Genomic DNA, 55,747 nt, shown 5'->3' with positions numbered 1-55,747 from the left:
CGATGGCATCATCAACATGCTCTGTTGCCTGCTCACATAGGGTTTGCACTCTATTGTCTTCAAGTCCTAGTACAGCAGCCATAGCAGTCTCAATACCGACGACAGCGTCTTGCATCAACTGTCCCCGCTGATGGACTAGACGTACCGCATCGGGAAGGCTGATGACACCAGCAGCACAGAGAGCACTGTATTCGCCCAATGAGTGCCCAGCCAGATAATGAGGGGCTTTGTCCAATTTGCGTTGTAAAATACGCCATATCGCCATGCTGGCTGTTAATAGCGCTGGCTGAGTATATTGTGTTTGGTTCAGTAGCGCCTCATCTTGGCAGATTGCCCATAAATCCTCACCTAAAGCTTCACTTGCCTCAGCAAACGTGTCACGAATTTCTGGATAAAGTTCAGCAAGTTCAGCAGTCATACCGACCACTTGTGAACCTTGTCCAGGAAATACTACTGCAATACGAGGTTTTTGTGCAGTGGTTGTATCGGGTGCAGATGCCATAACCAATATTCCTTAATAATTGGAAATATCCCTGAAGTAAATTGGGTATTGTTGTATGAAATGATAATAATCTGTCATCAATCATAGCTGATTACTATCAAACTATACACTCTTGGACAGCACTTTTATAGCCAATAGCGTATAGATAGTCGTGTAAACTGAATAATACAACTCATGTAGAGCATTATTATATTTATATTATGACTGTTAAACCAGCTATTCATAAGCAGATGATAAAAGGCATATCGTAAATAACAAAAAACCAAGCTATCTGGCTACATGAAAGCAGCAAAATAACTTGGCTCTTGTCAGTCTAAGACTTAATATCTACAGGCAGTATTGGGATGGCATTAATAGACAATTAAACCAAATAAGTAACTGTTATCGCGTTAACTTGTTTTGGTCATCGACTATCAACGTATCACCTTACCTACTCAATAGCGTTTAAGCGTCTTGACTTACCTTAAACATTTGACGACCACGATAAAAACCGTCTTTAGTCATATGATGACGACGATGTTTTTCACCAGTGGTAGCGTCTACGCTTAGCTCAGCCACGCTCATATGATGGTGTGAACGGCGCATGTCACGACGCGAACGGCTTTTACGACTTTTTTGAACAGCCATGATATAGCTCCTATACTTAAAGGGATAAGCTTAAAATTCAGCTTTAATCGATACTGACAGAGGCTATTTAATCACCACAACCTAAGTCTGACGCATCATTAAATGGTTTGCTAAATGCAGCTATAAATAATTAACCAAAAACAGACAGTTCAGTTAACTTTTACCTGCAAGCAGCTTGTTGCCAGAATGCAATAAACCGGACATTATACGCATGTTTAATGAATTAATAAAGCCCTGCTCATCATTGTTATGCATAAAGCCCGTAAAAAACTGCATTGATATGCTTAGAGTCTGTGTAACAGAGCCTACTCTAATCTATTCAGCGTTACAATTTGCCCTTTAATGCAGCCAATGCTGCAAAGGGGTTTTCTTTTTCCTCTTCTTCCGGTATTTCACCAACCTGTGTCACTGCCATTTCACAATCATCATGTTTCGGTGCCATGGGTATCTTAAGCAGCATCTCATCTTCCACCAGTTTTTGTAATGGTAGCATAGGTTCGAGGGCCTGCGTAGGAATGACTTCATCTAACAACAAATGATCCTGCTCCTCATCAATGAGACGAATTTGGCTATCATCATTGAGTAAGGCAATATCATAATCATCGGTAAGATCTATGGCAACCGGTTGCAAGCAACGTTGACATGTCAACCACACCTCTCCTTGTAGCTTAAAAGACAGATGCAATATATTATTATGACGATAAAGATTTATACTCAGCTGTAGGCTTTGCTGCTCACGCTCTGTACTTAGCAATGTCGCTAAACGTTCAAGGTCAGCTGGCATGACCTTGCCTTGCCAGTCAAACCCACTGTCGGCCCATTTATCTAATGAAATGCTCTCAGGCATATTCGTAAAGCTTGTAGCAGAGGTGGTATCAGCTGCATGATCTGATGATATTGTGTTTTTTTGATTGTTTGACATGCGGTACCTCATATATCCAAACGATGTATAATGTTGCCTGCAATACTAACGGAAAGCATGATATGACGCTAGCGCTAGTATGTTAAGATTATTGGCACTGATGATTTAACGACGTCATACTAATGACAGCATACTTTATAGAAAACGACCCTTTTTATGATATCTACAATGGACAACCATGACTTTACTGCTTTATTAACCTCAGATCAGTCAGTCGCTTTACTTAATAGTCTCAGTGAATTACAAGGCTTTACCTCTAGTATCCCAAAGACAGAGCACGCTAGCATAATCACTGATGATGTCACCGATATTGCTTATGATAAAAGGATCAAACCCTATCTGACATCAGCTCAGCAGCAATGGAAAATCATCAATGCTGAGTATCACAGTCAAGCAAGCATCTTTGACACCACACTCAATGCTCAAGTACAACATGACTACGAATCAGCCATCAGCGACTGGCTGATTTCTTTGTTTAATCAATTGTTCTCTGAGCAAAACGTTGAGCTGGTGCGAGGAGATAAAGAACCAGAGTATTTTCCTGCAAAAAACAACAGCCCTGCCCGTATTGAATTTGCCCATGGGTTTTTTGCAAGCGCCTTGCATGAATTAAGCCATTGGTGCATCGCTGGCAAGAAACGTAGACAACTGCCTGACTATGGTTATTGGTATGCACCAGATGGCCGCAATGCAGCACAACAACAAGCTTTTGAGCAGCTCGAAATTAAACCGCAAGCATTAGAATGTCTCTTTACGCTTGCTTGCAAACGACACTTTCAGGTCTCTCAGGATAACTTGTTTGCTGACTTTGATACCACAACCAGTACTTTTGCTGCTGATGTTTATCAGCAAGCATTGCAATATATCCAAGTGCCACAAACACTACCTCGTGACGCAAAAGTTTTATTGTGGGCCCTTCTTTGGATCAACATCTGCCCTTATAGTCAATCCTAAATAAAACTGGCCCATACTATACATATACTGCTGGTATGCCCTTCTCTTGCATTTTGTGCTTACTTCGATAGTGGCTGTGTGACGTTCGTACCAGTAGCACTCACCCATCTTAAAGGATATTAACCATATCTCTCATTGGTTCTACTTACTTTACTTATTGTGTTGTTTAACAGCAAAGCTATACAGTGTGCGCTTATGTTCGAGGTATACTAGGGCATGTCCTCAATTCAATCGAAGGATACCTAAATGGGCTAAAAATGGCTAAATTTTGTCAAACAGCGTTAAATAGCTAGGTAATATCCCGATATTATCTGCGCTATTTTCCTCGTTTGACGGCAATTTATCTCATTTTTATCTCCATTTTTAAAATGAGGACAAACCCTAATATAGGAGCAGGTTACTTCTAAATATATTCAATAAATAAACATAACAATAAGCACATCAACAAGGAGGCGATATGCAAACATTTTATATCCACCCAGACAACCCACAACCTCGACTTATTGAACAGGCAGCAGATTTATTACGCAATGATAAGTTACTTATCTACCCAACCGATACTAGCTACGCTTTTGGCTGTCGCCTAGGCGCAAAGGACGCTCTCGAGAAGCTCAAGCTCATACGTGAGTTGGATGACAAACATCAATTTACCTTGCTCTGTCGTGATCTAAGCGAGATTGCAACTTATGCAACCGTTGATAATCAGCAATTTAAACAACTAAAGTCACACACCCCTGCGCCTATTACGTTTATATTAAATGCTACCAAAGACGTACCAAAAAAACTGGCGCATCCTAAGAAAAAAACGATTGGTATTCGTGTACCTAGCAACCCTATCGCTCAAGCTCTATTAGAAGCTATGGACGAGCCCATCTTAACCAGCTCATTAATTTTGCCTAACTCTGATAACATCTTAGACGATCCTTTCGAAATTGAAGACTTATTGAGCAATCAAGTTGATGGTCTCATCAATGCAGGTATTAAAACCACTAAGCTGACGACCATCGTTGATATGACTAGTGGGCATCCTGAAGTGATTCGTGAAGGCGCAGGTGAGGTAGAATCCCTACTGCTATAAGACAGCGATACGTAAACATAAAAAAGCGCCAACTAAATTGGCGCTTTTTTATACTAAATTCAAATTGCTTATAAATTAGTCACGATCTACTAATTCTACATAAGCCATAGGCGCATTATCACCATCACGGTGACCGCACTTAACAATACGTAGGTAGCCACCTGGACGCGTTTGGTAACGAGGACCTAGCGTACCAAATAATTTACCTACCATATCTTTACTACGCATACGGCTAAATGCTAAACGGCGATTAGCAACGCTGTCTTCTTTTGCTAAAGTAATCAACGGCTCAGCAACGCGGCGTAATTCTTTAGCTTTTGGCAATGTTGTTTTGATCAGTTCATGCTCAAACAGTGAGTTGGTCATGTTCTGGAACATTGCCTTACGATGACTGCTGGTACGACCCAGCTTGACTCCACTCTTACGATGGCGCATGGTCAAATATCCTTAAAGTTTAACGGCTACGATAAGAGAAACGATCATCAACACGTAGATCAGCTGGTGGCCAATTGTCTAGGCGCATACCAAGCTCTAAATCTTTAGACGCTAGTACGTCTTTGATTTCGGTTAATGACTTCTTACCAAGATTTGGGGTTTTAAGTAGTTCAGTCTCTGAACGTTGTACCAAATCACCGATATAGTAAATGTTTTCAGCTTTCAAACAGTTGGCTGAGCGAACCGTTAGTTCAAGATCATCCACAGGGCGTAATAGCACTGGGTCAACCTCTTCTTTTTCTTTCACAGGCTCAGGCGCTTCTTCAGCTTCTAAATCAACGAAGATAGAAATCTGTTGTTGTAAAATAGTCGCTGCTTTACGAATTGCTTCCTCTGGATCAATAGTGCCATTAGTTTCAAGCTCAATGATAAGACGATCAAGATCGGTACGCTGTTCAACACGTGCGTTCTCAACATCATAAGCAACACGAAGCACTGGACTAAAACTTGCATCAAGCTTTAAGCGGCCAATTGCTTTAGTGTCACCATCTTCACGGCGCTGATTTGCTGGCTCATATCCACGACCCATTACTACACGTAGACGCATCTTTAGATGCCCACGCTCACTCAATGTACCTAATACCAAATCTGGATTGGTAATATCTACATTATGCGGCAAAGTAATATCTGCTGCAGTAATAGTGCCTGGACCTTGTTTATCCAAGGTCAAAAATACTTCATTTTGGTCATGAAGGGTAATGGCCAAGCCTTTTAAGTTCAAAAGCAGGTCAAGTACGTCTTCTTGCATGCCTTCAAGCGTTGAGTATTCATGGTCAACACCATCAATCTCAGCTTCAATGACTGCAGCGCCAGGTAATGAAGATAACAAGATGCGACGCAAAGCATTCCCTAAGGTATGCCCAAAGCCGCGTTCTAACGGTTCGAGCGTGACTTTCGCAATCGTTTCATTAACCGTATCCACGTTAATGGCATTTGGCGTTAGAAACTCAGTTGCATTTAGCATCATGTTGTCACCTCGAATTATTTAACTGATTTAATTAACGTTAATTGCTCAATACCATCACTATGATATTGAGCGGTACGTCATTTATTTAGAGTATAGCTCAACGATCAAGCTTTCGTTGATTTCCGCAGGCAGATCAATACGATCAGGTGCTTGTTTAAACGTACCTTGCAATTTGCTGTGATCAACATCTAGCCACTCTGGAATACCACGTTGAGACGCCAGTTCAATAGCGTTTTTGATACGTAGTTGTTCACGAGCCTTCTCTTGGATAGCGATGACATCGCCATCTTGCAACTGAATTGAAGGAATGTTCACACGAACAAACTCATCACGGCCGGCTTTTTTTACCATAACAGCACGGTGGCTGACTAGCTGACGTGCTTCAGCGCGTGTTGAGCCAAAGCCCATGCGATATACCACGTTGTCTAGACGGCTTTCTAGCATGGCTAGTAGGTTTTCACCAGTAGCACCACGCTTACGAGCAGCTTCTTTATAGTAGTTGGCAAACTGACGCTCTAGTACACCATAAATGCGCTTAACTTTCTGCTTCTCACGCAACTGTAGAGAGTACTCTGAACTCTTGTTACGACTAACGCCATGCTGACCTGGTGGACGAGCGGCTTTCTTTGTTTTTACATCGTATGGCTTAACACCAGACTTAAGGCCTAAGTCTGTACCTTCACGACGTGATAATTTGAGTTTTGGTCCAATATAGCGGGCCATTGTTATGTCTCCTATAAGCTTCTGGGATAAAAAGCTTCGTCTTTAATATTAGACGCGGCGCTTTTTCGGCGCACGGCAACCATTATGTGGGATTGGGGTTACATCAGAAATACTGTTTACTTTATAACCCAATGCACCTAGTGCTCTTACCGCAGACTCACGACCCGGTCCTGGTCCTTTGACCAAAACGTCGATATTCTTAACACCATACTCTTGAGCCGCTTTACCAGCAACCTCTGCTGCAACCTGAGCTGCAAATGGTGTAGATTTACGTGAACCACGGAAGCCTTGTCCACCTGAAGTGGCCCAAGCCAATGCATTACCTTGACGATCGGTAATTGTCACAATGGTGTTATTAAAAGACGCATGGATATGGGCGACGCCCTCCGATACTGAACGACGAGTCACTTTTTTGCGACTACGAGTGTCTTTAGCCATCTTTTAGCTTCCTAAGTTAATTATCTTTTAAGTGCTTTACGTGGACCCTTACGAGTACGCGCATTGTTTTTCGTGTGTTGGCCACGAACAGGTAGGTTACGACGATGGCGGATGCCACGGTAACAACCCAAATCGACCAAACGCTTAATATTCATTGAAACTTCACGACGAAGGTCACCTTCAGTCATAAAATTAGCAACTTCTGCACGGATAGCATCTAACTGTGTATCATCTAACTGACTGATCTTAGTAGTAGGCGTAATGTTCACTGTCTCAAGAATTTTCTGAGCAGTGGTACGGCCGATACCAAAGATGTAAGTTAGTGAAATAACAGCATGCTTATTATCCGGAATGTTGACACCGGCAATACGAGCCATTGATTTCTCTCCATTAAAAAAAATAAGCGCTATTTACTATAAATAATGCATTATCTTTTAGATTCATTGCTGTCAATACCAGTATATCTATCGCTATTATTATTACATCGACTTGACAAACAAGTGGGGCAATAAGTCTAAACCATAAAATATAACAGTATAAACTACGGCAAGTGGCGGATGATATCGCATCCGCCATTATTTTTCAAGTATTATTTAAATAAATAGAACAAGCGTTATGCTGTCTTCTATTATTTATTAGCCTTGACGTTGCTTGTGGCGAGGTTCTGCTGTGCAAATAACATGTACACGGCCTTTACGGCGTACAATTTTGCAGCTACCACAAATCTTCTTAACTGATGCTTGAACTTTCATAGCATGCTCCTTGAGATATCACACCGCTCATTTAAGGTTGAGTGGGCGACTGAATTAATGTCTGATCATGATATTGGTGGGTCATCAGATGCGCTTGAATCTGCGAGATGAAGTCCATTACCACAACCACCATAATCAGTAACGACGTACCACCGAGATTAAACGGCACACCAAATGCTGATTGTATGACCATGGGCATTAAACAAATAACCGTCATGTATATCGCGCCAATAAAGGTTAATCGATTTAGTACATGATCAAGGTAACGCTGAGTTTGTTGTCCGGGGCGAATACCTGGAATATACGCACCACTACGTTTAAGGTTTTCAGCAACTTCACGAGGACTAAAGACTAATGCCGTATAAAAATAGCAAAAGAAGATAATCATTGCACCAAATAAAACCAGATACAAAGGCTGTCCAGGAGACAACACTAAGGCCATGTTTTGTAATATCTTTTGGGTAAAAGTAGGATCTGCCGAATGACCAACCCACTGACCTAAACTTGCTGGAAACAAAAGCAATGAACTGGCGAAGATAGCTGGGATTACCCCGGCCATATTTATTTTCAGCGGCAAATGCGACTGCTGCTGTGCATAAATCTTGCGACCTTGTTGCTGTTTCTGTGCATAGTTCACCGGGACGCGGCGCTGAGCACGTTCAATATAAACGATACCCGCTGTAACTGCGATGCCCAATACCACAAAGATAAACAATACAATCAAGTTCATCTGACCTTGATTGACCTGCTCGATAGACTGCGAAATCATACCTGGCATACCGGCCACAATACTGGCAAAAATCAGCATTGAGATCCCATTACCAACCCCACGTTCTGTAATCTGCTCACCAAGCCACATTAAGAACATAGCGCCTGCTACCAGTGAAGTAACAGCGGGAATATAAAAGGTTAGACCGGTAGATAGTGTCAGGTTTTGACTGATAAGACCTGCACTCATTCCTAATGACTGTACTAACGCTAATGCAAGTGTTCCTTGACGGGTATACTTGTTTAGCGTGCGTCGCCCTGCTTCACCCTCTTTCTTGAGTGCTTCAAGCGACGGTACGACTGCTGACATCATTTGTACAATAATTGACGCCGATATATATGGCATAATGCCAAGCGCCATAATTGACATTCGTTCAAGCGCACCACCAGAAAACATATTAAACATGCTTAAGATAGTATTTTCATTACGCGAAAACAAATCTGCCAAATTTACCGGATTAATACCGGGAACAGGAATGTGCGACCCTAAACGATAAACAATCAATGCGCCGATTAAGAACAGTAAACGCGACCATAATTCATCATACTTACGTATAAATGCAAAAGGGTTGAGCGGAATACCAGCCGATGACATTGATTGCTTTGACACGTTACTACTCCTCGATGCTACCACCAGCAGCTTCGATTGCTTGCTTAGCGCCTTTAGTCACTTTAACACCTTTAAAGGTATAAGCTTTGGTGACATCGCCTGATAAGATGATACGAGCACGCTTCATATCGTGACGGATAACATTAGCCGCTTTAAGCGTGTCTACGCTGACTACATCACCTTCAACTTTATTCAGTTCAGACAAACGAACTTCTGCAGTCGTCAATGCCATTTTACTGGTAAAGCCAAATTTTGGTAGACGACGATATAATGGCATTTGTCCACCTTCAAATCCAGAGCGTATGCTAGAACCTGAACGTGACTTCTGACCTTTCATACCACGGCCGCCAGTTTTACCAAGACCTGAACCGATACCACGACCACGGCGATGAGCAGTTTTCTTTGCACCAACGCCTGGTGATAATTCATTTAATCTAAGTCCCATTACGCTTCCTCCACTTTTACCATGTAGTTGACGCGATTTACCATACCACGGGTTGAAGGAGTATCCTCGACTTCAACAGTATGGTTAATACGGCGTAAACCCAATCCTTTTAAGCTCGCTTTGTGGCTCTTAAGGCGATGGGCACCGGATTTTATTTGAGTGACTTTCATTTTTTTCATCGTAACTCACCTACTCTAAGTTAGCCCAAAATTTCGTCTACAGATTTACCACGTTTCGCTGCCATCTTTTCTGGAGTTGACATATCACGTAAACCATTGAATGTTGCACGGACAACGTTCGCTGTGTTGGTAGAACCATGAGATTTAGTTAAAACATCTTTTACACCCGCAACTTCTAATACAGCACGCATAGCACCACCAGCGATTACGCCAGTACCTTCAGAGGCAGGCTGCATGTAGACTTTACTCGCACCATGACGTGCTTTGATTGGGTGAAATAAAGTTGCACCATCGAGTTCAACAGTAATCATGTTGCGCTTAGCGGCTTCTAGTGCTTTTTGAATAGCAGCAGGCACTTCTCGTGCTTTACCACGACCAAAACCAACACGACCATTACCATCACCGACTACGGTTAGTGCAGTGAAAGAGAAGATACGACCACCCTTAACCACTTTTGCAACACGGTCAACTGTGACCAAGCGCTCTACTAGACCATCGGTCTGTTCATTTTTATCATTTCTCGCCATGATTAAAACTCCAATCCATTTTCGCGAGCAGCTTCAGCTAAAGCTTTTACTCGACCATGATATTTAAAACCACTACGGTCAAAGGCAACCTTAGTGATGCCAGCGGCTTTTGCGCGTTCTGCGATCATTTGACCTACAGACGTTGCTGCATCAGCATTACCAGTTGCACCTGAGCGCAAGCTACCGTCTAAGGTAGATGCCTGAGCGATCACTTCACTACCATTCGGAGAGATAATCTGGGCATAGATGTGCTTCGGCGTGCGGTTAACCGTCAGACGATGAACGCCTAGATGACGGATATGCGCGCGGGTTTTCTTAGCTCGACGCAGACGAGCTGCTTTTTTATCAAACATTTCAACTCACCTTATTTTTTCTTAGCTTCTTTACGAATCACATGTTCGTCGCTATAGCGAATACCTTTACCTTTATAAGGCTCTGGTGGGCGGAATCCACGGATTTTAGCCGCTGCTTGACCAAGCTGCTGCTTATCGTTCGATTTTAAAACGATTTCAGTTTGCGTTGGGGTTTCAGCAGTCACACCTTCAGGTAGCGTATAGTCTACTGGATGCGAGTAACCCACATTTAGGGTTACTTTATTACCAGAGACTTGCGCACGATAACCAACACCGATCAGTTGAAGACGTTTTTCAAAGCCTTCGTTGACGCCTGTAACATAGTTGTTAAGCAGAGCGCGCATGGTGCCAGTGTGCATCATCGCTTCTTTTGAATCGGCTACAGGTGAGAGAAGAATTGCATCATCTTCCTGTTTTAGCTCGACCAATTCATGCAGGCGTAAAGACATATTGCCGTTCTTGCCTTTCACTTCGACCTGCCGATCGTTCAAAGTAACACTTACACCGTTAGGCAGTGCTACTGGGGCTTTAGCCACACGAGACATAGGAATATTCCTTAAAAAAATTAACTTGCTTTTATTGGCGAAAAAACTAACAGGCCAAAAAGCCTGCTAGTTTAGCATAATTGACCCCACATAACACTAGTAATCTAATTGATCTTACTAAACAATATGCTAGTTATCTTAGTATAACTTAATATTAAATAAGTTAAGCCATACTAATTTAAAGGGTACAAATAGACTGTAATCGTCACACTGCTAATTAAGCAACAAATGCAACGATTTCACCACCGATACCAGCAGCACGTGCAGCACGATCACTCATGATGCCTTGGCTAGTAGATACGATAGCAACACCCATACCTTGCTTAACAGTAGGGATAGCGTCTTTACCGCGATGCTGGCGTAAACCAGGACGGCTGTAACGTTGAAGCGTTTCGATGACGGGTTTGCCTTCGAAGTATTTCAATTCAATAGATAGTGTCGCTTTATTGTTATCTTCTTCAGTAACAACAGCGCTAGCTACATAACCTTCACTAACCAATAGATCAGCGATTGACTTACGAAGCTTTGAACTTGGCATAGCTACGGACACTTTATTAGCCATTTGCGCATTACGAATGCGGGTTAGCATGTCCGCAACGGTATCTTGCATACTCATGTAGTTACTCCTTACCAGCTTGCTTTACGAACACCAGGTACATCACCTTGCATGACTCGCTCACGCAAAATATTGCGCGATAAGCCAAACTTACGGTAGTAACCATGAGGACGACCAGTGACAGCACAGCGGTTACGTAGACGTACAGGTGACGCATTACGTGGTAGAGCTTGTAGCTCTAACATTGCATCCATACGTTCTTCATCGCTTGCATTCATATCGCTGATGATTTCTTTTAACTTCATACGCTTTTCAGCATACTTAGCTACCATTTTCTCGCGTTTTAGTTCGCGATTAATCATGCTCTTCTTTGCCATAACGTCTTTACCTTATTTAAATGGGAAGCCGAAAGCTTTAAGCAACGCACGACCTTCATCATCAGTTTTAGCTGACGTAGTGATAGTCACATCCATACCACGAATACGATCAATCTTATCAAAGTCTACTTCTGGGAATACGATTTGTTCTTTAATACCCAATGAGTAGTTACCACGTCCGTCAAAGGCTTTAGGTGAAAAACCACGGAAGTCACGAATACGAGGAATCGCAATGGCAATGAGACGATCTAAAAATTCGTACATTTGCTCACCGCGTAGCGTTACTTTACAGCCAATTGGCCATTCTTCACGAATTTTAAAACCAGCAACTGATTTGCGTGCTTTGGTGACAACAGGTTTTTGACCAGCGATGGCCGTCATGTCCGCTACGGCACCTTCAAGGATTTTCTTGTCTTGAGACGCACCACCAACACCCATGTTTAGTGTGATTTTAGTGACTTTAGGCACTTGCATCACGTTGTCTAAACCAAGCTCTTCTTTGATTTGCTGCTTTAGTTTATCGTTATATAAAGATTTTAATCTTGCCATTACCATTACACCCTTAGTGTCTTACGCAGTCGCCACTACTTCACCGTTTGAACGATAGACACGTTGTTTCTTGCCTTCTTCATTCAACTGGTAAGCAATACGGTCTGCTTTTTGGGTTTGCGCATTATAAATTGCGACATTTGAAATATGCAAAAAAGCCTCTTGCTTAACAATACCACCTTCTACGCCAGTTGCCTGGTTTGGCTTCTGATGTTTAGTGACAATATTGATACCTTCAACTTTAATACGATCGTTTTTTACAGCCAACACAGTGCCTTGCTTGCCTTTATCTTTACCAGCAATCACGATAACTGTATCGCCTTTACGTAATTTTGACATAGGTTACCTCACAATACTTCTGGTGCTAGTGATACAATTTTCATAAACTGATCACCACGTAGTTCACGAGTTACCGGTCCAAAAATACGAGTTGCAATCGGTGCTTTGTTTTGGTTCAACAATACCGCAGCATTGTCATCAAAACGTAACACTGAACCATCCGGACGACGAACGCCTTTTTTGGTGCGTACAACTACCGCATTCATCACGTCGCCTTTTTTGACACGACCGCGAGGAATGGCTTCTTTAACCGTTATCTTGATAATATCGCCGACAGATGCATAACGACGATGAGAGCCACCCAGTACTTTAATGCACTGGACTCGTCTTGCACCGCTATTGTCTGCAACTTCCAGCATAGATTCAACCTGAATCATAGCGTTACTCCACACGTATGAGCAATAAAAACCAGTTGCTGCCGCTAGCACAGTATGAGTAGTCGGCATTTTAATACAAATAACCGCAGCTTACTCTTAATGTAGTTGATCCACGCTCGGCGCAATCAGCATCCTTAAAAAGGCGGCTATTTTAACAGCTTCTGGCTTTTAATGCAATTTACTTAGATTTTTTCTACTTTTTCAACCACGTCAACTAAAGTCCAAGACTTAGTTTTAGAGATTGGACGCGTTTCTTTGATGCGGACAAGGTCACCTTGTTGGCAGACATTGTTTTCATCATGGGCTTTGATTTTGGTAGAACGACGAAGTTGTTTGCCATACAAAGGATGACGAACCAGACGTTCAATCAAAACCGTGATGGACTTGTCCATCTTGTCGCTGACAACTCGTCCTGTCAATACGCTAACCTGTTGGTCTGTTTGATTGTTATCGCTCATGCGTCGCCTCGTTGTTTCTCGTTAATCAAAGTCTGAATCTGGGCAATCGTACGACGATTGCTTCTGACTTCATGAGTATTACCCAACTGACCTGTTGCTTTAGCCATACGAATACGGAAAGCATCTAGTTGCTTTTCATCAAGTAACTGAGTCAGTTCTTCTAATGATTTATCACGTAATTCACTGATCTTCATTACATTATCGTCCGCTTAACAATGGTAGTTTTAAAGGGCAGTTTTGCTGCAGCAAGCGTTAAGGCTTCGCGAGCAAGCTCTTCTGAGACCCCTTCGATTTCATATAGCACTTTACCAGGTTTGATTTCGCATACCCAGTACTCTACAGGACCTTTACCTTTACCCATACGTACTTCTAATGGTTTGTTGGTAATGGGCTTGTCTGGGAAGACACGAATCCAAATCTTACCACCACGCTTAATGCGACGAGTAATGGTACGACGTGCTGCTTCAATTTGACGGGCAGTCATACGACCACGAGTCAAAGATTTTAGACCAATTTGTCCGAATGCAATGGTGCTTCCACGATGAGCTAGCCCAGTGTTACGACCCTTGTGCATTTTACGAAACTTGGTACGTTTTGGCTGTAACATAGTTTAACCTCTGTCTGAGTTTCGACGGTTTCCACGACCACGGCGTTTTGGCGCACGAGGCTTCTCTTCGTTGACGGGGTTGTACACACTGTTCATACCGTCAAGGATTTCTCCACGGAAAATCCAAACTTTAACACCGATGGTGCCGTAAGTTGTTTCTGCACGAATTGACGCATAGTCAATATCAGCGCGGAATGTATGCAATGGCACACGACCTTCACGGTACCATTCAGTACGAGCAATCTCAGCGCCGCCTAAACGACCAGACAACTCAACTTTAATACCTTTAGCACCAGAACGCATGCTATTTTGTACCGCACGCTTCATGGCACGACGGAACATAACACGACGCTCAAGCTGACTGGCGATGCCATCTGCTACCAAGCGGGCATCAAGATCAGGCGAGGTGATTTCTTCGATATTGACCTGAGCAGGTACGCCCATCATTTTGGTCAATTCTTTTTGAAGTCTTTCGATGTCTTCGCCTTTTTTACCGATAACAATACCAGGGCGCGCAGTGGCGATGGTAATCTTAGCAGCGCCAGTAGGACGCTCGATGGTGATGTTGCTAACCATAGCGTTATCTAGCTTTTTGCGTAGATATTCACGAACTTGGATATCGTTAATAAGGTATTCTGAATACTGTTTAGGATCAGCATACCAGTTTGCATTATGCTTTTTGATAACACCAAGACGAATTCCGATTGGATGTACTTTTTGACCCATAACTTATTCTCCTACCTTTATAGTGATGTGACAGGTACGCTTGCTAATACGATCAGCGCGACCTTTTGCACGTGGTAGGATACGCTTTAGCGTAATGCCTTCATCAACATAGATAGTGGCAACTTTTAGGTCATCAATATCTAAGCCGTGGTTATGTTCGGCATTGGCGATGGCTGAGTTAAGGCATTTCTTAACAAATACCGCGCCTTTTTTATTGCTATACGTTAGGATATCCAAAGCACGCTCAATCGATTTGCCACGAACTTCATCAGCAACGAGTCTAACTTTCTGTGCCGAGATGGCGGCACCGCGTAATTTTGCAGTTACTTCCATGGTAAGCACCTTATCTCTTAGCTTTCTTGTCAATGCCATGACCGCGATATGTGCGAGTCGGGGCAAATTCACCTAGTTTATGACCAACCATCTGCTCACTAACGATAACCGGTACATGAGTACGGCCGTTATGGACAGATAAAGTTAGGCCAACCATTTGTGGCAGGATCATCGAGCGGCGCGACCAAGTTTTAATGGGCTTGCGTGAGTTGGTGTCAATAGCATTCTCAACTTTGGCAAACAGATGCGCATCTATGAATGGACCTTTTTTCAATGAACGAGGCATGAAACTCTTCCTTTATTTCTTCTTGGCGCGACGGCGGCGGATGATCATACTGTCAGTACGCTTATTATGACGCGTTTTAAGTCCTTTAGACTTCTGACCCCAAGGGCTGGTTGGATGACGACCCTTAACACGACCTTCACCACCACCATGTGGGTGATCAACAGGGTTCATCGCCACACCACGAACGGATGGGCGGACACCGCGCCAACGAGAAGCACCGGCTTTACCAAGTGATTTCAAGTTATTTTCGTTGTTTGATACTTCACCAATGACTGCACGGCAGTTGACGTGTACACGGCGTGTCTCGCCTGAACGCAGACGAAGAATCGCATAAATACCGTCACGGCCTAGTAGCTGTACACCAGCACCCGCTGAACGAGCCATCTGTGCGCCTTTACCGATTTTAAGCTCGATATTATGGATCACAGTACCCAATGGGATGTTTTTTAGCGGCAAACAGTTACCTGGGCGGATTGGAGAGCCTTCACCTGACTGTACAGTATCGCCTGCAGCTAGCTTCTTTGGAGCGATGATATAGCGACGCTCACCATCAGCATACTTAAGAAGAGCAATGTGTGCCGTACGGTTAGGATCGTATTCGATACGCTCTACAGTCGCCGGAATATTGTCTTTGGTACGTTTGAAGTCAATGACACGATAATGGTGCTTATGACCACCGCCAATATGACGAGTAGTGATGCGACCATTGTTGTTACGACCACCTGACTTGCCTTTTGATTCAACAAGCGGTGCATAAGGACGACCTTTGTAAAGGTGTGGATGCACCACTTTTTCAACAAAACGACGGCCTGGTGATGTTGGCTTTGCTTTTACGATAGGCATGATTTTAATCCTTATTCGTTGTTCGCTGTTTCACTAGTAGAATCAGTAGTGTTCACTACTTCTTCACCAGCATCAGCCATTTGTACATCTTGACCAGCTTTTAAGGTGACATAGGCTTTTTTATAGTCATTGCGACGACCTACAGTACGACCAAAACGCTTTGTCTTACCTTTAACATTTAAGGTGTTCACTTTAGTGACTTCAACACCTTCAAACATTAACTCAACTGCCTTTTTGATTTCACGCTTAGTGGCTTCAGTATCAACTTTGAATACTTGCACACCAAGTGAGTCACCTAGCATTTGAGATTTTTCTGAGAATACAGGCCCTCTTAAGACCTGATAAAGTCTTGCGTTATTCATGCTAGTGCTTCCTCAAATTGTTTCGCAGCTTCAACTGTCATGACCACTTTATCAAAGGCGATCAAGCTCACTGGATCCACTTCAGATGTACCTAGTACATTGACGTGTGGAATGTTGCGGGCTGCTAAGTATAAGTTTTCGTCGACTTCTTTGGTGACGATTAATGCACGTGGTGCATTCAAATCACTTAACTTTGCGATCAGCTCTTTGGTCTTAGGTGCAGAAACACTCAATTCTTCTACCAATACCAGACGCTCTTGACGCACTAGTTCGGCTAGGATGCACTGCATAGCACCGCGATACATTTTGCGGTTAACTTTTTGTGACCAGTCTTGTGGTTTTGCAGCAAATGCACGACCACCTGAACGCCAGATTGGGCTACGAATAGAGCCTGCACGAGCGCGACCAGTACCTTTTTGGCGCCATGGCTTGATGCCACCGCCAGAAACTTCGGCACGGGTTTTTTGAGCACGTGTGCCTTGGCGAGCACCAGCAAGATATGCGGTGACGACTTGATGCACTAATGCTTCGTTGAATTCACGGCCAAAAGCCGTATCAGATAGCTCAACCGCCGCACCTGTAACTGTTTTTAAATCCACGTTAATCCCCTTGCTTAGGCTTTGATTGACGGACGTACGATAACATCGCCACCGGTGGCACCTGGGATAGCGCCTTTGATGACAAGTAACCCCTTTTCGGCATCAACCGAGACCACTTCTAGGCCTTGAACGGTTACACGCTTATTACCCATCTGACCTGGCATCTTCTTACCTTTAAATACCTTTCCTGGCGACTGGTTTTGACCAGTTGAACCAAGAACACGGTGAGATACTGAGTTACCATGAGTAGCATCTTGCATGCTAAAGTTGTGACGTTTTACACCGCCTTGAAAGCCTTTACCTTTACTCTGTCCTGTGACATCAACCATCTGACCTTTTTCAAACAGGTCAGCTAGGATCTCACCACCAATCTCATAACCTTCAAGGTCAGAATCATTGGCACGAAATTCCCAAACACCACGGCCTGCTTTTACGCCAGCTTTGGCGAAATGACCTTTTTGTGCAGCAGTAACACGGTTGTCACGACGTGTACCTGTAGTGACTTGGATAGCTTGATAGCCATCTGTATCAGTGTTTTTTACTTGAGTAATGCGGTTTGCATCGACCTCAACCACTGTAACAGGGATAGATGCGCCTGTTTCAGTGAAGATACGGGTCATGCCGCATTTTTTACCGACTAAACCGATCGCCATTTTTAACCTCTTTATATCTTCTATTAATGGGTTGGGTGTTTAAAGTGCATTAACCCAAAGCAATTTGAACGTCAACACCCGCCGCTAGATCTAACTTCATCAGCGCATCCACAGTTTTGTCAGTAGGTTGTACGATATCAACCATGCGCTTGTGAGTACGGATTTCGTACTGATCACGAGCGTCTTTATTGACGTGTGGCGAGGTTAGAACGTTGAAGCGCTCAATGCGAGTCGGCAACGGTACAGGACCACAAATTTGCGCACCAGTGCGCTTTGCAGTATCGACAATCTCTTGGGCCGACTGATCGATCAGACGATGATCAAAAGATTTGAGTCGGATACGGATTCTCTGGTTAGCCATGCCAGCAAGCTCCTAATATGTGCTTTCGTCATTCTTGCTGTGCAAGTTGATGACCAAAAGCCGTTTGGTTTAAGATTTACTTCAAGCGGCTTAATATTCTTGTGATAGAACGAGCAGCGTGCTAAAAGCAAAATAATTTAAAGCCCCGCCAACCCTCCCATGTTATGGATGTCAGCAAAGGCATAATGAAATAGTGCTAGAAACGATGCTCTAGCTGTAACAGCGGCTGCATATTTTGGCAGACGCTCATAATTCAGTGGTGTATATTATACAGACAATACATTTGATTGCAACAGCAATATTTAGAACATTTATCGATAATAATTCTCTACAAACCACCTTTATAGGCCCCTGACTCAACAGAAAAATCAAGCTTTATAGACATCATCATGAGGACATATTAACCTTTCAATGCACCCTAGGGCTTGTCCTCATTTTAAAAATGGAGATAAAAATGAGATAAACTGCCGTCAAACAAGGAAAATAGCGCAGATAATATCGGGATATTACCTAGCTATTTAACGCTGTTTGGCAAGATTTAGCCATTTTTAGCCCATTTAGGTATCCTTCGATTGAATTAAGGACACGCCCTAGTCTAAGACAATATCATATTGCTCTTGGGTATATAAGTTTTCTACTTCGAAGGTAATCACCCGTCCCAATAGATATTCTAAATCTGCTACTGTATCTGCCTCTGATGTCAAAAGCAGGTCGATAACAGAGGCGTGGGCGACGACGGTAAATTTTTTAGGTGAGTTGTAAGTGCGAGCGCAGCGCATGATTTCTCGAAAAATCTCAAAGCATACTGTTTCGGCAGTTTTGACAAAACCTCTGCCTTGACAGGTCGAGCAAGGCTCACATAGCTGCTGTCCTAGCGATTCACGGGTACGCTTACGGGTCATCTCCACCAGTCCAAGCTCACTAACTTGGGTGATTTTGGTCTTAGCATAGTCTTGTGACAGCTGCTCATGTAAGCTGCTCAACACATCATCTTTGTGTTCTTGCTCCAACATATCAATGAAGTCTAATATGATAATACCGCCTAAGTTACGCAGGCGCAGCTGACGGGCGATTGCATGAGTGGCTTCTAGGTTGGTTTTATAGACCGTATCTTCTAAGGACCTGCCACCGACAAAAGAGCCGGTATTGACATCAATAGTCGTCATCGCTTCAGTTTGGTCGATAATCAGATAGCCACCAGACTTGAGATCGACACGGCGCTTGAGGGCGTCACGCAGATCATCTTCTACTCGATGCACATCAAACAGGGGTGGCTCTGCTCTATAATGCACAATACGATCATACACAAAAGGTACAAACTCTTTGGCAAAGTAACGCACTTGCTCATAAACCTGATGGTTATCAATAATAATTTTTTCGGTGTCAGGATGTACTAAGTCGCGTATGGAGCGCAGTGGTAGAGACAGCTCTTGATAGATAAGTTCTGAGCTTTGATGATGGGTGATTTCCTGACGACGAGCGCAGATGGTACGCCACAGCTGCACCAAGTAATAAATATCTTCTTCTAACTTGGCTACTGGTACTTTTTCAGCGGCGGTACGAGCAATCAATCCACCCTGTAGATTAACGGCCTGCATAATACTTGATAGCTCTGTTTTTAGACGGGTGCGCTCTTCTTCATTATCGATACGTTGGGAGATACCTATATGCTCGCTGGAGGGCAAGTAAACCAAATAACGTGACGGCAGTGAGATATTGGTCGTTAAGCGTGCGCCTTTACTCCCTAATTGATCTTTAGTGACTTGCACTAAGATGCGTTGGCCTTCGTGCAGTCGATGTTGAATCAAAGTCTTGCTTGCCACAACAACCTCTACCGCTTGAGTACTGGCCACAGGAAGGGTTTCAGCTAAATGCGCCACCGGTGGCTTTGTATTGCCCTTATTAGAGGCTGTCACTGTGACCAGACTGTCATCAGCTTTGGTTTTGTGCTGTGTGATTGCCTTCGGCAGACGCTGCATGTCATTGACGTGTAAAAAAGCGGTTCTAGATTGTCCGATATCCACAAACGCCGCTTGCATACCAGGCAACACACGGACTACTGTGCCCATATATATATTGCCTACTAGGCCTAGCTTGTGATGACGCTCAATGTAAATCTCGCTAAGCACACCATTATCCAAGAGTGCCACACGGGACTCCATCGGACTGACATTCATCAGCAGCTCTTCAGACATAGTGCTCTTCTCTTATCTTTTTTTATAAATGAATAATAATAAACCAATCAACACAGTTGATGAGTGTGTATAGTTGACCAATAGTGTAACAAATACTCTTCTACCCTGCCCAACGTCCTGCCGTATTATTATATGTCTTAATACTGACCACTAACTGCCCTCAACATTTGCTCTAGACTGTGCCGCATCAATCAACGCTAAGGTCTGGGCTAAAGGAAGGCCAACCACATTGGTATAGCTGCCGTTGATATGCGTCACCCAGGCGGCTGCTAAGCCTTGAATGCCATAACCGCCTGCTTTGTCTTTAGGCTCACCACTGTGCCAATAGCGCTCCATCATGGCCTGTGATAAAGGTATAAAAGTCACTTCTGTACGCTCAGTAATTTGTCTTTGCCATAACACTTGCAGCGGCTCACTATTGGCATCTATACCAGTGTCTGTCGTGCCATCATCTGACAGAGACACTGATACCAAAGTGGCTTGTACTGCTGTCCACACCTGATGGGTATCGTCAGACATTTGCTGCCACATAGTAGAAGCGTGTTGAAAGTCCTTGGGCTTGACGAGCACGGTTTTACCATCTGGTAACACACCTATGGTATCTGCTGTGAGGATAATGGTGGGTTTGGCAATAGCGACTTGGGGAGTGGCGTTATCTTTTTGAGAGGTTTTAAGTTCTGTATTTAACTGCGCAATAGCCGCGGCTGCTTTTGTTGCAACCATACGTTCGATATAGTCTTTTGGCGACTCATCTTGATAGGGTGCTTCATCGATATTAACACTCATAATGGTAAAGTCTACTTTTGCTTTGGTCAATAATTCATGTCGGCGCGGTGAGCCTGATGCCAATATGATATCCATCATTGCTTTCCTATTATGTTTCATTGGATTAGGGTGTATTGAACGTTCGATCGTGACGCTGACAGAGACGATAATTTAACGAGTAAATTTGCGTAGTACCAGTAGGACTAGTGGCCAGCTGATGATGCTCATCAATAAAGACAGACCTGACTGGGCAACGAACTGGCTTTGGGTAATGAGCTGTAATATCCATAGCGTCAACTGAAAGACCAACAGCGCCAAAGACGCTAATAGCCAAGCGCTAGTGGTATTAAGCTGTTTAACATAGATACTGCTCAGCTTGATGGTCATGGCTACCACCACTGCCGCAAAAGCTTGTTGACCAAGACGAGTGTCGAGTAATAAATCAGCGATAATACCTATCATAAAGGCAGTAAAGATACCGACATGCTGTGGCTGAAACAACAACCAAAAAATCAGCACCATCGTCATAACCATGGGACGTAGTGCTGCCATACCAGGACTCAGAGGGTAAACGCTCAATGAGGAAGCAACGACGAAACTAAACAGGATAGTGATTAATAGTATGCCGGTTGCATGTTCAGAATTGGGGTTTATCATCAGTCTTACCTGAGCGATTATTGGGCAACCTTTACTTTACTGGTCAGTAGAGTAAGCTGCCGCTGATAAGGTTTCCGTACCCATCTTATTGGGTGAACCGAGTATTGGCCCGTCTATATTGCCGTCCGTACCATTGGGGTTTAAGGATATAAACTCAGACGGTGTTGTTTGATTGCTTGTCAACTTGTCTTGTAGAATCAACACATACGCATTATCTATAAAATTTGCAGCTGGCGTAACATCGATACTTCTAAAGTTATCGGCTTGCGTATCTTTGATATGAGCGACACGCCCCACCCGATAACCCGCTGGAATACGCCCGCCAAGGCCTGATGAGATCAGCTCATCCCCTACCCGTACATCTGAGGTTTTGAATACATAATTGAGACGTAAAGAGGTCGGTATCCCCTCTCCTGTAACGATGCCACGTTGGCCCGTACGCTTGATTGTCACGGCCACCGACTGCTGCTCATCGGTAATCAATAATAAACGACTGGTATTGGGATAAACATTGATAATCTGCCCTAAGATACCGTCCTCATCAATCACCGTTTGCCCAACTTGCACACCATCTTGCGCACCTTTGTTAAGTACAACAATCTGCTTTAGTAAGTTGGTATCCGTGCCAATAACTTGAGCCAAGTTCAAATCAAACAACTCAGGCTTAGTCGTCGATAGGATACCTTGCAGACGCGCATTTTGTGCCAAGATATAGTCTTGCTGCTGCAGCTTTGCTTGTGCGTGCAGCAACTGCGATTTGAGTTGTACGTTCTCTCGACGTAAGGCTTCTTTTGATTGGGCACTGCCTTGTGCCCAGTGTGCGGCATAACTTGGTAATAAAGAAAACTGATAAATCGGCTGCATGGCAGCATGGCTGGTATTGCGTACAGGGTTGAACCACTCTGGGTTTTTGCTATCAAACCACATCATTATCAGTGCCACTATCAAAGCAATAGCAGTCCTGCGAAGTGCGAGCGGTTGGCGGGCAAAAATACTTGGGGTCATAGCGTGTCTAATAAGATGGGTACCCAGCACTGGGATTGAAGATAGGGTTATAGATAAAGAAATCAAGCGGTAGTAGGCGACATATAAAGGCAGTCTACAGACCGCCTTTACTGGGGTACATTGAACACAACGCTCTCTAGAGTCAAAACCACATAAAATCGATACATTATTCGCCGTGCTGTATCGTTTTTAAAGTAAATCTACTACAGCCACCTCAAGCTCAATACACGAAAACTTATACAAAAATCATATTTAAGCTTTTGTTATTAATAAAATCAAGCGCCATACCACCACCACGGCTGACACACGTCAAGGGATCTTCTGCGACCGTCACTGGCAAGCCTGTCTCCTTTGAGATCAGTTTATCTAAGTCACGTAATAGTGCACCACCGCCCGTCAGTACAATACCACGCTCAGCGATATCTGATGACAGCTCAGGTGGTGTCTGCTCAAGCGCAGCTTTAACCGCACTGACAATACCACTTAGAGGATCACTCAATGCTTTTTGGATCTCTTCAGAGTTGACGGTAAAAGTCTTAGGCACGCCTTCAGCCATACTGCGGCCACGCACTTCTACTTCTAGCTGGTCTTCATGATTCAGTGCCGACCCCACTTCTTGTTTGATGCGCTCAGCCGTGGTTTCACCGATGACACAGCCGTGAGTACGGCGTACATGAGTGATAATGGCGTCATCAAACATATCACCGCCGATACGAATCGACTCAGCGTAGACACAGCCTGACAATGCAATAACTGCAATCTCAGTGGTCCCACCACCAATATCCACCACCATTGAACCACTGGCTTCATGGACAGGCATACCCGCACCGATAGCCGCAGCCATCGGCTCTTCTAGTAACATGACCTTATTTGCCCCTGCAGAGGAGACTGCCTCACGAATGGCTTTGCGCTCAACTAGAGTAGACTTACAAGGCACGCACACAACGACATTTGGCTGCGCCATAAAGCGTCTGGCCTTTACTTTAGTAATAAAATGCTTGAGCATTTTTTGTGTCACTTCAAAATCTGCAATCACACCATCTTTTAATGGTCGAATAGCAGTAATGTTGGCAGGCGTCCGACCAAGCATTTGCTTGGCATCAATACCGACCGCCGCAACTGTAGGGTTCTGTGTGCGATTGCTACGGAGCGCCACGACTGTAGGCTCGTCGAGCACCACGCCCCTATTAGGAATAAAGATTAGGGTATTGGCTGTGCCAAGGTCGATAGCGATGTTATTTGATAAAAATCCAAACGGGTTCATTAATATATCCAGCGTCTTACAAGTGAGGCGAATGAGGATGACTGAGAGTGGTACTCGTCGGCGTTGATTGGGTCCACCTGTCGCGCTCACGTTAACAAAAGCGTAACCGTGCGACAAGTTAGAACGAAGCAATAATAACTATATATACAAATTGAGCTAAATTATACCGATTTAGCTCAAAAAAAACACAGATATTTACGTTGACCAGTCAGAATCTTGTATTTAAATGCTAGAATTTGTTACAGATATCGTCGCAAGGTTATGAAAGCATCTAGAACAAGAAAACCCTGACTCTGTAAACTTAGCACAGATGCCTTATAATAAGGCAAACAAATGCTTTATAATTAGTTATCAAGCGCTTTCGTCATTCAGCTCAAGAGCTAATCGCTAAAAAAACGACAATGATATAGCCATATTAGAGGGTATTAATTATTTTACTTGGGACCCTACGCAGTAGATCTCTTGCAAACGTACCACTTCATTGACCTTTAATGGCAGACTGATACAGGTTAGTGATGCCTGATGCAAGCAGTCTATTATGATTTAAGTTTATAAGCGATGTATGAGTAACTGTACTCGCTTACATCATCAAACCTGTCCTTTATTGGAGAAATTATGTCACAGCAACCCACAACGTCCGACAGCAATGTCAGCCGTGAAGAAATTCTAGATGTTGCCAATCTTGCCCGCTTAGGTGTCGATGAGGAGACCGCCAGCAGCTATGCTAATGATATCAGCAAGGTATTAACCTTAATGGATACTTTAGCTGCCGTAGATACTGCCGATCTCACGCCTTTGGCAAATATCCATGAGGCTTGCCAAGAGTTGCGCGCTGATGTGGCGAAGCACGATATCAATCGTCAGCGCAACCAAGCCATGGCGCCTGCTGTCGAGCAGGGCTTGTACTTAGTACCACAGGTAATTGAATAACCTCATTAAAGAGACATTAAAGCCTAAGGTATAGACTCACATACTTTATTTACGTAATTAACACTTTGACGGACGACACCTTATGTCTGAGATTCATCATTTAAGTATTCAGCAACTGATTACTGGCTTACAAAACAAGCAGTTTAGTAGTCTTGAGCTGACTGAGCATTTTATTAAACGTATTGATGCTCTCGATAGCAAGATTAATAGCTTTATTACTCATACTTCTGAAACGGCACTGGCTCAAGCACAAGCAGCAGACGAGATGCGTGCTCAAGGTGATAAAAGGCCCCTACTTGGTGTGCCAATGGCGCACAAAGATATTTTTTGTACTCAAGGGGTTCTCACCACTTGTGGCTCTAAGATGCTACATAATTTTGTCTCACCTTATAATGCCACCATCGTTAATGGCATTGATAAAGCAGGTATGATAAGCCTAGGTAAGCTCAATATGGATGAGTTTGCGATGGGCTCTGACAACAGCAGCTCTTATTATGGGACGGTACAAAACCCATGGAGCCTTGATCGTGTCCCTGGTGGCTCTTCAGGTGGTAGTGCTGCAGCAGTCGCAGCAGGCTTTGTGCCTGTAACGACCGGAAGTGATACAGGCGGCTCCATTCGTCAGCCGGCTTCGTTCTGTGGCTTAACTGGCATCAAACCCACCTATGGCCGTGTGTCACGCTTTGGTATGATCGCCTATGCCTCAAGTCTCGACCAAGCTGGTAGTATGGGACGTAGCGCTAAAGATTGTGCGTATCTGTTACAGCCTATGGTCGGTCATGACCCTCGTGACGCCACCTCTATCAAGCATGATATCCCTGATTACGTACAAGACATCCATGATGCCGAAGCAGCAGCTGGCGACCAACCTCTGGCGGGCTTGCGTATCGGTGTGGCAAAAGAATACTTTAGTAATGGTCTAAACGCTGAAGTCGAACAAGCCGTACGCTCGGCGCTGCAACAGTACGAGGCACTTGGGGCAACGATTGTAGAAGTAAATATTACTGACCCTGAAATCACCCTAGCGACTTACTATATGTTAGCACCGGCTGAAGCATCTTCTAACCTGTCTCGCTTTGATGGCGTACGCTTTGGTTACCGCTGTGAGAACCCAACCGATCTAATCGATCTCTACACACGCTCACGCTCTGAAGGTTTTGGCCCCGAGGTGCAGCGCCGTATATTGATGGGAACCTATGCCTTATCTGCCGGCTACTTTGATGCTTACTATACCAAAGCACAAAAAATTCGCCGTTTGATTATCAAAGATTTTGATGATGCCTTTACCAACTGTGATGTCATCGCCAGCCCCACTGCTCCAACAGCTGCTTATAAGCTGAGTGAAGATTTAGACCCTGCCTCTATGTATCTGGGCGACGTTTATACCATCGGGGTCAATCTTGCAGGTCTACCAGCCATCAGCCAGCCTGTTGGCCTAAATAGTGAGGGTCTGCCCATAGGTTTACAGCTGATAGGACAGCACTGGCAAGAGAGCAAATTGCTCACTACCGCACATCTGTTTCAGCAGCATACTGATCACCACCTACAACACTCTGCTATTGCACAGGAGACGGTATAATGAATGCAGTCACTAATAATAACGCCGTCCGTACGGATCTGCTCGTCGATGGCTATGAAGTCGTCATTGGCATTGAGATTCATTGCCAACTCAATACAGAAAGCAAGATATTTTCAGATGCGCCGACGGACTTCGGTCACGAGCCAAACAGTCAAGCCAGCATTGTTGACTTGGGGTTACCGGGTGTATTACCTGTCCTGAACACTGGCGTGGTGGATCGTGCGTTGAAATTCGGTATTGGTGTCAACGCCGAATTGGGGTTATTTAACACCTTTGACCGTAAAAACTATTTTTATCCCGATTTGCCCAAAGGTTATCAAATCACCCAAATGGCAAACCCTATCGTTGGTAAGGGTTATATTGATGTGATGGTCAATGAAGGTGAAAAAAACGAATATCCCAAACGCATGGGGGTCACTCGTGCGCATCTAGAAGAGGATGCGGGCAAGTCAGTGCATGACGCTGTCGATGGTATGACGGGTGTGGACCTTAACCGTGCTGGCACGCCACTCATTGAAATCGTCTCTGAGCCTGATATGCGCTCAGCTCAAGAAGCACTTGCTTATATCAAAGCCATTCATCAATTGGTCACGTGGCTTGGTATTTCAGATGCAGTGATGGCAGAAGGCTCGTTTCGCTGTGACTGTAACGTCTCGGTACGCAAACCTGGTGATGAGCTTGGTACCCGTACTGAGCTAAAAAACCTGAACTCATTTCGCTTTATTGAGCGTGCAATCAATCGTGAAATCGAACGTCAAATCGACATTATAGAAGATGGTGGTACCATCATACAAGCGACGATGCTCTATGATCCAGAGCGTGACGAAACCCGCGCCATGCGTACCAAAGAAGATGCTAACGACTACCGCTACTTCCCAGATCCTGATCTGCTTCCTGTACGTATCGAACAGCATACCGTCGATGCGATTAAAGCCGCCATGCCTGAACTGCCAGTCGCCCGCCGTGCACGCTTTGAAGAGGCGCTTGGGCTTTCAGAGTATGATGCTCGTATCTTGACAGGTAGCCGTGCGCTTGCCGATTATTTCGAAGATGTCGTGACAGAGATTGGGCAGCAAGAAGCGAAGATGGCGGCCAACTGGGTAATGGGTGATCTGCTCGGCGCCCTCAATAAAGACGATGCCGATATCACCGACTCCCCTATCAGTGCCAAACAATTGGCCGGTATGCTCAAACGTATCAAAGATGATACTTTATCAGGCAAGCTTGCCAAAAAAGTCTTTAGCGCTTTGTATGCACGTGAAGGTGGCAATGATGATGACGCTGCTGATAAAATCATTGAAGAAAAAGGCCTTAAGCAAGAAACGGATACAGGTGCGATTAAAGCGATGGTCGAGGACGTCATCGCTAACAATCAGACTATGGTCGAAGAGTATAAAGGCGGTAAACAAAAAGCCTTCAATGGTTTGGTCGGGCAAGTAATGAAAGCCAGCCGTGGTAGCGCCAATCCTCAGCAGGTCAATAAGATACTAAAAGAGCTATTGGACTAACCTACATAGTAACTGCTGACTTTTCTGGACAAAATTTGCTTATTTATTCTTGCCGATAATTATCCCTTGCAATATATAAGAATTTGGGTAGAATAGTCAGTCACTCGGGGCGTAGCGCAGTCTGGTAGCGCACTACACTGGGGGTGTAGGGGTCGCAGGTTCGAATCCTGCCGTTCCGACCAAACAGCATATTAGGGCAGACCGTCATAGACCGTCTGCCCTTTATTTTGGGCGTTTTTTGGGTTTCAATATTATTAAGAATCCCATCAACTCTTATACAAGAAAAAACAGCAATAAAGCGTTTTATTTAGGATTAGTAATTACAAATTCTACAAACATACCTCCATAACTACCGCTCATCTAAAGTTTCTAGATTCAAAAATAGCTTGTTTGCTAAAATAATGTTCAGAAATTTATTTATGTATCTTTAGTAAAGTTGTTATAAATAATTGGAGGTTAAAATGGATGGCGAGTTAAAAGGTAGTGATTTGGCTATTCTAATGCTAAAACGTGGAAACAAAAAAATATGGTGCGCCGTTAGTGACGACAGTGATGAGGAGGCCATGACCGATCATGATGGCAATGACTTCACTGCTTACATCGTAGCATTTGAGGATGGGTATTTTTATTGTACTGCTGGTATGCAGTGGCTGTACGCAGTCCCCATCAGAATACATGAGATCGTTCATCAAGAAGCCATGTGCTAATAGACTCTGGCTAGAAACTAAAACTGACAAACACCTGGGGTTACTTACCTCTGTCAACATCTGTGTCGTCGATTCAAGCCATCTAATGCCCAGCTATTAGCCACATAGCTGTCAATCATTTTGGTATATTGGCTATATCGTGGCTTTGGTCAGCTGGCTCAATGCTTCATTGATTTTGAAGATTTTTGCTTTAATATTGGTAAATCCAAAAGATTCTAGTCTTTGAGTGTGTTTTGCTAAATACCTATTGGCATCATCTAAATTATCAAATACGTAAATACCGCCAGCCTCTTGCGTCGCTTCATTTTCTGTCCATATTTTTGAGATAAGACCTTTTTCGGTTGCAATGTCTTCAGCAAGCCCTTTCATTTCAATAAAGAACTTATCGCCAAATGGACCGTTATAAGGAAAGTCAACTTGTAACAGGTATTTCATGTTTTACTCCAATAATTTTTTATTATTATATTAAATAATATATTGTATATAAACTTTGTCAACCAGTAGCACGTTATTTTATAAAACACTTATCTATAAGCGGGCTAAAAATGCTCAGCTGATGTTGTATATCAAGACTGCATATAGACTTTTATGAATCAAGCAGTTAGGGTGTTTATCTATATGGTTATAACGGTTGCAACTATGACAGAACCAGTGGCTCATCCTACCTCTACTATTACCCAACCCGCTGTTACTAGCTGTGCGCCTTGGAAGCGTTATCAGCGCCCCTATGTGCGCGATCTGGCCTACGTGTTAGCATGCCCGAATGTCTTAACCAAATGGCTAAATCTTGTACCCCACCAAGTCACGCAAACCGTAATGGTACACCCTCGCAGTTTTTGGTATAGCCAGTACGAGGCTTATAGCGCTCGTTTGGAGGAGCTGGATACCACATCAGCTTATCAAAAGCTCACTCGCTATTTACTTGCTCGTCCCAGCCCCAGTCGCTTAGGCTTTCATTTTGAGGGATTGTTGTCTTTTTGGTTAGAAGATGGTTTTGCCCATGACCTGCATCCTTATGAAATCTTAGCAAGCAATGTTCAGCTGTATCAAGGTAAGCAAACCACAGGTGAGCTAGATTTGATTTTGTACAATCACCAACACCAACTGACTGAGCATTGGGAGTTGGCGATTAAGTTTTTTATGGGCTCGTATCCTTTTGATCCCGTGAATTGGGTAGGAATAAATGCCAATGATAATTTGGCACGCAAAATGACACATATGCAGACCAAGCAGTTTCGTGTACTTTGGGTAGATACGCCAAATCATGGTCAAGTCAAAATAGACAAGCGTTATGCCATTATAAAAGGCCGGTTCTTTTTGCCGCTGCATTATCAGGATTTTATCTATCCTGACTGGCTTGCACCACATTTTCCGCTACATGAGTGGTGCGATAAGCAAGATATTGCCGGACTGGCAAGCTTGGATAAGAGCGATCTACGGCGAGCGCATTATATTGAATGGTTTACTAAACGTGACTTTTATGATGGCAAACAAAAATATGAGGCCGGTGTGGATTGGGAGACGTCCGTACCAGCCACAGGACTGTACTTTGAGAACGATAGACCCATCGTTATTTATTTTAAACAGAGAAAATAAGCGTAATATGAAGCCTGCTTAGCATTGAAACCCTAGCGCTTCTAACAAATAAAATCGATATATTTTTGCTATCAGCTTGATAGCGGTTCAATTATATAAGCTTTAAGCCTATCATTTAAATGCGCTAATACGTCTCTATCACTTGCAGCAGCTCATACCTAAGCAGGTCTGCACTTGGCATACGCTCGGCATGAAACCGTACAATGGGGATGCCAGCACTGGCAAGGGCTTTGTCTTTTTTATCATCAGCCTTTTGGCGTGTTTTACTGCTGTGTGTCCAGTCGTCAAGCTCGATAGCCATCAAAGTCGTCTGTGCATCATTATCCACGATGACATAATCGACACTTTGCCGACAAATACGATTGAACCAAAAACTTCGCTCCGATGCTTCTTCACTATTGCTATGAATAATGCGTGAAAGCTGTACTTGCACAAAGATATGATATTCAGGCAGTGCTTGGTTTAGTTTATGAAAAAATATCACCTCAGTGTCTGTCATAATGGGCATCGGCGCAAACGGCCATATGGCCAACTCATCACCGCGCACTGGCGTGGGTTCAGGCTCAACCTTGTTATCAAACCTTGCCAATAACTTTGGTAGTGCAATCACGCCTAAAAAGCCGACTGCCAACACTAAAAAAACAACGCCAAACGACATAGCCTAACCTTATATGATATTTGGATTGAGAGGTTGTTGGGTACCAATACTCTCAATCACAGCCGTGACTACCATTGATGGTAAGCACGTGATAAAAAAGAAAAATAAAGGGGTAATAAAAGGACCTCATACTATCCAAGCGCATGATTTTCTACAACTCAAAACCACAAAACACGACATCAAGTGCCGTGTTTTGTGGTTCTTACGTTTTATGATATTTGAGTCGTCGCCTCTATTAACGCCAGTATAGCACCCAAGCACCAGTGGTATCGACTTTAGGGTCAGTATTTATCTTATCCTTGAGAGCTAATGCAGCAACTTTGCCACGCTCAGGGCCGACGATGACACGTACGCCTCGACTGGTAGCACTGGTTTTAACTTGATAACCTGCGGCTTTGAATTTTTTCGCTACCTCATCAGCAGAGGCTTGATTGCCTGCTAAAGCCACTTGCACCCCAAAGTCGCCCTTAGCATCGGTTTGTTTGACTTCTTGGCGAGCCTCACGTAGCTTTCTTTGGGCCTCACGTTTGGCTTCAGCTGTTTTTTTGGCCAGCTCTGCTTCTTTTTTGCGCTTTTCTTCAGCCGCAGCAGCTTCACGCTCTAAGCGCTGCACTTGCTTACGTGAAGGAATAGTGAGCGTTTGACCCAACTGTAACGAGGCAGATGGTGACAAATCATTGGCTTGTGCTAACGCTTCAACTGGAACGTTGTACTGACGTGCCAATCTTAATAGACCATCACCACGCTTGACGTCGTAGTCGATCGGTGCTGTCGGTGGAGCACTTTTAGCAGCTTCAGCCGCTGCTTTTTCTTGCGCTTGCTTTTTCTTCTCAGCAGCTGCTTGTGCTTCAGCTTGTTTCTTAGCTTCTGCCTCGGCCTGTTTTTTGGCTTCTTGTTCTTTAGCGGCTGCTATTCTCTGAGCTTCTGCTACCTTTTTGGCTTCTGCTACCTTTTTGGCTTCTGCTACCTTTTTGGCTTCTGCTTGTTTCTTTGCGGCAGACTGTGCAGCCGCTTCTCTTGCCTCTTTTTCAGCTTGCGCTGTACTACTACTGCTATCTGCAACTTGATCGACAGTTGCTTCAGTATCTGTATTATCCGTGCGTGATTGTACTGTTGGCGTTGCAATATCATTCTGTGCGGCTTCTGGGCTATCTTCGTCGCCACCTGTAGCGGTCATATTGGCCCGATATTGCTGATTTTCTGCCCGAGCTTTGGCCAAAGCTTGGGCTTCAGCTGCTTCTTGTTCTGCCAAAAACGCCTGTGCTCGCTTTTCTTGCTCTGCAACACGGGCAGCACGCTCTTTTTGCTTTTGAGCCAAAATACGTTTTTCGGTATCAATATCCGTGGTCAGTGGGGTTGTCACTGTTTGCTCATTGTTTGACTCGTTAACGATAGCTGGTGCTTGAGCTGGCGCATCGTTTGAACCAATTTGCTGCACCATAGCGTATAGCATCACGCTACCACCTATAATCATCCCGATGCCCAATAAGGCTTGTCTCGAAAAGTTCATCCGTTTACGTCTCTTAGTTGGTAAAAAGGTTGATTGCTAGGCTTGACGGTCGTCTGCCCACCATAAATCAGATAGCAAAATTCATCTTGAATATATGAAAGTGCTTTGATTATAAAACATATTTTTTGTGCTGTCTGCTACTGCATACTTTTTTCAATTGATGTGAAAATGTTATTTAGTAGCCATCAATCTGAGCAAGCCCTACAACACTCTTAATGCTGCGAGCGCCTCACCTATTGTATGAAAGGAACCACACACGACAATTAGGTCTTGGCTTGAGCTGTGTTCGGTAACCGCATGAGTTGCTTGCGCTATATCTTGATAAACGTGTATAGAAGCCTCTGTAACCTGTTTGGCCAAGGTACTTTGTAACTGCTCGATACTTGCTGCCCGTGGATGATCAATCTCTGCAATATACCAATCTGTAATCGGCAAGCCAGCAGTAACCAAACGCTGAACCACTGTTGCCATGTCTTTGTCACCCAGCATCGAGAACAGCATCTTAATCGTTGTAGAAGATGATTTGGTAGCTGTCTGAGACAGCTGAGCATCAACATGAGTCTGCCATAAAGGCAATAATTGAGCCAATAAGAAGTCTACCCCTTGCTCATTATGAGCGACATCAAACAACCAATGACGCTCGGCTACCTCTCGATAATCAAATCGACCTGCTAGCTTGACAGCTCGCAACGCCTGCTCTATAGCACTGGTAGTGATGTTCAGTGGACTGGCCAACACTGCCGATAGTGCATTCGTGGTATTCATGAGTGACAGCACTGGCCGTGGTAGGTTTAAGGTAACGGCTGCATTACTATACTGCCAATTTTGTGAGTCTTGGATACGATAACTAAAGTCTTGTCCGACTTGATAGCACTTCACTCGGTGGTGCTCAATAGCTTGTTGTACGCTATTTGGCATGTCAGCTGCGCCATAGATTAAGGTGATATCATCACGCAATATGCCAGCTTTTTCACTCCCAATCTGCTCGATAGTGTCACCTAGCCAATCCACATGATCGATACCAATATTGGTAATGACTGCCATATCAGGATCTATAATATTGACCACATCCAGACGGCCGCCCAGACCCACTTCTAGTACCCAGACATCACAGTCTGCTTCAGCAAATATCAATAACGCAGCCAACGTGGTCATCTCAAAAAATGACAAGGTCAACTCACACTCTATCCGTGCTTCTTCTACCTTATTAAATGCAGCAATCAAGATCTGATCACTCACCATTTCGCCATTGATACGTACCCGCTCATTAAACACACTAAGATGTGGCGATTGATAAAGTGCTGTTTTGTACCCAGCAGCTTGACACATCTCACTGATAACAGCAGTCGTTGAGCCTTTACCATTTGTCCCTGCTACGCTAAACACATAGGCGTCGTCTTTAGCTGACTGTACCACCCCCAACGCCTTGGCAACTGGCAACACTCTAGAAAGTCCCATGTCTATGGCAGACACATGTATTTGCTGCATATAATCCAGCCATTCAGTCAAGCTTGATTGAGAGCTAGGGGTACTTAGGGTCATATTTGAAGCATCAGACATGGACAAAACCTGTAATAAATAAATAAAAAATGAAGACAGTATATATCTACCCAGCTAAAAAGCAAAAATAGCATTTACCGTAAAATACGATAAATGCTATTGGGTGTCTTACTTAATTTTGATTAATAATGTATGCGTAAACTAAGCATCAACATTTGCTTGATGGCATAGCTTAGCGAGTAGACGATAGGTGGTATCGACCAGCTGATGACGGTGTACGACCTCATCAACCACCCCATGCTCTAATAAAAACTCAGCCCGTTGAAATGGCTCTTGTAGCGTTTCACGTACTGTCTGCTCGATCACACGTTTACCCGCAAAACCAATCATTGCTTTAGGCTCAGCCAGATGGATATCACCAAGCATAGCCAGTGATGCAGTCACGCCACCATACACAGGATTGGTCAAGATCACAATATACGGTACGCCAGCTATTCTTAGACGTTCAACTGCTGCTGCAGTGCGTGCCATCTGCATCAATGACAACAAACCTTCTTGCATACGCGCCCCGCCAGAGGCCGCAAAGCAGACTAAGGGCGTCTTGTCTTCAAGCGCTTTTTCGGCGGCTTGTACAAAACGGTCACCGACCACTGAGCCCATAGAGCCGCCCATAAAGCGAAAGTCAAAGGCGCAAGCGACCACATCGAGGTTACGCAGCTTGCCATACATAACAACTAAGGCTTCACTTTCACCCGTCTTGTCCTTGGCTTCTGTCATGCGCTGTGGATATGGTTTACTATCCACAAACTTGAGCGGGTCCTTTGCGCTAAACTCTTGGCCCAGCTCTCCATCTACTTGATCCAAAAACCATTGCAAACGCTCACGAGCAGACATGGGCATGTGATGCTCACAAAGCGGACAGACATAACAGTTAAAAATAAGTGCTGTATTGGTAATCATTGAATGACAGCTGGTGCACTCAGTTGATGGCTCGGTCTCTACTGCCGTCAGCGGCGCTGTCAGTTGCTGCTTGATGCCTGGTACTGGACGCTCAAACCATGAGTGACGGGCCTTATCAGCTAAGCTCTCTTTTAGAACACATGAGATACCAGTGGTTTGTTCATCAGTTTGGTTTTCAGATTTATTTATCGTATCAGTCATATTAGTCGCCATTTTCGAAGGCTTATCGGCAAGTTTGCTCACACACTTGTCCCTAAGCGTTTCATTGTTATTTACACTATGAGTTCACACACAATCATAACATGAGCTCTTATAAAGCTCGCACAGCCGGCAGCCATTGAAACTATAAATAAGAATCCAATTCCAATGTAATAGACCGGCTCTCTCATATCATTGTAACAATTTATACGCCTATTAGTTTACACACGTAAACTAAATTTAGCAAAGTCATTTGAGTTTGTTACTGTTAACAGTATTGACCATAACCCTGATGTCATACGCCCCTGATACCATATACTAACGTTTAAACGCTTAAACTGTCTAAAGCAGCTCGCAGCTCGTCCATTTTAACCATTATTTTTTGCTGAGCGTTTGCCACAGCGCTGGCGTCATCAGCGTTTATGTCAGCGAAGTTTTGTACCAGTGCACTACCGACGATAATCCCATCTGCGTGCTGGCCAATTGCTTTTGCTGACGCTGCATCACGGATCCCAAAACCCACACATACGGGCAAATCTGTCTCAGCTTTGATCGCTTGTACCTGAGTGGCAACGTCATCCGTATCCAGTGTCGCTGAACCTGTCACGCCTTTTAGCGATACATAGTAGATATAACCACCACAATGGGTCAATACTTGCTCACGGCGCTCAGGCAAAGTTGTGGGAGACAATAAAAATATCTCATTCATCGAGTGTTCAGTTAGATGCTGGGTAAAACTCCCCGCCTCAGCAGGTGGCAAATCCACCATCAAAATACCATCGACGCCTGCCTGTTCGCACAAGGTGACAAAGTTATCATAACCGATGATCTCTACTGGGTTGAGGTAACCCATAAGGATAATCGGTGTTTGGCTGTCTGTTTTGCGAAACTGGGCGACCATATTTAGGGCGTCACGAGTACTGGTCCCTGCAGCCAAAGCACGCTCGCCTGCTAGGGCAACCGTTGGACCATCGGCCATGGGATCAGAAAATGGCAAGCCCACTTCGATCATATCTGCGCCATGCTTGACTAAGTCGTGCATCAAGCCCACAAAGCTATGAGGATTAGGATCGCCTGCCATTACATAAGGTATGAGGGCTTTTTTGTTTTGAGCTTTTAACGTTTCAAAAGTGCTTTCAATTCGGGTCATAGTGGTTCTCTAAAATCCATTAGTATAAATGATTTATTTGCCCCCTAATTCAAGCGTTTTTATTATCAAGCTAAAGGGCCTAAATCGTTTTTTATGAGGTGATATCTAACAAATCGCAGTTAACAGGCAAGCAGTTATTACAACTCAATCCCTTCTGCCTTCATTACCGAATGCAGATCCTTATCACCACGGCCCGACATATTGACCACGATGCTTTGTTCAGGGGTCATGGTCTTCGCCAGTTTCAAAGCATAAGCCACTGCATGAGCAGATTCGAGCGCAGGGATAATACCTTCTTTACGAGTCACTTCATGAAAGGCTGCCAATGACTCTTTGTCTGTACAGCCAACATAGTCAACCCGATTCATGTCTTTTAAAAAGCTGTGTTCAGGACCGACACCAGGATAATCAAGTCCTGCTGAGATAGAATGCGTCTCCTGAACCTGTCCTTCATCGTCTGCCATCAGGTAGGTACGGTTACCATGCAACACACCGATACGACCAGCAGCAAGTGGTGCTGAATGACGACCCGTCTCAACCCCATCACCTGTCGCTTCGACGCCATACATCTTGACCTTAGTATCATTTAAAAAGTCAAAAAACAAGCCGATAGCGTTTGAGCCTCCACCAACACAAGCAACCAACGCATCAGGCAGCTTGCCTGTTTTTTCTAAATGTTGGATACGTGCTTCTTTGCCAATGATCGCCTGAAAGTCACGCACTAACAGCGGATAAGGATGCGGCCCTGCTACCGTACCGATGATATAATACGTGGTGTCAACATTGGTTACCCAGTCACGCATGGCTTCATTCATCGCATCTTTTAGTGTGCGTGAGCCGGAGCTGACAGGGACCACTGTTGCACCGAGCAAGCGCATACGATAAACGTTCATCTTTTGACGCTCGACATCATCAGCGCCCATATAGACGATACACTCTAATCCTAAACGTGCAGCAATGGTTGCTGTCGCTACGCCATGTTGGCCGGCACCCGTCTCAGCGATAATGCGTTTTTTACCACACATCTTAGCGAGCAATGCCTGACCGATGGTGTTATTTACTTTATGTGCGCCAGTATGATTCAGGTCCTCACGCTTAAAGTAAATCTGCGCACCGCCGATTTCATCACTTAGGCGTTTGGCATGATATAGCGGCGTCGGACGGCCGACATAATTGACCAAGTCATTGTGATACTCTTCCCAAAAGGCGGGATCGGCTTTTACTTTAGTATACAGCGTCTCTAGCTCTTCTAAGGCAGCCATCAAGGTTTCAGAGACAAACCGGCCACCATGGACACCAAAGTGTCCGCGAGCATCGGGATATTGGTTAAAATCTTGCACGTCTGTTGGATTGGTAAAGGTGTTGATGGCTTTTGCAGTATTGGCTTGGTTTACATTACTCATCAAGATGTCCTGTAGATAATAAGTTCGTTAAAAAGTGCCCCATAAAGGCATCAAAAATAATTGAATATGATAATTATAGAATATAAGCGTGAATAAAAAACAAACAGCAAACCCAAACGACTGCAAGCAGCGTCCAAATCATGTATTTAAAGCGCAAGTACCAAAATCCTGCGGCAAAGCATAAATAAGCGCAAGTAAAAAAGAAATAGCCACGAGCGACAGCATCACCGCCTGCATAATGAGAAATAGGCAAACCTCTTGTACCGCCTAACGCTATATCTTGTTCAATCACTCCAGCATAAGCAAGAAAACTAAAAACAATAATACCTAAACTGCAACATAGCCATGTAAACCGATGAAAGCCTTTTTCGGCATTACGCCCGCAGTCAACCTCTTCACCAATCATGGCATTCCCTGTTATTTACCTACAGCCTTCATAAAAGCACGCATTTTGGCAGCGTCTTTTTTGCCTTTATCATATTCAATGCCGCCGCTGACATCGACGCCGTAAATAGGCATATCAAGAAGGTCAGCGACGTTGTCAGCATTTAACCCGCCCGCTAAGATTATCGGTAGCGAGCTGTCTTTTGGTATCAGACTCCAATCAAACCTTGCCCCTGTGCCGCCATATTTATGGGGGTGATAAGCATCGAGCAAGATACTACTCGCCCCTGCTGCTGCAAATCGATCGATACGGTTATTTACACTCTCTAAGGTGTCAGTCTCTGCATTGATACGCAGCGCTTTCATCCAGCGCTTATTGACAGCATATGCCAGCTGCTGGCATTGTTCTGGCGTCTCATCACCATGAAACTGAATGATATCAAAAGGCACTTGATGTGCCAGCTCGACCAGCTCATTATCGGCCATATTCACCACCAGTGCCACCACACTGACAAAAGCAGGTATGCGTTTGACCAACGCTTTCGCCTGCGAGACAGTAACCGCTCTCGGACTGGGCGGATAAAACACCAAGCCAACGGCATCAGCGCCAAGCTGCACGGCGGTATTGACGTCATCAAGCTGGGTAAACCCGCAAAACTTAACGTGCATTATATGACCTTCAGTAAACCTAGTATTGAATATGATGTCATGTGACAAGCTCGCAACACACTCCAATCATTAGATATGGTGCTGATTTGTTAATCCTTTGGCAAATCCATTGCATCCAAAAACTTATCCTAGCATACTTTTATTCATCGTTTGCTTTATGATTGCGATTGATTCATACAAGGATAAATGAATGCCTAAAGATAACCAGAATTTGAATAACAGCCACGCTCATTCGCCACATTATTTGATGTGGTTTCGTCGTGACTTGCGCATACATGACAATACAGCACTAGCGGCCATTTGTGAACAAGCCAATGCGCAGGGCGCTCAAGTTAGTGCCGTTTTTTTTCTTACGCCTGAACAGTGGCAAGCGCATGATACTTCACTGGTTCAAGTCGATCACATTGCCCGTACGCTGCCATTGTTAGCAAAGGCACTACAAAACCAGCTTAATATCACATTGAACGTTCACTTGTGTCCCAGCTTTACTGATTGCGTGAGTACGCTTAGCACATTGTGTAAGGACAATGATATCAGCTGCATCATGGCCAATCATGAGTATGAAGGTAACGAGATTGAGCGCGATGAGCAGCTCACTAAGCAGTTGGCACAAACCGATATCGACTTTATCCGCTGGCATGATCAATGTATTTTGCCACCCCAGACTATCACTACTAATGACGATAGTATGTATAAAGTCTTTACTCCTTTTTATAAAAAATGGCGACACACTTTAGAGGTCAGCAATATGCAAATGCATGAAGCAGCAGCCGTAAATAATAAGGCCAAGCTAAAAACCTCAAAGTCTAGCGCCAGCACTATCAAAGGCATAGAAAAGTTAAGTAAAGAGACCATCAGCAATTACCAAAAGACCTTACAAGACACTGGTTTGTTGGCACATATTGATATGGATGCACAGCTTGAACACGCTCGGACAGCGTATCCTGCAGGTGAAGATGCTGCTCGTCAGCGCCTCAGCACATTTATCGCTGATGATATTGATAACTACGATGTAAGCCGTGATGTGCCTAGTCTACATGCAACCAGTCAGATTTCAGCCTACCTGACCATTGGCGCAATCAGCCCCAGACTGTGCTACTTACAGGCGAGCAAAGCGCAAGAAAAGTTACATGGTAATGATGGTGACAATGACGATATCAATCGCTGGATAAGCGAGCTGGCGTGGCGAGATTTTTATCGTCATGTGCTGGTAGACAGACCTGACTTAATTCGTCATAAGGCTTATAAAGAAGAGACAGACACCAAAATTAATTGGTCCTATAATCAGGATGACTTTGAGACCTGGTGTAGCGGCAGGACAGGCGTACCATTGATCGATGCGGCGATGCGCTGCCTCAATGCGACAGGATTTATGCACAATCGCCTGCGCATGGTGACGGCGATGTTTTTGACCAAAGACTTACTGATTGATTGGCGCTTAGGCGAGCGCTACTTTATGCAGCAACTGATAGATGGGGACTTTGCTTCCAATAACGGTGGCTGGCAATGGAGCGCATCGACAGGTACGGACTCGGCCCCCTACTTCCGTATTATGAACCCCTTTAGTCAAGGCAAAACGCATGACCCAGAGGCCATATTCATCAAGACTTGGTTGCCTGAGCTTAAGGGCGTTCCTGCCAACCTCTTGCACAGCGAGGACAAAATACGCCAAGCACTGGCAAAGGGTGGTAAGTTTGCTGATGTTGACTATCCATTACCAATGGTCGAGCATAAAGCAGCACGGCAACTGGCCATTACTGAATTTAAAAAAGGATAGTTAAACCTCTTTATCTAGGTGCTGTGTATCATCAGTATAATCTATCAGCTATCAGCTATCAGCACCTAGAACACTTATCAGCCAGTCTCCTCATACCGTCATTTTATAACTTTTCGTTATTTTGTTTGTCCAGCTCAACCAGGCGATTAATTGCTTTGTTCATACCATGCATGATCTGCCCTAGTAACACTTGTTGCTTGGTTACGACGATGACAATCATCGGCTGGTTTTTATTAGGAACAGCACTGATCATCACTTTGCCGTCTTGTGCGTCCAAAATAACAGAGCGACATCCTGTCAACTGTGCTTCATTGGTCAATGCCTGTACTAGCGCTATAATAGAGCTACCAACCGCAGACAATTTACCCCCATCATATTCTTTTTGAAAAATAGAACACACCTCAAAGCCATCCGTTGAGGCAAGCAGCACACCATCGATACCACTGGTAGTGTGTACCAAGTCGTGGAGGACTTCTTTTGCTGTTGCGACAAAAAGCTCTGAGGGCTTAAGGCTGTTTGACGCCATCTGAAACATTTGTTCATTCATTACATATTGTCCATTATTACCAAATTTTACTTTTTAAATAAGTGTTTAACGCCACCATAACGTCACTTTTAATTAACCTTGCTCAAGCGAGGTGATGATGGTTTCAACCAATAACAGCACATCATCTTTTTTGCGCATATCAACAGGGAATACAGGTAAGATGCGCTCATTGTCCTGTAACCATTGACGATAGATATCAAATTCACGCTCAGGCTTTTTATCGATTTGACTGACCCCAACGATAACTCGACCTTGATATATCTTGTCAAACTTCTCTAGATAATTGGCCATATCCTGAACGGGATCAGCGGCCGAATGATCGATTAGAATAATCACGCCAAGTGCACCCTGCGCTAAAATTGGCCAGATAAAATCAAAGCGCTCCTGCCCTGGAGTACCATACAGCCCGATGCCTGTCGCATCATCAAAGGTCAGCTCGCCATAATCCATACCAACAGTGGTCAAAGCTTTCGTATGGGCATCCAAATCTGTGTTTTTCACTTCTGTCGATACCACTGGAATATCAGAAAGACTGGCTATGGCTTGTGTTTTTCCTGCACCCATAGGACCACTAAAAACAATTTTTAAACGTTGCATAATAATTGACTACCTAGCGCTCATCAGCGCATTTAGAATTAAACAGTATAAAGTCTAGAGTATATTCGTCAGACATTCGCTATTTGAGCATGGTTTTGCAGCTGTAGAGCCTCACCTTCATAACCCCAGCTTTTGGCGTAATCGTGCTAAAAACCCACGCTTTTCTTGCTGAGCAGCAGAAGGTTTAGCGGTTTCTTTATTTGCCATATCATCGGGGACGTTGATCACACTCGATGTAGTGAGCGTGGAGACTTCGCCTCGAGCCCGTCTTTCTAGCAATGCTTCAAGTGCTGTCTGTTTAGTGCTGTTTTCTGTCGGTTCGGTTGCTGCCGGCTCGACTACAACAGAAGAGGTGGCGGCGTTTTCTACTTCATGAGGCTTATCATGTACAGAACGGCTCACCGATGTATCCAGATGTTCATAGTGTTCAGACTTTAGAGCCCCTGCAAACAATAAACCAGCGATTATCTTTTTGACATTTTTTACTGAAATACTGGCCAGCCTTGATAGCTCGTTGACATCACAAGGGGCTTTTTCTAGTGCATTCATCACTTGCAACAACTCACGTCGACTTTTATTTATCGCTTTAGTGTTACCATGCGTACTGTGCTTAACGGCGCTGACAGGTTTAATCCAATAACTTAACTGATAAAGAATGTCATCATTAATTAATGGAAGTAAGGGATCAACTTCTCCCCAAGCGCAGCGCCAAAGCCATTGCACCAAATCCTGAGCGTCTGCCGCTGGTGGCTGTATACCCTGATAGTTACTTAATTGCCAATGACAACTACTCGGTGAGACTAAGACATTCTCAGACTGTCTGAGCCAGACACGAGCACGACTAGGCTCTGCAATGGCAATTGTCTGATTGTCAACGACGATCTGATACAGACCGGCTGGTTTTTTATGTAACGCCTGAATAAAGTTGATAACACTTTGATCACTCCCTGCAGAGGAGCTGGAGCTGCCAACCTGAGTCGTATCAGACTTCAGTACATGGTTATCTGTCGCTCGACTGCTAGAATCTTGTCCATAGGTGGCAGCGTGAGCGTCAGGCGTTGCTATCTGATGGTCAGAGTCCGTCTCAACCAATGCTTCATTACTTGTAGGTTCGAGCGTATCGCCTTCTGTATCTCCAGAAAGTACAGGTACTGTACTCATTAGCCACGCATCAAGCTGATGGAGAGACTTCAAAGGTAAAATTAGCCGATCATCGACCAACTCCCCTTCTCCAGTAGAGGTTCGGCTCGTATAGAGGACAGGCTTATCACGCTGGCCTTGCAGTATCTTGATATTAGCTGCATACCGGAAATCATTACTGATCAAAAACAAGTCAACCTGCGGATGCTTGGCGGATACCCACTCAAGCTCAACATGTAGCCGTAACAATACTCGCAAATAGCCTTTGATCATAATCTGATCGGCAGGTCTAACCCCCACTATTGCTATACGTAACACTTTCTTTTGATTTTCCTGAGCATCTTGTTCGAGACTACTCATATACACTCTCCAAACGCACTATTTGCCAGCAACCCTATGCAGACCAGCCTATTAAAGTGTGACTATTCGGTTTTTATTATTGATATTAATATAAAAACAATGTTTGCAGCTGCAAAATCCATACCAATATCTTCTAAAATATAAAGGTTCTATAAAAAAACACCTTTAATCCGTAGATTAAAGGTGTTAAGTAAACAATGCTAAATATAGCAGCTGTATACACGCTGTTTCGTTAGGGCAGTCGACAAGACCCTGCGCCTTGGGTAGTGACCGTTACCACTGCACCTGTCATCTCAAATAGCTGCTGCAATTGTGTCTGTGCATTTTTTAGCGCAATATTCATGACATCACCACGGCAAGCACGTTCTAAAATCTCCTCCTTAGCCATTGTCTGGGCTTGCTCTAGTATTTTGGGATCAACCTGCATCAAACCAAAAGCGCCTGTCTGCCAATCATAAACCTCAATGTCTCTAAGATATACAGAAAAGATCTCTGATGGCGGCAAGGTGATATTGATCTGCGGCATCAGAGAAACGGGAGTATCCGTTTCATTCACTTGTTTCTCTTGAGCAGCAGTCAGCGACTTAGGAGCTGGTACGACCTGTACCATCTCAGGCGTCAACTCGCTTAGATCTATTCCTGCATTGACACGGCCACGAGCGATAAACAGCCCTTTTTGTTCATCTTGCCACAGTTTCATCCAACTGCCCTGACGCTGACTAGTAATGACAGTATCCACACTAAATGCCACCGTTTGCAACCTATTTAGTTGCTGGATTTGCGTGACCACCCCTTCACGGGTTATGGTCTCTACAGGCTCCTCGACAGTTCGTGTTTGAATGGTATAGACGGCAAACGCTAAGGCGGTAAAGCTCAGTATTAACAATAGCCACGTCGCAACTCCAATAGACGGCTTTGGTTTGGGACGTTTACTAAGTATATCTTGAGAGTCAGTGGAGGGCTGATGATTAGGAGTTGTCATATGTGCTACCCTTTTTTGTTATTGAGATTCACAACAGTTATAAAGCCTGTATTAAGCAGGATAATTAGGGACTATTACAGAGTATAAATGATGTCTTTTAAAACCACTTCAAGCTCTGACTACCAAGTGACTACACAAGGATTTAACAAAACACCTATGCTCCAAAACCTGCTAACTAGTGGCAAATTTCTGCTGTATGTTTGCCATTATTTCGTCATTTGTGCATCGTTGTCACTCAAAAAACAAAAAGTCATTGCGTCTTAAGCAAACTTTACCTAACATAGTAAGATTGCATCGAGAAAACATGCCTGTATATAGGCTGTCTTATATCAAGACAACTCGATCAAATCATTAGTTATATTAGGTACAAAGGCAGGCTTGTAGCGACTATTTAAGCGCTCAGCGCCTATTTATTATTTTATCGTTGATAAGGTTCCGCTTTATTTATGAAAGCCAGTCAATTTTTGTTCGCTACGCTAAAAGAGACCCCAAGTGATGCCGATATCGCCTCAAGCCAACTGATGGTGCGTGCCGGTCTTATTCGAAAAATCGCTTCTGGGTTATATGTTTGGTTGCCCATGGGACTACGCATTTTACAAAAAGTCGAACGCATCGTTCGTGAAGAGATGCAAAATATCGGTGCACAAGAAGTATTGATGCCCATGACCCAACCCGCTGAGCTATGGCAGACTACCGGTCGTTTCGAAGACTATGGTCCAGAGTTGTTACGGTTTAAAGATCGCCATGATCGTGATTTCGTTTTAGGTCCAACGCACGAAGAAGTTATCACCAACCTCGCTCAAGGTGAGCTGCGCAGTTATAAGCAGCTGCCTATTACCTTCTTCCAGATTCAGGGCAAGTTTCGTGATGAGATTCGCCCTCGTTTTGGCGTGATGCGTGCCCGTGAATTTACGATGAAGGATGCGTATTCATTCCATGTCGATCAAGCGTCATTAGCTAAGACTTATGATGATATGTACGATGCTTATACTCGTATCTTTACTCGCTTAGGTTTAGACTTCCGTGCGGTACAGGCAGATACAGGATCTATCGGCGGCTTTGCGTCTCATGAGTTTCATGTATTGGCAAGCAGCGGTGAAGACGACATTGCCTTCTCCGACTCTTCTGATTACGCTGCCAATGTGGAGCTTGCCGAGTCAGTCAGCACAGCCGATCGCCAGCCACCTAAGATGGCACGTGAAGACGTACTGACAGAAGGGCTGACCAGCTGCAAAATGGTCGCTGAGTACTTAGACGTCCCCCTAGCGACCACGGTCAAAACCTTGATTGTACATGGTCATAAAGAAGATGGCACCCCTCAGCTCATCGCTGTTGTACTACGTGGGGACCATCAACTTAACCACATCAAAGCAGAAAAAATTGAAGAGGCCAATGTACCTTTGACCTTGGCATCCGATGAAGAGCTAAAAGCAGCAGGCTTACATAAAGGCTATGTGGGTGTTGATCTAGACATACCTGTGTTTGTCGATCGCTCAGCGGCAACGCTATCTGACTTCGTAACTGGCGCTAATGAAGTCAACAAGCACACCATTGGTATGAACTGGGTACGTGATGCGAGCATTACACGTATCGTTGATGTCCGTAACGTAAAAGAGGGCGACCCATCCCCAGACGGTAAAGGCACATTAAAAATCAAACGTGGTATCGAAGTGGGTCATATCTTCCAGCTTGGTGATAAGTACTCACAAGCGATGGGCTGTAGTGTCTCAGGCGAAGACGGTAAGCCCGTCACACTGATGATGGGTTGCTACGGTATTGGCGTTAGCCGTATCATTGCCGCTGCCATCGAACAAAATAACGATGAAAATGGCATCATGTGGCCACAGACACCGGATGTCGATGATTCCATTGCCCCTTTTGAAGTCGCCATCATACCGATGAAGTCAAAAGAAGATACGGTCATGCAAACCGCTACAGCCTTATATGAAGAATTAAAATCTCAAGGCGTCAACGTACTACTGGATGACCGTAATGAGCGCCCAGGCGTTAAGTTTGCTGATCTTGAGCTGATTGGTATTCCACATCGTATCGTGGTCTCAGATCGCAACCTTGCCGAAGGTAAGTTTGAGTATGTCAATCGCCGTGAAGCAGAGAAGCAAATGCTTAGCCGTGAAGAAGTCTTGGCTAAGGTAAGCGGTAAATAATCTTTAACAAGATGATGCCTTGACCTCCTCCCCTCGCTAAACCGAGGGGATTCCTACCGCTAGACGGTCAAGCCCGACCGCAAGGATGTTCTTAGCGGCATTGATATCTCTATCATGCCATGTGCCACACTCAGCACACCTCCATCCTCTTATTCCAAGACCTGCTCTACCTTTTGGACTACTGCCACTTATTTTAAGGCAGCACGAGCAGGTCTGGGTAGTGTAACTCTCATTTACCATCTCAAAACGACAACCTGCATGCTTGCATTTATATTCCAGTTGTCGTTTAAGTTCAAACCAACCTGCATCGTATGTCGATGTAGCCAGTTTGGTTTTTTTAGTTGTAAATGAGCGGGATTTAACATCACCAACCACAATCAAGGCATTGCTCTGCACTAGCTTGGTGGTGAATTTATGAATTAAGTCTAATCTTGTGTTTTTGATGTTGGCGTGAATTGCTTTAACACGTTTTTTATTATTAGCACGTTGAGCGATAGCAAGCTTTTTCGCCCATTTTTGCGTTTGCTTAATAGTTAGCTTGTCACCATTTGAGGTGGTAGCAGACTCTGTTAAGCCTAAGTCAATACCAACGCTGCCCATACCACTTGCTTGTTTGGGGTAGTCTTTAACGGTAATACACGCATACCAGCGATTACGGCTGTCTTGTACTATCTCTAAGGTGTTTATTTGATATAGACTGAGGTTGTAGCTATCAAACATATCAATAACTAACTTCTGACCTCTAGATAAGGATAGCTGTATGGTTGATTTAAGTGCTTTCTTTCCCGTTTGTTTGCTATGTAGATACTTGATAGCAGACTTTTTAAAGGGTATCCAGCCCAGTGATTTACGTTTGGCATCAGGACGATTGGTACGCCAGTTAAGTTTGGCTTTTTTAAACTGTTTGCGAGCCTTGGCGTGAGTCTCATTAATGGCTTGCAGTGTTTGACTGTGTAAGCCTAAACACTCACCGCTACCTTTGGTATACTCACTTAAATCATAAGCACTAAAAAACCTACCGGTACGCTTTAAATGCTCAAAGCAAAGCGCATTGACATAGTTCCACACGAAGTTTACCGAACCGCTTAGCTGATTCAGCTCTTTTATGTGTTTGTCTTTAATGCGTAGTTTGAGGGTTTTCATACCTTTAGTATGGCGAGGGTAATTTTAACTTACAACCCTTTAAACACTACTCACGACAGTACGTGTCGCCTTATATCCACCCCCTGAAGTGGGTGGTTTTACGGCGATAGGTGATAAGAAGCAATCGGCCGAACAAGTAGGTTATGCCTACTGGCGAACAAGACGACTGGGCTGCGGCAACAAGCTCATATCACTCACTCGGCACGGGTTGATATCGATACCGCCACGTCGTGTATACCAGGCTCTAACTATCAAGGCACTGGGGTCATAGTACTCGCTTAGGTCAGCAAACACTTGCTCGACACATTGCTCGTGAAAGCCATTGTGTTGACGAAAGCTTAGAATATAGCGCAGCATACTGGCTTTATCAATCGTCTTATCCGTCGTTATCGAAACCGATAGCGTCCCCCAATCTGGCTGATTGGTCACCGGGCAGTTACTACGCAGCAAGTGCGAATAAAAATGATCAGGTTTATCTTGGTTTATAGCGTTGGTATTAGCGACTCGTAATAAAGTCGCATCGGGATGCTCACTCAATGCCACCTTACTGCTGCTGTCGGTCAGTGCATTATCAATACAAACGCCATCTGGCCGAGTCACAGCCAGGCTTGACGTCTCATCATCCAAAGCAAACAGCTCAACCTGTACCTCTGTTTGCAGGCAATGAGATAAGTCTGTGGCTATGAGTTGTTCTACTGCTTGCCAGCTCGCAAACTCAGTAAAGTTCAAGCTGTTAAAGTACAGCTTAAGCGATTTGGACTCAATGATATAAGGCGAGCTTGCAGGAATACTCAAACGTGCCATGGCCACTTGTGAAATGCCTTGCTCATTCAGCCAAGACATCTCAAACGCCTGCCACCAGTCTACACCGACTGCCAACCTCTCATCATCCCAACCGATCGCCGTGCGCCCTAAACAACGCTCAATAGGATAAAGGGTTTCTGGGCTATATTCAGTAGGATAGTTATTGGTCTGCTGACCTAAAATACCGTGAATACTCATGGTGCTTCCTAAAGCAAAACTGTTAAATGCAACACCTTCTAATTAAGAAGAATTACAGACGTACTCGCGACCCATCACTTAATAAACGATAAGCAAGGAAATAAAACACGATACAAAAGGCAAAAATAGCAGCCATTGAATAAAAAACGTTTACATCGGAATATCCCAAGATACCATAGCGAAACGAGTTAACCATATAGACGATAGGGTTTAGCAGTGAGACATTTTGCCAAAACTCTGACAAGTCTTCCATCGAATAAAACACCCCACCCAAAAAGGTCAGAGGCGTCAGTACAAAGCTTGGAATGATAGAGATATCATCAAAAGAACGCGCAAAAACCGCATTAATAAACCCGCCAAGCGAAAACAAAATCGACGTACCGAGCACAGTAAAAATGGTGACAAATAAGTGCTCAATGCCAAGGTCAGTAAAGAACAGCGCCACAATCGAGACAATAATAGCAATCGTTAATCCACGAAATATACCGCCGCTGATATAACCCATCAAAATAGCGTGCTTAGAAACAGGAGATACCAATAACTCTTCAATACTGGCAGTGAATTTGGCACTAAAAAAGCTTGAAACCACGTTCGAGTAGCTGTTAGTAATGACCGCCATCATGATAAGACCGGGGACAATAAATTGCATATAGGGCACGCCGCCCATCTCACCAACCCTATCTCCTATCATTCTACCAAAGATAACAAAATAGAGCGTCATCGTAATCACAGGAGGCAATAAGGTCTGTGGCCAGATGCGCAAAATACGGCGAATCTCTTTAAGCAAAATAGTACGAAAAGCAATCCACTTTTTAGACCATGACATGGTTTCATTAGGGTCTACTATTATTTTCTTGTTCATAACCCTGACTCCTTCATAGTGTCTTCATTTTGAATGTTTTGGTCTACCAAACGCATAAACAGCTCTTCTAAACGATTTGATTTGTTGCGCATACTTGCAATACTAACACCCTGCTCAGACAGTTGAGTGAACACACCATTTAACGACTCACCCTCTGTCAGCGTCACCTCAATAGTCAGATCATCAGGCTGTGTCACTGCCGTGACACCAGACAGCTGTACGGGCTGCGTAAGCGGTGCACTGACATCCAGTACAAAAGTCTCAACAGACAGCTGAGCGAGCAGATCCTTCATCTCGGTATTAATACGAATCTCACCATGATCTAAAATAGCAATGCGTTTACACAGCTGCTCTGCTTCCTCTAAGTAGTGCGTGGTCAGAATAATCGTAGTGTTTTCTTCGATATTGATTTGCTGCATAAACTCCCACATAGAGCGGCGCAGCTCAATATCTACACCAGCCGTTGGCTCGTCTAAGATAAGCAGCTTGGGTTTATGTATCAAGGCTCGTGCGATCATCAAACGCCGCTTCATACCCCCTGATAGCTCACGTGACATATTTCGGCGCTTATCCCACAAGCCTAGCGCCTTTAGCAGACGCTCAGCTCGAGGTTTGGCTTCTTTAGCAGGAATTCCAAAGTAGCCTGCTTGGGTGATTAAAATGTCCTCAACCTTTTCAAACTGGTTAAAATTAAACTCTTGCGGTACAACGCCAAGATATTGTTTTGCAAGTGAGGGGTTGGCCAAAAGGTCGGTGCCAAAAATATGCACACTGCCAGTCGTCGGCTTAAACAGCGAGCTAATAATACCAATCATCGTTGACTTACCAGCACCATTTGGCCCAAGCAATGCAAAAAAACCGCCTTGTGGTACGGTCAGAGTGACATCCTTAAGTGCCGTAAAACCATTATCATAGGTTTTAGATAGGTTTTTGATAGCAAGCGCTGGTGCCTCAGACATGAATACCTCTTTATTTATTAGTGATAAGTTTTATGGACAAGGGTTTAAATAAAACGCATAGAATGTAACGTGTAATAGCATAAAATGAGGCTGCTACCACTGAATTTCAACTTCATTATATTAGAAGTATCCTATTGATAATACTCATCATAAAAAACGCCTATCTCATAAAATGAAATAGGCGTCTGGTCATACGAGACAAATTTATACCAGTAGTCATGCTATCTTTGTCTCTAAAAAAACAAATTAGCTTGCTTCACTAACCATGTAATCTACTGCGTTTTGTACTTCCTCATCAGGAATATCAGCGCCACCTTTGGCGGGCATGGCATTAAAGCCATTGATAGAGTGGTCATAAAGCGTATCAATACCTTTGGCGATACGTGGACCCCATGCCCCTGCATCCCCAAACACTGGAGAGCCTAGTAAGCCTGCGCCATGACAAGTTTGACAAACAGCATTATAGACACTAGCGCCATCACGAGGGCCCCCATCAGCTGAAGCACTCGCTGCACGTGCAGTCACATCACAAGTCTCGCCCTCAAAGCACACACGGCCAACTGGCTGGATACGTGCGATTAAATTAGGATACAAGGCGACCAACTTCTGTACTTGTGGCGTATCTTGCGGAATTGGCGGTTCTTCATCAGCAGCCGCCTGTACAGCCTCTTCATCAGCGTCTGCCTCTTCAGTATCATCAGCTGCGACCTCTGCCTCAGTGGTTTCTTCAGCAGAGACCTCTTCCCCTTCAGCCACTGCTTGCGTTTCTACCACTTCAGAGGTGGCTATAGGCGTGTCTGCAGTATCTTCAGCTTGGCTCACCGCGATACTAGCGATTCCTAGAATGGCAGCTGCCGATAACATAACTACTTTTCTCATTCGTCACGTTCTCTTATTACATATACAAATGGCTGACACAATTGAGCAATGCCGCTTATCTTGTTATGGCCACTTATAGTAGTCAACACAAAACGTCATTTCTCTCGTGTGCACATTCGTAATCGGTGATATTAAATGTGTATTCTCCCTGACATTATAAGGGAAAAGACGGGTAGATTGCCATGCCTGTTTACGGACTATCTTGTTTTTTCGTAAAAAACATCTCCTATCAGCATTGAATATTGGCTTTATGACTTTTATTTGTTAGACTAAGCGGTCTTTATTTTTCGACATCCTGTACTGCTCAGAATACTTCACTCTATACCGTATTCGTTTAAAACAGTAGTTCAGTCAAAATATGCGCTCGTAGCTCAGTTGGATAGAGTATCGGTTTCCGAAGCCGAGGGTCGTGGGTTCGATTCCCGCCGAGCGCACCATTTATTAGTACGCCAACCGTTCCCCTTATCTTTTTCCCCATGCTTTGGTTTGATGACCTAAGCATCACTTTGTGTTGTTTAAGTTTCTTATTCAGGCTGCTTGCTAGTAGATAACACCTTGCCATTTCCTGTGCCAAATAATGTCATACTGCCAAATTTTGTCTATATTGCTCCTAAGCCTGAGGTTTCTTCTTTTTTATTGCTTAGGATCTGTTGATCCGCTTAAAGTCTTTAATAACGCCATATTCAGTTAACAGACGACTTACCTAATTATTTTATGAAAACAGTTGCTTAACATAATAGAAACAAATAAAATAGGCCAACAGTCCGTTCATCGGATATAAGGCCCGTTAATCTTAAAAATAATGATATTAATAGAATGTATTAAGTAATTATTTATAAACAACCCCTTTTATCTGTCATGTTGGCATATTAATTGCTGTAATAAAAACATAGCTACAACAAAGTCGTTGTAACTGCGTAATTTTTTATGAATTAAATAATCTGACAGGACGTCTTGTACATTACGTGAGATCTGAAACTAGGGGAAAACCATGAGCATCTTTTATATCACTGCGTTAACAGTAGCATTCATTTTTTGGGCTTTTATGACAGTTTGGCTGTTTAGACTAAAAAGATAGTTTTTTACACGTATTAGGCGCACTTAAACCAAGCAAAGACGGTTTAGTAAAGCCATTTTTACCAAGCTTTTGTAGCGCCTTAGTACATCACTAACAGTTTCGCTACCAATATATTTATCCAAACTCAGTATTAACCCGTCGCATCAGAGCTCCGAGGCTAGGAGAGATAATGAGTATCTTTTACATAACGGCGTTGGCCGTTGCTTCTATCTTCTGGGCTGCTATTATCATCTGGCTCATAATAAGCCGCTAAAAACATACTATCTAACGCCATAAGCGCATTATCAGACACCAATCCTGTCTGTGATGCGCTGTCAACGCCTTCTCTTCAGCTTACTCTACAAACTGTAGGCTTGCAGACAGCTGCGCCCGATTGGGTACACGATGATAGTTAATAATAGGCACCTCCCCTAAACGGCGCTGTCCTACCGCAATGTTTTTATCAATGGTGATCATCGCTATCTTTTTGTCTTGCTTTACGAGGAGTAAATGATTTGACCTACGAGTCACACGATAGCTTGGGAAGTGTCGCTGCAAAATAACTGCCGTTTTTTGTAAAGCATCATTGGGTGAGGTCTTTTTAATCGTTGATTGCGGATCATTGTGGGCGCTACTTTCTACTTTGCCTCGAAGATGTGCGACGAACCATAGTATCGCAACCACGGCCAACAATATGACAAGCCACCAAATTCCGTCTATCATAGAAGGAGATATCCATTACTGATTAAGGGTTATGTCATGGTAGCAGAATTGTCACCAGAGTTAATAGCAGAAGTAGAGCGTGCCGCTAAATTACTGGCCACTCAATCAAATATTTGTATCTTGACCGGTGCCGGTATATCCGCCGAAAGCGGCATTCCGACTTTTCGTGATAAACAAACTGGGCTGTGGGAAAACTACCAAGCGGAGGACTTGGCCACACCGACAGCGTTCGAACAGGATCCAAAACTGGTCTGGTCATGGTATCAATGGCGCAGGGCCTTGGTACACGAAAAAAAGCCAAACCCTGCCCATATTGCTCTCGCAAAATGGCAGCATGCTGCAAAGAAAGGTCAGCAGCGCATCACCTTGGTCACACAAAATGTTGATGACTTACATGAGCAGGCAGGCAGTAGTGCCACCCATCTGCATGGTCATTTATGGCGTAATCGCTGTCATGACTGTGGTAGTCCTGTTACCCAAGACACCGAAGCGCCGAGCGGCAGTAAAGACGCCCGCTTTGATGATGAGCTGATCACTTGTGCGCAGTGCGGTGGTTATATCAGACCCGATATCGTTTGGTTTGGTGAGGCGCTACCTGTGCAAGCTTGGCAAACAGCAGAAGAGGCTGCCGCCAACTGTGATGTATTTATGAGTATTGGCACATCAAGTTTGGTATATCCTGCGGCGAGTCTGGCTCATCTAGCCCAGCAGAATGGTGCCAAGCTGATTGAGATAAACCCTAACCCCACGCCCAACACGATGGTTGATATTACTTTAGCCGAAAAGGCGGGGGTTGTGATGCCGTTGTTAGTACAGCAAATCACTACGTAATTGCCTCTTTAGGCTACATGGGCTATATCGTCTCAAGCACCAGATCAACCTGAGCTAAATACTGCTGTTTCAGTTCGTCAGTGATAAACGACGAGCTAAAGGCATTTTTTACTAAGGTAATGATGTCGTTTTTTGACAAGGCTAAATGTTCATATAAGTTGATAAAGTTTTGATTGATATAGCCTTTAAAATAAGCGGGATCATCTGAATGGACACTGACATTTAAGCCGTAGTCCAGAAGCGCTTTGATATTGTGTTCTGTATAGCTTTCAAAGACCTTTAATTCGATATTTGAGTTTGGGCAAACAGTGAGCGGAATTTGTTCGCTTTTTAGTCTTTGCATCAGTGCAGCGCTATGGATAGATTGCACGCCATGATCAATTCTATCGATACCCAGCAGGTCTAGTGCTTCATTAATATAAGTAAAATCACCTTCTTCACCTGCGTGCGCCACCAGCTTAAAACCTTCAGCTTTCGCTTTTTTGAATACCTGTGTAAACTTTGACGGCGGATTACCAAGCTCTGAAGAGTCAAGACCCACTGCCGTAATGTACTCTTTAAAGGGTAACGCTTCTTCTAACGTCTCAAAAGCGGCTTGCTGTGACAAGTGTCTTAAAAAACACATGATGATACAGGAGGTGATGCCGTATTGTTTTTTGGCATCCACTAAAGCGTCGTTTATCCCTGTTATCACCGTTTCAAAGGCAATACCTCTTGAGGTGTGTGTCTGTGGATCAAAAAATATCTCAGTATGAATGACATTGTCTTCTACGCACTTTAGGATATACGCCCACGTCAAATCGTAGAAATCATCCTTGGTAATAAGGACATTGGCACCAGCATAATAAATGTCTAAAAAAGTCTGTAGATTGGTAAAGTTATAGGCATGGCGTACATCTTCAATACTTTTATAAGGAATCTGTATGTTGTTTTTTGCAGCCAGCTCAAACATAAGCTCAGGTTCTAACGAGCCTTCGATATGTAAATGCAACTCAGCTTTCGGTAGTTTTTTTATCAACTCAATCATTATATTCTCGTTTTCTCTGCTCTCAAGCTACTTTAATCTAACGCTATTTTAAAAAGACTACCGTATCAGACAGCTCATTACCTGCTGGATCATGCTCTAGGTGATAATATTGACGCAGCAGCTGTCCTACTTCATTCAGCAAGTCGCTTAGACTTTCTTCCATTTTTTGATTGCCAATACCCGTCACTGCTTTTTCACACATCGCATGCCATACTGTCGGACTGACATGAGCACTGATACCTCGATCAGCGACAATCTCTAATTTATGCTCACAGATATTGACATACACCAGCACGCCAGTATTTTCTTCGGTATCCCATACCCGATACTCACTAAACAAATCAACAGCACGCTCACGACAGTCGATATAGTAAGCAGACTGAATAGGCAGATGGTTTTCTATGATTAAAAACACCTCGCCTCGGTGGCCTCGCTCTGCCTCTGCTACCTTCATCGTCAAACGTGCCTTGGCCTCTGCTGTGAGCCACTTGCTGTGCAGCATCGGGACAAACAAGACTTGACGCCATAAGCGGGCAAAGCTTACCTGTGATGAGGGTTCGTTGTTTTGTGCCATGATATTATATCCTCAAATGTGCTGTTGCAAACTACTGTCTCGGGTGATGGCAAATCATTTTTATTTGTTATATTTGTGCTAGGGCTTGTCCTCATTTTAAAAATGGAGATAAAAATGAGATAAATTGCCGTCAAACAAGGAAAATAGCGCAGATAATATCGGGATATTACCTA

The 55,747-nt window shown here is 44.0% G+C and carries 68 protein-coding genes and 2 tRNA genes (1 of these 70 running past the window's edge); 12 read left to right on the top strand and 58 right to left on the bottom strand.

Annotation, left to right across the window (positions count from 1 at the left end):
* The 3 genes from fabD to J3492_RS02330 all read right to left on the bottom strand — a co-directional run.
* A protein-coding gene (gene fabD, locus J3492_RS02340) for an ACP S-malonyltransferase (protein WP_207989365.1) crosses the window boundary here: on the bottom strand, window positions 1-502 show its 5' portion. Its footprint begins 467 nt before the window's first position; 502 of the gene's 969 nt are visible here — the first part of the coding sequence; it begins with the start codon at window positions 500-502; its stop codon lies off the left edge, out of view.
* A gap of 444 nt (window positions 503-946) precedes the next feature.
* Window positions 947-1,129: a 50S ribosomal protein L32 gene (gene rpmF / locus J3492_RS02335; protein ID WP_207989362.1), complete on the bottom strand. Its 183-nt coding sequence runs from the start codon at window positions 1,127-1,129 to the stop codon at window positions 947-949.
* Between the two features lie 325 nt (window positions 1,130-1,454).
* Window positions 1,455-2,051: a YceD family protein gene (locus J3492_RS02330; protein ID WP_207989361.1), complete on the bottom strand. Its 597-nt coding sequence runs from the start codon at window positions 2,049-2,051 to the stop codon at window positions 1,455-1,457.
* Window positions 2,052-2,207: 156 nt separating this feature from the next.
* On the opposite strand from J3492_RS02330, the gene J3492_RS02325 reads away from it, so the two are divergent.
* A complete protein-coding gene (locus J3492_RS02325) occupies window positions 2,208-3,005 on the top strand; it encodes an elongation factor P hydroxylase (RefSeq protein ID WP_207989359.1) in 798 nt (265 codons plus the stop codon).
* A gap of 457 nt (window positions 3,006-3,462) precedes the next feature.
* On the top strand, window positions 3,463-4,083 hold the full coding sequence (locus J3492_RS02320; RefSeq protein WP_207989357.1) for an L-threonylcarbamoyladenylate synthase: 621 nt from the start codon (window positions 3,463-3,465) through the stop codon (window positions 4,081-4,083).
* 75 nt (window positions 4,084-4,158) lie between these two features.
* On the opposite strand, the gene rplQ is transcribed toward J3492_RS02320, so the two are convergent.
* From rplQ to J3492_RS02155, 33 genes are all read right to left on the bottom strand, one after another.
* A complete protein-coding gene (gene rplQ, locus J3492_RS02315) occupies window positions 4,159-4,518 on the bottom strand; it encodes a 50S ribosomal protein L17 (protein WP_207989355.1) in 360 nt (119 codons plus the stop codon).
* 19 nt (window positions 4,519-4,537) lie between these two features.
* Window positions 4,538-5,545, bottom strand: a complete 1,008-nt coding sequence (locus tag J3492_RS02310) for a DNA-directed RNA polymerase subunit alpha (protein ID WP_207989353.1) — start codon at window positions 5,543-5,545, stop codon at window positions 4,538-4,540.
* 81 nt (window positions 5,546-5,626) lie between these two features.
* Window positions 5,627-6,268 (bottom strand): 30S ribosomal protein S4, encoded by a 642-nt coding sequence (gene rpsD / locus J3492_RS02305; protein ID WP_207989351.1) that lies wholly within the window; start codon window positions 6,266-6,268, stop codon window positions 5,627-5,629.
* Window positions 6,269-6,316: 48 nt separating this feature from the next.
* The gene (gene rpsK, locus J3492_RS02300; protein WP_058368279.1) at window positions 6,317-6,706 is read right to left on the bottom strand and encodes a 30S ribosomal protein S11; all 390 of its coding nucleotides are present in this window, start codon (window positions 6,704-6,706) and stop codon (window positions 6,317-6,319) included.
* 20 nt (window positions 6,707-6,726) lie between these two features.
* On the bottom strand, window positions 6,727-7,083 hold the full coding sequence (gene rpsM, locus J3492_RS02295; RefSeq protein WP_207989343.1) for a 30S ribosomal protein S13: 357 nt from the start codon (window positions 7,081-7,083) through the stop codon (window positions 6,727-6,729).
* A gap of 258 nt (window positions 7,084-7,341) precedes the next feature.
* Window positions 7,342-7,458, bottom strand: a complete 117-nt coding sequence (gene rpmJ, locus J3492_RS02290) for a 50S ribosomal protein L36 (RefSeq protein WP_025644371.1) — start codon at window positions 7,456-7,458, stop codon at window positions 7,342-7,344.
* A 31-nt stretch (window positions 7,459-7,489) separates the two neighbouring features.
* A complete protein-coding gene (gene secY, locus J3492_RS02285; RefSeq protein ID WP_207989494.1) occupies window positions 7,490-8,821 on the bottom strand; it encodes a preprotein translocase subunit SecY in 1,332 nt (443 codons plus the stop codon).
* A 19-nt stretch (window positions 8,822-8,840) separates the two neighbouring features.
* Window positions 8,841-9,281 (bottom strand): 50S ribosomal protein L15, encoded by a 441-nt coding sequence (gene rplO / locus J3492_RS02280; RefSeq protein WP_207989341.1) that lies wholly within the window; start codon window positions 9,279-9,281, stop codon window positions 8,841-8,843.
* Window positions 9,281-9,460 (bottom strand): 50S ribosomal protein L30, encoded by a 180-nt coding sequence (gene rpmD / locus J3492_RS02275; RefSeq protein ID WP_201588105.1) that lies wholly within the window; start codon window positions 9,458-9,460, stop codon window positions 9,281-9,283. Before rpmD ends, rplO begins: the two co-directional genes overlap by 1 nt.
* A 20-nt stretch (window positions 9,461-9,480) precedes the next feature.
* Window positions 9,481-9,987, bottom strand: a complete 507-nt coding sequence (gene rpsE / locus J3492_RS02270; RefSeq protein WP_207989339.1) for a 30S ribosomal protein S5 — start codon at window positions 9,985-9,987, stop codon at window positions 9,481-9,483.
* A gap of 2 nt (window positions 9,988-9,989) precedes the next feature.
* Window positions 9,990-10,340: a 50S ribosomal protein L18 gene (rplR, locus tag J3492_RS02265; protein WP_207989336.1), complete on the bottom strand. Its 351-nt coding sequence runs from the start codon at window positions 10,338-10,340 to the stop codon at window positions 9,990-9,992.
* Between the two features lie 11 nt (window positions 10,341-10,351).
* Window positions 10,352-10,885: a 50S ribosomal protein L6 gene (gene rplF, locus J3492_RS02260; RefSeq protein ID WP_207989334.1), complete on the bottom strand. Its 534-nt coding sequence runs from the start codon at window positions 10,883-10,885 to the stop codon at window positions 10,352-10,354.
* A gap of 217 nt (window positions 10,886-11,102) precedes the next feature.
* The gene (gene rpsH, locus J3492_RS02255; RefSeq protein ID WP_207989332.1) at window positions 11,103-11,501 is read right to left on the bottom strand and encodes a 30S ribosomal protein S8; all 399 of its coding nucleotides are present in this window, start codon (window positions 11,499-11,501) and stop codon (window positions 11,103-11,105) included.
* 11 nt (window positions 11,502-11,512) lie between these two features.
* The gene (rpsN, locus tag J3492_RS02250) at window positions 11,513-11,818 is read right to left on the bottom strand and encodes a 30S ribosomal protein S14 (protein ID WP_207989330.1); all 306 of its coding nucleotides are present in this window, start codon (window positions 11,816-11,818) and stop codon (window positions 11,513-11,515) included.
* Window positions 11,819-11,830: 12 nt separating this feature from the next.
* Window positions 11,831-12,367, bottom strand: a complete 537-nt coding sequence (gene rplE / locus J3492_RS02245; protein ID WP_207989322.1) for a 50S ribosomal protein L5 — start codon at window positions 12,365-12,367, stop codon at window positions 11,831-11,833.
* 21 nt (window positions 12,368-12,388) lie between these two features.
* On the bottom strand, window positions 12,389-12,706 hold the full coding sequence (rplX, locus tag J3492_RS02240) for a 50S ribosomal protein L24 (RefSeq protein ID WP_207989320.1): 318 nt from the start codon (window positions 12,704-12,706) through the stop codon (window positions 12,389-12,391).
* An 8-nt stretch (window positions 12,707-12,714) separates the two neighbouring features.
* A complete protein-coding gene (rplN, locus tag J3492_RS02235) occupies window positions 12,715-13,083 on the bottom strand; it encodes a 50S ribosomal protein L14 (RefSeq protein WP_207989318.1) in 369 nt (122 codons plus the stop codon).
* Window positions 13,084-13,265: 182 nt separating this feature from the next.
* Window positions 13,266-13,541 (bottom strand): 30S ribosomal protein S17, encoded by a 276-nt coding sequence (gene rpsQ / locus J3492_RS02230; RefSeq protein WP_207989316.1) that lies wholly within the window; start codon window positions 13,539-13,541, stop codon window positions 13,266-13,268.
* Complete coding sequence (gene rpmC / locus J3492_RS02225; RefSeq protein ID WP_207989314.1) at window positions 13,538-13,735, bottom strand: 50S ribosomal protein L29; 198 nt, start codon at window positions 13,733-13,735, stop codon at window positions 13,538-13,540. The genes rpsQ and rpmC overlap by 4 nt, the downstream gene beginning before the upstream one ends.
* On the bottom strand, window positions 13,735-14,148 hold the full coding sequence (rplP, locus tag J3492_RS02220) for a 50S ribosomal protein L16 (protein ID WP_207989311.1): 414 nt from the start codon (window positions 14,146-14,148) through the stop codon (window positions 13,735-13,737). The genes rpmC and rplP overlap by 1 nt, the downstream gene beginning before the upstream one ends.
* 3 nt (window positions 14,149-14,151) lie before the next feature.
* Window positions 14,152-14,874: a 30S ribosomal protein S3 gene (rpsC, locus tag J3492_RS02215; protein ID WP_207989308.1), complete on the bottom strand. Its 723-nt coding sequence runs from the start codon at window positions 14,872-14,874 to the stop codon at window positions 14,152-14,154.
* Between the two features lie 3 nt (window positions 14,875-14,877).
* Window positions 14,878-15,207, bottom strand: coding sequence for a 50S ribosomal protein L22 (gene rplV / locus J3492_RS02210; RefSeq protein WP_021813373.1), 330 nt, complete (start codon window positions 15,205-15,207; stop codon window positions 14,878-14,880).
* A 10-nt stretch (window positions 15,208-15,217) separates the two neighbouring features.
* Window positions 15,218-15,493, bottom strand: coding sequence for a 30S ribosomal protein S19 (rpsS, locus tag J3492_RS02205; protein WP_058368265.1), 276 nt, complete (start codon window positions 15,491-15,493; stop codon window positions 15,218-15,220).
* A gap of 12 nt (window positions 15,494-15,505) precedes the next feature.
* On the bottom strand, window positions 15,506-16,336 hold the full coding sequence (gene rplB / locus J3492_RS02200) for a 50S ribosomal protein L2 (RefSeq protein WP_207989306.1): 831 nt from the start codon (window positions 16,334-16,336) through the stop codon (window positions 15,506-15,508).
* 11 nt (window positions 16,337-16,347) lie between these two features.
* Entirely contained in the window at window positions 16,348-16,698 is a 351-nt protein-coding gene (gene rplW / locus J3492_RS02195) for a 50S ribosomal protein L23 (protein ID WP_207989304.1), read from the bottom strand.
* Window positions 16,695-17,297 (bottom strand): 50S ribosomal protein L4, encoded by a 603-nt coding sequence (gene rplD / locus J3492_RS02190; protein ID WP_207989302.1) that lies wholly within the window; start codon window positions 17,295-17,297, stop codon window positions 16,695-16,697. Before rplD ends, rplW begins: the two co-directional genes overlap by 4 nt.
* A gap of 14 nt (window positions 17,298-17,311) precedes the next feature.
* Window positions 17,312-17,950, bottom strand: a complete 639-nt coding sequence (rplC, locus tag J3492_RS02185; RefSeq protein ID WP_207989300.1) for a 50S ribosomal protein L3 — start codon at window positions 17,948-17,950, stop codon at window positions 17,312-17,314.
* Window positions 17,951-17,999: 49 nt separating this feature from the next.
* Window positions 18,000-18,311 (bottom strand): 30S ribosomal protein S10, encoded by a 312-nt coding sequence (rpsJ, locus tag J3492_RS02180; protein WP_169393475.1) that lies wholly within the window; start codon window positions 18,309-18,311, stop codon window positions 18,000-18,002.
* 590 nt (window positions 18,312-18,901) lie between these two features.
* Entirely contained in the window at window positions 18,902-20,506 is a 1,605-nt protein-coding gene (locus J3492_RS02175; RefSeq protein ID WP_207989297.1) for an Rne/Rng family ribonuclease, read from the bottom strand.
* A gap of 150 nt (window positions 20,507-20,656) precedes the next feature.
* Window positions 20,657-21,367 (bottom strand): Maf family protein, encoded by a 711-nt coding sequence (locus tag J3492_RS02170; protein WP_207989492.1) that lies wholly within the window; start codon window positions 21,365-21,367, stop codon window positions 20,657-20,659.
* 75 nt (window positions 21,368-21,442) lie between these two features.
* Window positions 21,443-21,928 carry a rod shape-determining protein MreD gene (mreD, locus tag J3492_RS02165; RefSeq protein ID WP_207989295.1) on the bottom strand — a complete coding sequence of 162 codons (486 nt, stop codon included), beginning with the start codon at window positions 21,926-21,928 and terminating at the stop codon, window positions 21,443-21,445.
* Window positions 21,929-21,964: 36 nt separating this feature from the next.
* On the bottom strand, window positions 21,965-22,933 hold the full coding sequence (gene mreC / locus J3492_RS02160; protein WP_243453053.1) for a rod shape-determining protein MreC: 969 nt from the start codon (window positions 22,931-22,933) through the stop codon (window positions 21,965-21,967).
* Window positions 22,934-23,168: 235 nt separating this feature from the next.
* Window positions 23,169-24,197: a rod shape-determining protein gene (locus J3492_RS02155; protein ID WP_207989490.1), complete on the bottom strand. Its 1,029-nt coding sequence runs from the start codon at window positions 24,195-24,197 to the stop codon at window positions 23,169-23,171.
* 615 nt (window positions 24,198-24,812) lie between these two features.
* Between J3492_RS02155 and gatC the strand changes: the two genes are divergently transcribed.
* The 5 genes from gatC (at window position 24,813) to J3492_RS02130 (ending at window position 28,921) form a co-directional block, all read left to right on the top strand.
* Window positions 24,813-25,127 (top strand): Asp-tRNA(Asn)/Glu-tRNA(Gln) amidotransferase subunit GatC, encoded by a 315-nt coding sequence (gene gatC / locus J3492_RS02150; RefSeq protein ID WP_207989293.1) that lies wholly within the window; start codon window positions 24,813-24,815, stop codon window positions 25,125-25,127.
* Between the two features lie 82 nt (window positions 25,128-25,209).
* Window positions 25,210-26,706, top strand: a complete 1,497-nt coding sequence (gene gatA, locus J3492_RS02145; RefSeq protein ID WP_207989291.1) for an Asp-tRNA(Asn)/Glu-tRNA(Gln) amidotransferase subunit GatA — start codon at window positions 25,210-25,212, stop codon at window positions 26,704-26,706.
* A complete protein-coding gene (gene gatB / locus J3492_RS02140) occupies window positions 26,706-28,214 on the top strand; it encodes an Asp-tRNA(Asn)/Glu-tRNA(Gln) amidotransferase subunit GatB (protein WP_207989289.1) in 1,509 nt (502 codons plus the stop codon). Before gatA ends, gatB begins: the two co-directional genes overlap by 1 nt.
* Window positions 28,215-28,319: 105 nt before the next feature.
* A tRNA-Pro gene (locus J3492_RS02135) sits at window positions 28,320-28,396 on the top strand.
* 279 nt (window positions 28,397-28,675) lie between these two features.
* Window positions 28,676-28,921, top strand: a complete 246-nt coding sequence (locus J3492_RS02130) for a hypothetical protein (RefSeq protein WP_207989287.1) — start codon at window positions 28,676-28,678, stop codon at window positions 28,919-28,921.
* Between the two features lie 132 nt (window positions 28,922-29,053).
* Here J3492_RS02130 and J3492_RS02125 read toward each other — a convergent pair whose 3' ends face one another.
* Window positions 29,054-29,356 carry a monooxygenase gene (locus tag J3492_RS02125; protein WP_207989285.1) on the bottom strand — a complete coding sequence of 101 codons (303 nt, stop codon included), beginning with the start codon at window positions 29,354-29,356 and terminating at the stop codon, window positions 29,054-29,056.
* Between the two features lie 204 nt (window positions 29,357-29,560).
* Here J3492_RS02125 and J3492_RS02120 point away from each other — a divergent pair, with 204 nt between their 5' ends.
* A complete protein-coding gene (locus tag J3492_RS02120) occupies window positions 29,561-30,517 on the top strand; it encodes a DUF1853 family protein (RefSeq protein ID WP_207989283.1) in 957 nt (318 codons plus the stop codon).
* Window positions 30,518-30,641: 124 nt separating this feature from the next.
* On the opposite strand, the gene J3492_RS02115 is transcribed toward J3492_RS02120, so the two are convergent.
* The 8 genes from J3492_RS02115 to J3492_RS02080 form a co-directional block, all read right to left on the bottom strand.
* Window positions 30,642-31,175, bottom strand: a complete 534-nt coding sequence (locus J3492_RS02115) for a DUF2726 domain-containing protein (RefSeq protein ID WP_207989281.1) — start codon at window positions 31,173-31,175, stop codon at window positions 30,642-30,644.
* Between the two features lie 235 nt (window positions 31,176-31,410).
* The gene (locus J3492_RS02110; protein WP_207989279.1) at window positions 31,411-32,685 is read right to left on the bottom strand and encodes an SPOR and LysM peptidoglycan-binding domain-containing protein; all 1,275 of its coding nucleotides are present in this window, start codon (window positions 32,683-32,685) and stop codon (window positions 31,411-31,413) included.
* Between the two features lie 201 nt (window positions 32,686-32,886).
* Complete coding sequence (locus J3492_RS02105) at window positions 32,887-34,245, bottom strand: bifunctional folylpolyglutamate synthase/dihydrofolate synthase (RefSeq protein ID WP_243453052.1); 1,359 nt, start codon at window positions 34,243-34,245, stop codon at window positions 32,887-32,889.
* Between the two features lie 141 nt (window positions 34,246-34,386).
* The gene (gene accD / locus J3492_RS02100; protein ID WP_424108371.1) at window positions 34,387-35,346 is read right to left on the bottom strand and encodes an acetyl-CoA carboxylase, carboxyltransferase subunit beta; all 960 of its coding nucleotides are present in this window, start codon (window positions 35,344-35,346) and stop codon (window positions 34,387-34,389) included.
* Window positions 35,347-35,668: 322 nt separating this feature from the next.
* Entirely contained in the window at window positions 35,669-36,493 is an 825-nt protein-coding gene (gene trpA / locus J3492_RS02095) for a tryptophan synthase subunit alpha (RefSeq protein WP_207989271.1), read from the bottom strand.
* Between the two features lie 137 nt (window positions 36,494-36,630).
* Complete coding sequence (trpB, locus tag J3492_RS02090; RefSeq protein WP_207989269.1) at window positions 36,631-37,896, bottom strand: tryptophan synthase subunit beta; 1,266 nt, start codon at window positions 37,894-37,896, stop codon at window positions 36,631-36,633.
* Between the two features lie 73 nt (window positions 37,897-37,969).
* Window positions 37,970-38,302 carry a hypothetical protein gene (locus tag J3492_RS02085; protein WP_207989267.1) on the bottom strand — a complete coding sequence of 111 codons (333 nt, stop codon included), beginning with the start codon at window positions 38,300-38,302 and terminating at the stop codon, window positions 37,970-37,972.
* An 11-nt stretch (window positions 38,303-38,313) separates the two neighbouring features.
* Entirely contained in the window at window positions 38,314-38,949 is a 636-nt protein-coding gene (locus J3492_RS02080; protein ID WP_207989265.1) for a phosphoribosylanthranilate isomerase, read from the bottom strand.
* Window positions 38,950-39,139: 190 nt separating this feature from the next.
* On the opposite strand from J3492_RS02080, the gene J3492_RS02075 reads away from it, so the two are divergent.
* The gene (locus J3492_RS02075; protein WP_207989262.1) at window positions 39,140-40,726 is read left to right on the top strand and encodes a cryptochrome/photolyase family protein; all 1,587 of its coding nucleotides are present in this window, start codon (window positions 39,140-39,142) and stop codon (window positions 40,724-40,726) included.
* 103 nt (window positions 40,727-40,829) lie between these two features.
* Here J3492_RS02075 and J3492_RS02070 read toward each other — a convergent pair whose 3' ends face one another.
* The 4 genes from J3492_RS02070 to J3492_RS02055 form a co-directional block, all read right to left on the bottom strand.
* Window positions 40,830-41,273, bottom strand: a complete 444-nt coding sequence (locus J3492_RS02070) for a roadblock/LC7 domain-containing protein (protein ID WP_207989260.1) — start codon at window positions 41,271-41,273, stop codon at window positions 40,830-40,832.
* A 72-nt stretch (window positions 41,274-41,345) separates the two neighbouring features.
* Window positions 41,346-41,876: an ATP/GTP-binding protein gene (locus J3492_RS02065; RefSeq protein WP_207989483.1), complete on the bottom strand. Its 531-nt coding sequence runs from the start codon at window positions 41,874-41,876 to the stop codon at window positions 41,346-41,348.
* Between the two features lie 111 nt (window positions 41,877-41,987).
* Window positions 41,988-43,370 (bottom strand): hypothetical protein, encoded by a 1,383-nt coding sequence (locus tag J3492_RS02060; protein WP_207989258.1) that lies wholly within the window; start codon window positions 43,368-43,370, stop codon window positions 41,988-41,990.
* Window positions 43,371-43,602: 232 nt separating this feature from the next.
* A complete protein-coding gene (locus J3492_RS02055) occupies window positions 43,603-44,352 on the bottom strand; it encodes a DUF4230 domain-containing protein (RefSeq protein WP_207989256.1) in 750 nt (249 codons plus the stop codon).
* A 446-nt stretch (window positions 44,353-44,798) separates the two neighbouring features.
* Between J3492_RS02055 and J3492_RS02050 the strand changes: the two genes are divergently transcribed.
* Window positions 44,799-46,517 (top strand): proline--tRNA ligase, encoded by a 1,719-nt coding sequence (locus tag J3492_RS02050; protein WP_207989253.1) that lies wholly within the window; start codon window positions 44,799-44,801, stop codon window positions 46,515-46,517.
* A 36-nt stretch (window positions 46,518-46,553) separates the two neighbouring features.
* Here J3492_RS02050 and J3492_RS02045 read toward each other — a convergent pair whose 3' ends face one another.
* The 5 genes from J3492_RS02045 to J3492_RS02025 form a co-directional block, all read right to left on the bottom strand.
* Window positions 46,554-47,660: an RNA-guided endonuclease InsQ/TnpB family protein gene (locus J3492_RS02045; RefSeq protein ID WP_207989251.1), complete on the bottom strand. Its 1,107-nt coding sequence runs from the start codon at window positions 47,658-47,660 to the stop codon at window positions 46,554-46,556.
* Between the two features lie 147 nt (window positions 47,661-47,807).
* Window positions 47,808-48,662, bottom strand: coding sequence for an NADPH-dependent 7-cyano-7-deazaguanine reductase QueF (gene queF / locus J3492_RS02040; protein WP_207989249.1), 855 nt, complete (start codon window positions 48,660-48,662; stop codon window positions 47,808-47,810).
* Window positions 48,663-48,714: 52 nt separating this feature from the next.
* Complete coding sequence (locus J3492_RS02035) at window positions 48,715-49,488, bottom strand: ABC transporter permease (RefSeq protein WP_207989480.1); 774 nt, start codon at window positions 49,486-49,488, stop codon at window positions 48,715-48,717.
* A 32-nt stretch (window positions 49,489-49,520) separates the two neighbouring features.
* Complete coding sequence (locus J3492_RS02030) at window positions 49,521-50,483, bottom strand: ABC transporter ATP-binding protein (RefSeq protein ID WP_207989248.1); 963 nt, start codon at window positions 50,481-50,483, stop codon at window positions 49,521-49,523.
* 246 nt (window positions 50,484-50,729) lie between these two features.
* Entirely contained in the window at window positions 50,730-51,362 is a 633-nt protein-coding gene (locus J3492_RS02025; RefSeq protein WP_207989246.1) for a c-type cytochrome, read from the bottom strand.
* Window positions 51,363-51,722: 360 nt separating this feature from the next.
* Here J3492_RS02025 and J3492_RS02020 point away from each other — a divergent pair.
* Window positions 51,723-51,799: transfer RNA gene (locus J3492_RS02020), tRNA-Arg, on the top strand.
* A gap of 798 nt (window positions 51,800-52,597) precedes the next feature.
* Here the strand turns inward: J3492_RS02020 and J3492_RS13370 are convergent.
* A complete protein-coding gene (locus tag J3492_RS13370; protein ID WP_279381128.1) occupies window positions 52,598-52,732 on the bottom strand; it encodes a hypothetical protein in 135 nt (44 codons plus the stop codon).
* 41 nt (window positions 52,733-52,773) lie between these two features.
* Entirely contained in the window at window positions 52,774-53,142 is a 369-nt protein-coding gene (locus J3492_RS02015) for a hypothetical protein (RefSeq protein ID WP_207989244.1), read from the bottom strand.
* A gap of 36 nt (window positions 53,143-53,178) precedes the next feature.
* Between J3492_RS02015 and J3492_RS02010 the strand changes: the two genes are divergently transcribed.
* Window positions 53,179-53,973, top strand: a complete 795-nt coding sequence (locus J3492_RS02010) for an SIR2 family NAD-dependent protein deacylase (RefSeq protein ID WP_207989242.1) — start codon at window positions 53,179-53,181, stop codon at window positions 53,971-53,973.
* A 22-nt stretch (window positions 53,974-53,995) separates the two neighbouring features.
* Here the strand turns inward: J3492_RS02010 and J3492_RS02005 are convergent, their stop codons facing one another.
* The gene (locus tag J3492_RS02005) at window positions 53,996-55,000 is read right to left on the bottom strand and encodes an adenosine deaminase (RefSeq protein ID WP_207989240.1); all 1,005 of its coding nucleotides are present in this window, start codon (window positions 54,998-55,000) and stop codon (window positions 53,996-53,998) included.
* 43 nt (window positions 55,001-55,043) lie between these two features.
* A complete protein-coding gene (locus tag J3492_RS02000; RefSeq protein ID WP_207989238.1) occupies window positions 55,044-55,574 on the bottom strand; it encodes a TPM domain-containing protein in 531 nt (176 codons plus the stop codon).
* Window positions 55,575-55,747: the final 173 nt, after the last annotated feature.

Source organism: Psychrobacter coccoides (assembly GCF_017498085.1).
GTDB classification, from domain to species: domain Bacteria; phylum Pseudomonadota; class Gammaproteobacteria; order Pseudomonadales; family Moraxellaceae; genus Psychrobacter; species Psychrobacter coccoides.
This window is presented reverse-complemented; position numbering and strand designations above follow the sequence as displayed.

What these genes read in the sequence shown, in the direction of transcription:
- rplX (WP_207989320.1), bottom strand. Translation starts at nt 12,706, where the DNA reads ATGTCAAAATTACGTAAAGGCGATACAGTTATCGTGATTGCTGGTAAA.
- rplB (WP_207989306.1), bottom strand. Translation starts at nt 16,336, where the DNA reads ATGCCTATCGTAAAAGCAAAGCCAACATCACCAGGCCGTCGTTTTGTT.
- rplF (WP_207989334.1), bottom strand. Translation starts at nt 10,885, where the DNA reads ATGTCTCGTGTGGCTAAAGCCCCAGTAGCACTGCCTAACGGTGTAAGT.
- J3492_RS02075 (WP_207989262.1), top strand. Translation starts at nt 39,140, where the DNA reads ATGCCTAAAGATAACCAGAATTTGAATAACAGCCACGCTCATTCGCCA.
- J3492_RS02025 (WP_207989246.1), bottom strand. Translation starts at nt 51,362, where the DNA reads ATGAGAAAAGTAGTTATGTTATCGGCAGCTGCCATTCTAGGAATCGCT.
- rpsH (WP_207989332.1), bottom strand. Translation starts at nt 11,501, where the DNA reads ATGAGTATGCAAGATACCGTTGCGGACATGCTAACCCGCATTCGTAAT.
- rpsM (WP_207989343.1), bottom strand. Translation starts at nt 7,083, where the DNA reads ATGGCTCGTATTGCCGGTGTCAACATTCCGGATAATAAGCATGCTGTT.
- J3492_RS02310 (WP_207989353.1), bottom strand. Translation starts at nt 5,545, where the DNA reads ATGATGCTAAATGCAACTGAGTTTCTAACGCCAAATGCCATTAACGTG.
- trpB (WP_207989269.1), bottom strand. Translation starts at nt 37,896, where the DNA reads ATGAGTAATGTAAACCAAGCCAATACTGCAAAAGCCATCAACACCTTT.
- J3492_RS02115 (WP_207989281.1), bottom strand. Translation starts at nt 31,175, where the DNA reads ATGTCGTTTGGCGTTGTTTTTTTAGTGTTGGCAGTCGGCTTTTTAGGC.
- J3492_RS02330 (WP_207989361.1), bottom strand. Translation starts at nt 2,051, where the DNA reads ATGTCAAACAATCAAAAAAACACAATATCATCAGATCATGCAGCTGAT.
- trpA (WP_207989271.1), bottom strand. Translation starts at nt 36,493, where the DNA reads ATGACCCGAATTGAAAGCACTTTTGAAACGTTAAAAGCTCAAAACAAA.
- J3492_RS02000 (WP_207989238.1), bottom strand. Translation starts at nt 55,574, where the DNA reads ATGGCACAAAACAACGAACCCTCATCACAGGTAAGCTTTGCCCGCTTA.
- J3492_RS02120 (WP_207989283.1), top strand. Translation starts at nt 29,561, where the DNA reads ATGACAGAACCAGTGGCTCATCCTACCTCTACTATTACCCAACCCGCT.
- accD (WP_424108371.1), bottom strand. Translation starts at nt 35,346, where the DNA reads ATGACTGATACGATAAATAAATCTGAAAACCAAACTGATGAACAAACC.
- J3492_RS02130 (WP_207989287.1), top strand. Translation starts at nt 28,676, where the DNA reads ATGGATGGCGAGTTAAAAGGTAGTGATTTGGCTATTCTAATGCTAAAA.
- J3492_RS02105 (WP_243453052.1), bottom strand. Translation starts at nt 34,245, where the DNA reads ATGTCTGATGCTTCAAATATGACCCTAAGTACCCCTAGCTCTCAATCA.
- rpsQ (WP_207989316.1), bottom strand. Translation starts at nt 13,541, where the DNA reads ATGAGCGATAACAATCAAACAGACCAACAGGTTAGCGTATTGACAGGA.
- J3492_RS02320 (WP_207989357.1), top strand. Translation starts at nt 3,463, where the DNA reads ATGCAAACATTTTATATCCACCCAGACAACCCACAACCTCGACTTATT.
- J3492_RS02125 (WP_207989285.1), bottom strand. Translation starts at nt 29,356, where the DNA reads ATGAAATACCTGTTACAAGTTGACTTTCCTTATAACGGTCCATTTGGC.
- rplV (WP_021813373.1), bottom strand. Translation starts at nt 15,207, where the DNA reads ATGGAAGTAACTGCAAAATTACGCGGTGCCGCCATCTCGGCACAGAAA.
- J3492_RS02055 (WP_207989256.1), bottom strand. Translation starts at nt 44,352, where the DNA reads ATGACAACTCCTAATCATCAGCCCTCCACTGACTCTCAAGATATACTT.
- rpsK (WP_058368279.1), bottom strand. Translation starts at nt 6,706, where the DNA reads ATGGCTAAAGACACTCGTAGTCGCAAAAAAGTGACTCGTCGTTCAGTA.
- J3492_RS02035 (WP_207989480.1), bottom strand. Translation starts at nt 49,488, where the DNA reads ATGTCATGGTCTAAAAAGTGGATTGCTTTTCGTACTATTTTGCTTAAA.
- gatA (WP_207989291.1), top strand. Translation starts at nt 25,210, where the DNA reads ATGTCTGAGATTCATCATTTAAGTATTCAGCAACTGATTACTGGCTTA.
- J3492_RS02070 (WP_207989260.1), bottom strand. Translation starts at nt 41,273, where the DNA reads ATGAATGAACAAATGTTTCAGATGGCGTCAAACAGCCTTAAGCCCTCA.
- J3492_RS02015 (WP_207989244.1), bottom strand. Translation starts at nt 53,142, where the DNA reads ATGATAGACGGAATTTGGTGGCTTGTCATATTGTTGGCCGTGGTTGCG.
- rpsE (WP_207989339.1), bottom strand. Translation starts at nt 9,987, where the DNA reads ATGGCGAGAAATGATAAAAATGAACAGACCGATGGTCTAGTAGAGCGC.
- J3492_RS02155 (WP_207989490.1), bottom strand. Translation starts at nt 24,197, where the DNA reads ATGAACCCGTTTGGATTTTTATCAAATAACATCGCTATCGACCTTGGC.
- J3492_RS02110 (WP_207989279.1), bottom strand. Translation starts at nt 32,685, where the DNA reads ATGAACTTTTCGAGACAAGCCTTATTGGGCATCGGGATGATTATAGGT.
- queF (WP_207989249.1), bottom strand. Translation starts at nt 48,662, where the DNA reads ATGAGTATTCACGGTATTTTAGGTCAGCAGACCAATAACTATCCTACT.
- rplN (WP_207989318.1), bottom strand. Translation starts at nt 13,083, where the DNA reads ATGATTCAGGTTGAATCTATGCTGGAAGTTGCAGACAATAGCGGTGCA.
- rpsN (WP_207989330.1), bottom strand. Translation starts at nt 11,818, where the DNA reads ATGGCAAAGAAGAGCATGATTAATCGCGAACTAAAACGCGAGAAAATG.
- rplW (WP_207989304.1), bottom strand. Translation starts at nt 16,698, where the DNA reads ATGAATAACGCAAGACTTTATCAGGTCTTAAGAGGGCCTGTATTCTCA.
- rplP (WP_207989311.1), bottom strand. Translation starts at nt 14,148, where the DNA reads ATGTTACAGCCAAAACGTACCAAGTTTCGTAAAATGCACAAGGGTCGT.
- rpmD (WP_201588105.1), bottom strand. Translation starts at nt 9,460, where the DNA reads ATGAAAAAAATGAAAGTCACTCAAATAAAATCCGGTGCCCATCGCCTT.
- mreC (WP_243453053.1), bottom strand. Translation starts at nt 22,933, where the DNA reads ATGACCCCAAGTATTTTTGCCCGCCAACCGCTCGCACTTCGCAGGACT.
- rpsJ (WP_169393475.1), bottom strand. Translation starts at nt 18,311, where the DNA reads ATGGCTAACCAGAGAATCCGTATCCGACTCAAATCTTTTGATCATCGT.
- rplC (WP_207989300.1), bottom strand. Translation starts at nt 17,950, where the DNA reads ATGGCGATCGGTTTAGTCGGTAAAAAATGCGGCATGACCCGTATCTTC.
- J3492_RS02030 (WP_207989248.1), bottom strand. Translation starts at nt 50,483, where the DNA reads ATGTCTGAGGCACCAGCGCTTGCTATCAAAAACCTATCTAAAACCTAT.
- gatB (WP_207989289.1), top strand. Translation starts at nt 26,706, where the DNA reads ATGAATGCAGTCACTAATAATAACGCCGTCCGTACGGATCTGCTCGTC.
- rplE (WP_207989322.1), bottom strand. Translation starts at nt 12,367, where the DNA reads ATGGCAAGATTAAAATCTTTATATAACGATAAACTAAAGCAGCAAATC.
- gatC (WP_207989293.1), top strand. Translation starts at nt 24,813, where the DNA reads ATGTCACAGCAACCCACAACGTCCGACAGCAATGTCAGCCGTGAAGAA.
- rpmF (WP_207989362.1), bottom strand. Translation starts at nt 1,129, where the DNA reads ATGGCTGTTCAAAAAAGTCGTAAAAGCCGTTCGCGTCGTGACATGCGC.
- J3492_RS02060 (WP_207989258.1), bottom strand. Translation starts at nt 43,370, where the DNA reads ATGAGTAGTCTCGAACAAGATGCTCAGGAAAATCAAAAGAAAGTGTTA.
- rpmC (WP_207989314.1), bottom strand. Translation starts at nt 13,735, where the DNA reads ATGAAGATCAGTGAATTACGTGATAAATCATTAGAAGAACTGACTCAG.
- rpsC (WP_207989308.1), bottom strand. Translation starts at nt 14,874, where the DNA reads ATGGGTCAAAAAGTACATCCAATCGGAATTCGTCTTGGTGTTATCAAA.
- mreD (WP_207989295.1), bottom strand. Translation starts at nt 21,928, where the DNA reads ATGATAAACCCCAATTCTGAACATGCAACCGGCATACTATTAATCACT.
- rpsS (WP_058368265.1), bottom strand. Translation starts at nt 15,493, where the DNA reads ATGCCTCGTTCATTGAAAAAAGGTCCATTCATAGATGCGCATCTGTTT.
- J3492_RS02045 (WP_207989251.1), bottom strand. Translation starts at nt 47,660, where the DNA reads ATGAAAACCCTCAAACTACGCATTAAAGACAAACACATAAAAGAGCTG.
- J3492_RS02010 (WP_207989242.1), top strand. Translation starts at nt 53,179, where the DNA reads ATGGTAGCAGAATTGTCACCAGAGTTAATAGCAGAAGTAGAGCGTGCC.
- rpsD (WP_207989351.1), bottom strand. Translation starts at nt 6,268, where the DNA reads ATGGCCCGCTATATTGGACCAAAACTCAAATTATCACGTCGTGAAGGT.
- J3492_RS02170 (WP_207989492.1), bottom strand. Translation starts at nt 21,367, where the DNA reads ATGGATATCATATTGGCATCAGGCTCACCGCGCCGACATGAATTATTG.
- J3492_RS02080 (WP_207989265.1), bottom strand. Translation starts at nt 38,949, where the DNA reads ATGCACGTTAAGTTTTGCGGGTTTACCCAGCTTGATGACGTCAATACC.
- J3492_RS02085 (WP_207989267.1), bottom strand. Translation starts at nt 38,302, where the DNA reads ATGATTGGTGAAGAGGTTGACTGCGGGCGTAATGCCGAAAAAGGCTTT.
- rpmJ (WP_025644371.1), bottom strand. Translation starts at nt 7,458, where the DNA reads ATGAAAGTTCAAGCATCAGTTAAGAAGATTTGTGGTAGCTGCAAAATT.
- J3492_RS02050 (WP_207989253.1), top strand. Translation starts at nt 44,799, where the DNA reads ATGAAAGCCAGTCAATTTTTGTTCGCTACGCTAAAAGAGACCCCAAGT.
- secY (WP_207989494.1), bottom strand. Translation starts at nt 8,821, where the DNA reads ATGTCATCGGCTGGTATTCCGCTCAACCCTTTTGCATTTATACGTAAG.
- J3492_RS02325 (WP_207989359.1), top strand. Translation starts at nt 2,208, where the DNA reads ATGATATCTACAATGGACAACCATGACTTTACTGCTTTATTAACCTCA.
- J3492_RS02175 (WP_207989297.1), bottom strand. Translation starts at nt 20,506, where the DNA reads ATGTCTGAAGAGCTGCTGATGAATGTCAGTCCGATGGAGTCCCGTGTG.
- rplQ (WP_207989355.1), bottom strand. Translation starts at nt 4,518, where the DNA reads ATGCGCCATCGTAAGAGTGGAGTCAAGCTGGGTCGTACCAGCAGTCAT.
- rplR (WP_207989336.1), bottom strand. Translation starts at nt 10,340, where the DNA reads ATGTTTGATAAAAAAGCAGCTCGTCTGCGTCGAGCTAAGAAAACCCGC.
- rplO (WP_207989341.1), bottom strand. Translation starts at nt 9,281, where the DNA reads ATGGGACTTAGATTAAATGAATTATCACCAGGCGTTGGTGCAAAGAAA.
- J3492_RS02005 (WP_207989240.1), bottom strand. Translation starts at nt 55,000, where the DNA reads ATGATTGAGTTGATAAAAAAACTACCGAAAGCTGAGTTGCATTTACAT.